Origin of the sequence: Streptomyces sioyaensis (genome assembly GCF_004122735.1) — a bacterium.
GTDB classification, from domain to species: domain Bacteria; phylum Actinomycetota; class Actinomycetes; order Streptomycetales; family Streptomycetaceae; genus Streptomyces; species Streptomyces sioyaensis.
Genome location: NZ_SDIF01000013.1, coordinates 57,672 through 111,273, shown reverse-complemented (window position 1 = coordinate 111,273; position 53,602 = coordinate 57,672). Strand labels below are relative to the sequence as shown.

General features: G+C 71.2%; 39 protein-coding genes (1 of these 39 running past the window's edge). 19 read left to right on the top strand and 20 right to left on the bottom strand.

Annotation, left to right across the window (positions count from 1 at the left end):
• Positions 1-301: 301 nt before the first annotated feature.
• Positions 302-835, top strand: coding sequence for a hypothetical protein (locus EST54_RS07405; protein WP_129246271.1), 534 nt, complete (start codon positions 302-304; stop codon positions 833-835).
• 151 nt (positions 836-986) lie between these two features.
• Here the strand turns inward: EST54_RS07405 and ggt are convergent, their stop codons facing one another.
• A complete protein-coding gene (ggt, locus tag EST54_RS07400) occupies positions 987-2,831 on the bottom strand; it encodes a gamma-glutamyltransferase (RefSeq protein WP_129246269.1) in 1,845 nt (614 codons plus the stop codon).
• A 466-nt stretch (positions 2,832-3,297) separates the two neighbouring features.
• Between ggt and EST54_RS07395 the strand changes: the two genes are divergently transcribed.
• From EST54_RS07395 to EST54_RS07375, 5 genes are all read left to right on the top strand, one after another.
• Positions 3,298-5,265: an APC family permease gene (locus tag EST54_RS07395; protein WP_129246267.1), complete on the top strand. Its 1,968-nt coding sequence runs from the start codon at positions 3,298-3,300 to the stop codon at positions 5,263-5,265.
• Positions 5,266-5,480: 215 nt separating this feature from the next.
• Positions 5,481-5,897, top strand: a complete 417-nt coding sequence (locus EST54_RS07390) for an STAS domain-containing protein (protein ID WP_129246265.1) — start codon at positions 5,481-5,483, stop codon at positions 5,895-5,897.
• A 151-nt stretch (positions 5,898-6,048) separates the two neighbouring features.
• Positions 6,049-6,906 carry an RNA polymerase sigma factor SigF gene (locus tag EST54_RS07385; RefSeq protein ID WP_129246263.1) on the top strand — a complete coding sequence of 286 codons (858 nt, stop codon included), beginning with the start codon at positions 6,049-6,051 and terminating at the stop codon, positions 6,904-6,906.
• A 271-nt stretch (positions 6,907-7,177) separates the two neighbouring features.
• Complete coding sequence (locus EST54_RS07380; RefSeq protein ID WP_161989257.1) at positions 7,178-7,879, top strand: class I SAM-dependent DNA methyltransferase; 702 nt, start codon at positions 7,178-7,180, stop codon at positions 7,877-7,879.
• Positions 7,880-7,939: 60 nt separating this feature from the next.
• The gene (locus EST54_RS07375; protein ID WP_129246261.1) at positions 7,940-9,733 is read left to right on the top strand and encodes an ATP-binding SpoIIE family protein phosphatase; all 1,794 of its coding nucleotides are present in this window, start codon (positions 7,940-7,942) and stop codon (positions 9,731-9,733) included.
• 30 nt (positions 9,734-9,763) lie between these two features.
• Here the strand turns inward: EST54_RS07375 and EST54_RS07370 are convergent, their stop codons facing one another.
• The 6 genes from EST54_RS07370 to EST54_RS07345 all read right to left on the bottom strand — a co-directional run bounded on the left by EST54_RS07370 (position 9,764) and on the right by EST54_RS07345 (position 18,579).
• Positions 9,764-10,432, bottom strand: a complete 669-nt coding sequence (locus EST54_RS07370) for a DUF5825 family protein (protein ID WP_129246260.1) — start codon at positions 10,430-10,432, stop codon at positions 9,764-9,766.
• Positions 10,433-10,454: 22 nt separating this feature from the next.
• A complete protein-coding gene (locus tag EST54_RS07365) occupies positions 10,455-12,386 on the bottom strand; it encodes a RiPP maturation radical SAM C-methyltransferase (protein WP_129246257.1) in 1,932 nt (643 codons plus the stop codon).
• Between the two features lie 247 nt (positions 12,387-12,633).
• Complete coding sequence (locus EST54_RS07360) at positions 12,634-14,499, bottom strand: S9 family peptidase (protein ID WP_129246255.1); 1,866 nt, start codon at positions 14,497-14,499, stop codon at positions 12,634-12,636.
• Positions 14,496-15,719: an MFS transporter gene (locus EST54_RS07355; RefSeq protein WP_244942461.1), complete on the bottom strand. Its 1,224-nt coding sequence runs from the start codon at positions 15,717-15,719 to the stop codon at positions 14,496-14,498. The genes EST54_RS07360 and EST54_RS07355 overlap by 4 nt, the downstream gene beginning before the upstream one ends.
• Before the next feature lie 444 nt (positions 15,720-16,163).
• Positions 16,164-16,370, bottom strand: coding sequence for a hypothetical protein (locus EST54_RS07350; RefSeq protein WP_129246251.1), 207 nt, complete (start codon positions 16,368-16,370; stop codon positions 16,164-16,166).
• A 142-nt stretch (positions 16,371-16,512) separates the two neighbouring features.
• The gene (locus EST54_RS07345) at positions 16,513-18,579 is read right to left on the bottom strand and encodes a SpoIIE family protein phosphatase (RefSeq protein WP_244942460.1); all 2,067 of its coding nucleotides are present in this window, start codon (positions 18,577-18,579) and stop codon (positions 16,513-16,515) included.
• Between the two features lie 284 nt (positions 18,580-18,863).
• Here EST54_RS07345 and EST54_RS07340 point away from each other — a divergent pair, with 284 nt between their 5' ends.
• The gene (locus EST54_RS07340; RefSeq protein WP_129246247.1) at positions 18,864-20,381 is read left to right on the top strand and encodes a glutamate synthase subunit beta; all 1,518 of its coding nucleotides are present in this window, start codon (positions 18,864-18,866) and stop codon (positions 20,379-20,381) included.
• Here the strand turns inward: EST54_RS07340 and EST54_RS07335 are convergent.
• From EST54_RS07335 to EST54_RS07325, 3 genes are all read right to left on the bottom strand, one after another.
• Complete coding sequence (locus tag EST54_RS07335; protein ID WP_129246245.1) at positions 20,369-20,614, bottom strand: hypothetical protein; 246 nt, start codon at positions 20,612-20,614, stop codon at positions 20,369-20,371. The genes EST54_RS07340 and EST54_RS07335 overlap by 13 nt on opposite strands.
• A gap of 73 nt (positions 20,615-20,687) precedes the next feature.
• Positions 20,688-21,857, bottom strand: coding sequence for an inorganic phosphate transporter (locus tag EST54_RS07330; RefSeq protein WP_239012566.1), 1,170 nt, complete (start codon positions 21,855-21,857; stop codon positions 20,688-20,690).
• Positions 21,858-22,048: 191 nt separating this feature from the next.
• The gene (locus EST54_RS07325) at positions 22,049-23,686 is read right to left on the bottom strand and encodes an APC family permease (RefSeq protein ID WP_167511501.1); all 1,638 of its coding nucleotides are present in this window, start codon (positions 23,684-23,686) and stop codon (positions 22,049-22,051) included.
• 1,108 nt (positions 23,687-24,794) lie between these two features.
• On the opposite strand from EST54_RS07325, the gene EST54_RS07320 reads away from it, so the two are divergent.
• Entirely contained in the window at positions 24,795-27,554 is a 2,760-nt protein-coding gene (locus tag EST54_RS07320; RefSeq protein WP_392567418.1) for a SpoIIE family protein phosphatase, read from the top strand.
• A gap of 133 nt (positions 27,555-27,687) precedes the next feature.
• Here EST54_RS07320 and EST54_RS07315 read toward each other — a convergent pair whose 3' ends face one another.
• From EST54_RS07315 to EST54_RS07305, 3 genes are all read right to left on the bottom strand, one after another.
• Positions 27,688-29,103 carry an LCP family protein gene (locus EST54_RS07315; protein WP_129246244.1) on the bottom strand — a complete coding sequence of 472 codons (1,416 nt, stop codon included), beginning with the start codon at positions 29,101-29,103 and terminating at the stop codon, positions 27,688-27,690.
• A 17-nt stretch (positions 29,104-29,120) separates the two neighbouring features.
• Positions 29,121-31,220 (bottom strand): bifunctional polysaccharide deacetylase/glycosyltransferase family 2 protein, encoded by a 2,100-nt coding sequence (locus tag EST54_RS07310; protein WP_129246242.1) that lies wholly within the window; start codon positions 31,218-31,220, stop codon positions 29,121-29,123.
• A gap of 1,979 nt (positions 31,221-33,199) precedes the next feature.
• Positions 33,200-33,739, bottom strand: a complete 540-nt coding sequence (locus tag EST54_RS07305) for a hypothetical protein (RefSeq protein ID WP_129246240.1) — start codon at positions 33,737-33,739, stop codon at positions 33,200-33,202.
• A gap of 1,027 nt (positions 33,740-34,766) precedes the next feature.
• Between EST54_RS07305 and EST54_RS07300 the strand changes: the two genes are divergently transcribed.
• The 7 genes from EST54_RS07300 (at position 34,767) to EST54_RS07270 (ending at position 42,204) form a co-directional block, all read left to right on the top strand.
• Complete coding sequence (locus EST54_RS07300; protein ID WP_161989256.1) at positions 34,767-35,324, top strand: helix-turn-helix transcriptional regulator; 558 nt, start codon at positions 34,767-34,769, stop codon at positions 35,322-35,324.
• Positions 35,325-35,514: 190 nt separating this feature from the next.
• Positions 35,515-36,594, top strand: a complete 1,080-nt coding sequence (gene hppD, locus EST54_RS07295) for a 4-hydroxyphenylpyruvate dioxygenase (RefSeq protein ID WP_129246236.1) — start codon at positions 35,515-35,517, stop codon at positions 36,592-36,594.
• On the top strand, positions 36,591-37,733 hold the full coding sequence (locus EST54_RS07290; RefSeq protein ID WP_129246234.1) for an alpha-hydroxy acid oxidase: 1,143 nt from the start codon (positions 36,591-36,593) through the stop codon (positions 37,731-37,733). The genes hppD and EST54_RS07290 overlap by 4 nt, the downstream gene beginning before the upstream one ends.
• Before the next feature lie 3 nt (positions 37,734-37,736).
• Positions 37,737-38,648 carry a phytanoyl-CoA dioxygenase family protein gene (locus tag EST54_RS07285; protein ID WP_129246232.1) on the top strand — a complete coding sequence of 304 codons (912 nt, stop codon included), beginning with the start codon at positions 37,737-37,739 and terminating at the stop codon, positions 38,646-38,648.
• Complete coding sequence (locus EST54_RS07280; protein ID WP_129246230.1) at positions 38,648-39,961, top strand: aminotransferase-like domain-containing protein; 1,314 nt, start codon at positions 38,648-38,650, stop codon at positions 39,959-39,961. Before EST54_RS07285 ends, EST54_RS07280 begins: the two co-directional genes overlap by 1 nt.
• An 18-nt stretch (positions 39,962-39,979) precedes the next feature.
• Positions 39,980-41,068, top strand: a complete 1,089-nt coding sequence (locus EST54_RS07275; RefSeq protein WP_161989259.1) for a prephenate dehydrogenase — start codon at positions 39,980-39,982, stop codon at positions 41,066-41,068.
• Between the two features lie 104 nt (positions 41,069-41,172).
• On the top strand, positions 41,173-42,204 hold the full coding sequence (locus EST54_RS07270; protein WP_161989255.1) for a zinc-binding dehydrogenase: 1,032 nt from the start codon (positions 41,173-41,175) through the stop codon (positions 42,202-42,204).
• Positions 42,205-42,325: 121 nt separating this feature from the next.
• On the opposite strand, the gene EST54_RS07265 is transcribed toward EST54_RS07270, so the two are convergent.
• A complete protein-coding gene (locus EST54_RS07265) occupies positions 42,326-43,120 on the bottom strand; it encodes a PhzF family phenazine biosynthesis protein (RefSeq protein WP_129246226.1) in 795 nt (264 codons plus the stop codon).
• Between the two features lie 228 nt (positions 43,121-43,348).
• Here EST54_RS07265 and EST54_RS07260 point away from each other — a divergent pair, with 228 nt between their 5' ends.
• The 3 genes from EST54_RS07260 to EST54_RS07250 all read left to right on the top strand — a co-directional run bounded on the left by EST54_RS07260 (position 43,349) and on the right by EST54_RS07250 (position 46,649).
• Complete coding sequence (locus tag EST54_RS07260; protein WP_129246224.1) at positions 43,349-44,608, top strand: multidrug effflux MFS transporter; 1,260 nt, start codon at positions 43,349-43,351, stop codon at positions 44,606-44,608.
• Positions 44,609-44,620: 12 nt separating this feature from the next.
• Positions 44,621-45,091 (top strand): RidA family protein, encoded by a 471-nt coding sequence (locus tag EST54_RS07255; RefSeq protein WP_129246222.1) that lies wholly within the window; start codon positions 44,621-44,623, stop codon positions 45,089-45,091.
• Between the two features lie 298 nt (positions 45,092-45,389).
• Entirely contained in the window at positions 45,390-46,649 is a 1,260-nt protein-coding gene (locus EST54_RS07250; protein WP_129246220.1) for a PP2C family protein-serine/threonine phosphatase, read from the top strand.
• A 96-nt stretch (positions 46,650-46,745) separates the two neighbouring features.
• On the opposite strand, the gene EST54_RS07245 is transcribed toward EST54_RS07250, so the two are convergent.
• The 4 genes from EST54_RS07245 to EST54_RS07230 all read right to left on the bottom strand — a co-directional run bounded on the left by EST54_RS07245 (position 46,746) and on the right by EST54_RS07230 (position 49,533).
• Positions 46,746-47,177, bottom strand: a complete 432-nt coding sequence (locus EST54_RS07245) for an SRPBCC family protein (RefSeq protein WP_129246218.1) — start codon at positions 47,175-47,177, stop codon at positions 46,746-46,748.
• Positions 47,178-47,255: 78 nt separating this feature from the next.
• Positions 47,256-47,879 (bottom strand): CBS domain-containing protein, encoded by a 624-nt coding sequence (locus EST54_RS07240; protein ID WP_129246216.1) that lies wholly within the window; start codon positions 47,877-47,879, stop codon positions 47,256-47,258.
• 326 nt (positions 47,880-48,205) lie between these two features.
• Positions 48,206-49,102, bottom strand: a complete 897-nt coding sequence (locus tag EST54_RS07235; protein ID WP_129246214.1) for a universal stress protein — start codon at positions 49,100-49,102, stop codon at positions 48,206-48,208.
• Between the two features lie 185 nt (positions 49,103-49,287).
• The gene (locus EST54_RS07230) at positions 49,288-49,533 is read right to left on the bottom strand and encodes a hypothetical protein (protein WP_129246212.1); all 246 of its coding nucleotides are present in this window, start codon (positions 49,531-49,533) and stop codon (positions 49,288-49,290) included.
• 271 nt (positions 49,534-49,804) lie between these two features.
• Here EST54_RS07230 and EST54_RS07225 point away from each other — a divergent pair, with 271 nt between their 5' ends.
• Positions 49,805-50,209 (top strand): VOC family protein, encoded by a 405-nt coding sequence (locus tag EST54_RS07225; protein ID WP_093481722.1) that lies wholly within the window; start codon positions 49,805-49,807, stop codon positions 50,207-50,209.
• Positions 50,210-50,382: 173 nt separating this feature from the next.
• Here the strand turns inward: EST54_RS07225 and EST54_RS07220 are convergent, their stop codons facing one another.
• Both EST54_RS07220 and efeB read right to left on the bottom strand, forming a co-directional pair.
• Complete coding sequence (locus EST54_RS07220) at positions 50,383-52,224, bottom strand: phospholipase C (protein WP_129246210.1); 1,842 nt, start codon at positions 52,222-52,224, stop codon at positions 50,383-50,385.
• 170 nt (positions 52,225-52,394) lie between these two features.
• On the bottom strand, positions 52,395-53,602 hold the 3' portion of the coding sequence (gene efeB, locus EST54_RS07215) for an iron uptake transporter deferrochelatase/peroxidase subunit (RefSeq protein ID WP_129246208.1). The gene runs 43 nt beyond the window's last position; the window shows 1,208 of its 1,251 coding nt (coding positions 44-1,251); the start codon falls outside the window, past its right edge; the stop codon is at positions 52,395-52,397.

Here is a 53,602-nt window from a genome sequence, read left to right as displayed (position 1 = left end):
CCGCCGACGTGACGCCGTCCGCCGAGGCGACGGACATGGGGCTCGCGGGCTGAACCGCCCCCACCCCCACGGCGGGGGGCCGCGGCGGGGGTCCCGCCCCGGCCCCCTTCCTTTTTCCGTCCTTTTTCGGGTCCGGCCCGGGCCGGGCCGCCCCGCGTCCCCCCCGCGCGCCGGCCCCCGCCCCCGGCCGCCGTCCGGCCCGCGCATCCGTGATCCCGCGCCCGCGACGCCATGCGCATGCGCGCACAATGGGCTCTTCGCACTGCCGGCCTGGCGCGGTGCCACAACGGGGAGTTGACGCATGCAGAGCACGAACGGCGGGGCCACGCTCGTCATAGCGGCGGTGGTCGTCGGTCTGGTGATACGGCGGCAGTTACGCACCCGCCCGGTACGCCGTAAGGGCTCGCTGGTCGGGCCGGCCGTCCTCGGTGTGCTGGGTGCCGTGGGGATCGCCTTCGGGATCGCCTCGGTTCTCAAGGACCACCCGCTGAGCGCCCTGGCCGTCGTCCTCCTGGTGGCGAGCCTGGCCGTCGCGGCGGGTTTTGGGGCGGCCAGGGCACGGACCGTACGGGTGTGGCACGGCACCCCGGACGGCCCCCGGGACGAGGTGTTGCGCAAGGGGACGGCGGCCACCACCGGGCTCTGGCTGGTGGCGGTGGTCGCGCACGTCGCGCTGGGCCGGTGGATCGACCATGCGGCCGGAACCGGGGTGCTGGGCGCCGCGTCGCTGTATGCGTACCTGGCGATCGGCCTGGGGACGCAGAACATCCTGGTGCGCCGGCGCGCCGCCCGGCTGGCCCCGAGGGTCGCGCCCGGGCAGCCGGCCGGCGTCTGAAGACCGACGTCTGACAGTCGATGTCTGACGGCCGATGTCTGACGGCCGGTGACTGAAGGCCGCGCGGGCTGGTCGGGCTTCTGGCTGGTCGGACTGCTCGGAACGCGGCGCCGTCCCCCTCCGCGTCACGGCGCAGGGGGACGACCGGGCGTCAGCGGGACTCGTGCAGCACCATGGCCGAGCCGCCGCCACGGCGCTTGGGTTCGGCCACCGCCGTGATCTTGCCGCGGGGCAGGAACTCCAGCGCGGCCACCGCCCCGATCTCCGGTGAGGGGGTGAAGGCCTTCGGGGCCAGGACGAACCGGTGCCCCATCGCCTCCAGCTTCTTGCGCTCGGGAGAGTCGAGGAAGGCCGGTTCGGCTTCCGTCTGCGCCGCGTTCCGCTGCGAGATACGCGGTGCGGCGACCGCCTCCGGCAGCGACATGCCGAGGTCCAGACGGTTGACCAGGGTCTGCAGCACGGTGGTGATGATCGTGGCGCCGCCCGGCGAACCGACGGCCATCATCGGCTTGCCGTCCCGCAGGACGATCGTCGGCGACATGCTGCTGCGCGGACGCTTGCCCGGGCCCGGCAGGTTCGGGTCCGGCGTCCCCTTGGTGAGGGGCGCGAAGTCGAAGTCGGTCAGCTCGTTGTTGAGCAGGAATCCGCGGCCGGGCACGGTGATGGCCGAGCCACCGGTCTGCTCGATCGTCAGGGTGTAGGAGACGACGTTGCCCCAACGGTCCGCGGTGACCAGATGCGTGGTCGAGGGCCCCTCGTGCGGTTGCTTGTTCCCGGTCTTCCCCTGGCAGCCCGAGTCCGGGTGGCGGGGGTCCGCCGGGGCCAGCGGGCTGGTCAGTGCCTTGTCGGAACGGATCAGGCAGGCCCGGCTCTTGGCGAACTCCTTGGCGAGCAGGGGCTTGGTGGGCACGTCCGAGAACGCCGGGTCGCCCACCCAGCGGTTACGGTCCGCGAAGGAGATCCGGCTGGCCTCCAGGTAGTGGTGCAGGGCCTGCGTCCTGTCGGCCTTCGAGAGGTGGAAGTTGTCCAGGATGTTCAGCGCCTCGCCGACCGTGGTGCCGCCCGCCGAGGACGGCGCCATGGAGTAGACGTCCAGCCCGTGGTACGTGATCCGGGTCGGGTCCCGGCGTTCGGTCGTGTAGCGGGCGAGGTCGTCCGGCTTCATCAGGCCGGGCCGGGCCTGGTGGTGGGCGCCGGATGCCACCGGCGGCTTCTGGACGGTCCGCACCACGTCGCGGCCTATGCTGCCGCGGTAGAGCGCGTCCACGCCGTCACCGGCGAGCTGCCGGTAGGTCCGGGCGAGGTCGGGGTTGCGGAAGCGCGAGCCGACCACGGGGAGCTTGCCCTTGGGCAGGAACAGGTCCGTGGTGGACTTGATGTCGCGGAAGCGCTTCTCGTTCATGGCCGTCTGGGCCCGGAACTCCTTGTTGACCACGAAGCCGTCGTCGGCGATCCGGGTGGCCGGGCGCAGGGCGTTCGCCAAGGAGACCGTGCCCCAGCTCTTGAGCGCCTTGTCCCAGGTGGCCGGTGTGCCCGGGACGCCGACCGACAGCCCCGAGTTGATCGCGTCCTCGGTGGGCAGCGGCTTACCGGTCTTGGGGTCGAGGAACGAGTCGGCGCGCATGGTGGCCGGCGCGGTCTCCCGGCCGTCGATGGTGCGCACCTTCTTGGTCTTGGCGTCGTAGTAGACCATGTAGCCGCCGCCCCCCACTCCCGCGGAGTAGGGCTCGACCACGCCGAGGGCGGCAGCGGTTGCCACCGCCGCGTCCACGGCGTTGCCTCCCTTGCGCAGCACCTCCAGCCCCGCGCGGGAGGCATACGGGTTGACGCTGGACACCGCGCCGCCGCTGCCGGTGGCAACCGCCTTCTTCGCGGGCGCCGGCGGTGTGGCGTCGGCCGCGGACGCGGTCCCACCGGCACTGCAGGACGTGGCCAGCAGGGAAAGACTGAGCGCTGCCGCGGACGCGGCAGCGACAGCGGCACGACGGACAGCCATACGGCCTCCAGGATTTCGCTGTGGTGTGCAGGGAATTCCCGAAACCCTGGCACCGTTCGAGTGGCGGATCAACGCTGAGCTGCAAGGTTTGCGTGAGATCTGAGGTTTCCCCTCGGTAACCTCCGAGAGGTTGGGGGACGCGGCGGTCCGCTTCGGAGCCGTGGGCGGACATCGGCACCGGCGGCCAACTACGCCTCTCCCCCGGCCTGTTGACGACTTTGCAGGTGAGTCGGCAACCGGACGGCCAGGGGGACGCGCGCCCGAGCGCGGGAAGCATCCCCGCCTCGCCGCGCCCGGCTCCCCTCCGGCGTCCGCGCCCGGCGGCTCCCCGGCGTCCGTGCCACCACTCCGGTGGACACGCGGCCGCCACGTCGGTGAACACCTGGTGGGCAGGCTGTCAATGCGTACCCTGACGTGGCCGTCTCGTAGATGGCTTGATCCTTTCGCGGTACGACAGGAGCACACGATGGCCGCCTCCGCCCCTGCCGGTTCGTCCGGGACCGCAGTGCGGCATCGCTTCCGGGCGTGGATGCTGGAGGGGCTGGCCGACATGGCCAAGCACCACCCCGGCCCGCATGCCACCCCGCAGGGGGTCGTACGGGGGCAGCGGTGGTGGCGGGTGATGTGCCTGACCGGTGTGGACTACTTCTCCACCCTCGGCTATCAGCCGGGCATCGCCGCTCTGGCTGCGGGACTGCTGTCGCCGGTGGCCACCGTCGTGCTGGTCGTGGTGACGCTCGCCGGGGCGCTGCCGGTCTACCGGCGGGTGGCCGAGGAGAGTCCGCACGGCCAGGGGTCGATCGCGATGCTGGAGCGGCTGCTGACCTTCTGGAAGGGCAAGCTGTTCGTCCTGACCCTGCTGGGTTTCGCCGCCACCGACTTCCTCATCACCATCACCCTGTCGGCGGCCGACGCCGCCACCCACCTGGTGGAGAACCCGCACGTCAGCACCGTCCTTCAGCACCGGCAATTGGTCATCACACTGGTCCTGATCGCGCTGCTCGGTGCGGTGTTCCTCAAGGGCTTCCTGGAGGCGATCGGGGTGGCGGTCGTCCTCGTGGCCCTCTATCTGGGGCTCAACGCGGTCGTGGTCGTCGTCGGACTGTGGCATGTGATCACCGCCGCGCAGGTCATCCCCGACTGGTCCCAGGCGCTGACCGCCGAGCACGGCAACGTCCTGGCGATGATCGGCGTGGCGCTGCTGGTCTTCCCGAAGCTGGCGCTGGGCCTGTCCGGCTTCGAGACCGGCGTGGCGGTCATGCCCCATATCGAGGGCGACCCGTCCGACACCGAGGAACGGCCGGTCGGGCGGATCCGCGGGGCGAAGAAGCTGCTCACCACCGCTGCCGTCATCATGAGCGTCTTCCTCATCATCACCAGCTTCGTGACGACCCTGCTCATCCCCAAGGAAGCGTTCCAGCCCGGTGGTTCGGCCAACGGGCGTGCCCTGGCCTATCTGGCCCATGAGTATCTGGGCTCCGCGTTCGGCACAGTCTACGACGTGTCCACCATCGCCATCCTGTGGTTCGCCGGCGCCTCGGCCATGGCCGGCCTGCTCAACCTGATGCCGCAGTATCTGCCGCGCTACGGCATGGCGCCCCACTGGGCCCGGGCGGTCCGTCCGATGGTGCTGGTCTTCACCCTGATCGCGTTCCTCGTGACCTGGCTCTTCGACGCCAACGTGGACGCCCAGGGCGGCGCCTACGCCACCGGCGTCCTGGTCCTGATCAGCTCCGCCGCGATCGCGGTGACCATCGCCGCCCGGCGCGCCCGCGAGCACGGCTGGTGGCTCGGCTTCGCCTTGATCGCCCTGGTGTTCGTCTACACCACGATCGCGAACATCATCGAGCGCCCCGACGGCGTCAAGATCGGCGCCTGCTTCATCACCGGCATCATTCTGCTGTCGTTCCTCTCCCGCCTCGCCCGCTCCTTCGAACTGCGGGTGACCAGCGTGGTGCTCGACGACATCGCACAGCGGTTCATCCGCGATATCGCCCAGCGCAAGATCCGCTTCATCGCGAACGAGCCCGACCAGCGTGACATCGCCGAGTACCGCGACAAGCTCCAGCAGATCCGCACGGACAACGACATCCCGACGTCCGAGGACTTCATCTTCGTCGAGGTCACCGTCGGCGACCCGTCCGAGTTCGAGAGCGAACTGCAGGTACGCGGCGAGGTGCTGCACAACCGCTACCGCGTGCTCTGCCTGGAGAGCCCCGCCGTCTCCAACGCCCTGGCCGCTCTGCTGCTGCACGTACGCGATGCCACCGGACATCGGCCGCACATCTACTTCGAGTGGACCGAAGGCAACCCCTTCGCCCAGTTCCTGCGCTTCTTCCTGTTCGGCCAGGGCGAGGTCGCCCCCGTCACCCGCGAGGTCCTCCGCGAGGCCGAACCCGACCGGGCCCGCCGCCCCCACGTCCACGTGGGCTGAACGACGGCGCGCACCGCCCCCGCCCCACTCCCCCGCCGTCGCCGGAGCGCCATGCTAGTCAACTTCCGCTCTATACAAGGGAGTTGACGGCCGGTGGGCAATATGACGGCCGCCGTATCTGCCGCTCCCCGCCCCGCCTCGTGCCGCTCCGACTGAAGAGAAGAGGAGTGGGTACACGAGGGCCACCGTTGATCAATGGACAAGGGGAGGGGCGCGTGGTGAAGACCGATGAGTTGAGCGTCGAGGTGTCCGTCATCGATCCGCAGGTGGCGGTCGTGGCCGTCCAAGGGGAGCTGGACACGGAGACCGGCACCGTGCTTCATCATCAGCTCGCCAACCAGCTCGTGCACGGCCGGCAGCACCTCGTGGTCGACCTGCGGGCCGTCCCGTTCATGGATTCCTCCGGCCTGAGCGTCCTGATTCGGGCGGGCAACGACGCCAAGCGGGTCGAGGGAAGTCTGCGGCTGGCCGCGGTGTCCCCCGAAGTCCTGCGTCTGCTCGACCTCACCGGGATCAGTGTGACCATGCCCGTGCACGCCAGCCCCGAGGAGGCGCTCTTCGCGCTCGCGGCGGCCGCGCTGCCGGATGCGGCGGCGTCCGGGCCGGAGGCCGGCGACACCCCCGGCGAGTGAACGGGGTCGTGCGCCTCGTGGCGCGGCGGGCTCGGCACCTGTACGAACGCCGAGACCGGGCGCTGAACTGGCAAGTCATCCGCATGAGAGTGTTCTTGCTGGGTAGGCGGCCGCTGTGCGTTCGCGTGTGCCGGATGCGCAGGGAGGCATGATGACCACCGTCGTGAACGACACCACAACCGAGCAGCACTCCGACCTGGCCACAGAACTGCCGGAGGTGGAGTGCCCCAGCACGGTGGCCCCGAGGGACGCGAGGGAGCTGTCGAAGCAGTTCTTCGACCGGCTGCGGTTCCTCGACGAGGGCACGCACGAGTACCAGTACGCACGGAACACGCTCATCGAGATGAACATGTCGATGGTGCGCTACGTCGCGCGTCGCTACCGCAATCGTGGCGACGACATGGAAGACATCATCCAGGTCGGCACGATCGGACTGATCAAGGCCATCGACCGCTTCGACCTCTCCCGTGAGGTCGAGTTCTCCACCTTCGCCGTGCCCTACATCCTCGGCGAGATCAAGCGCTTCTTCCGCGACACCGGCTGGGCGGTGCACGTCCCGCGCCGGCTGCAGGAGCTGCGCAGCGATCTGGCGAAGGCCAAGGAAGAGCTGCACGTCCAGCTCGACCGCGACCCCACGGTCCAGGAACTCGCCGCCCATCTGGACCTGTCGGAGGACGAGGTGATCGAGGGGATCGTCGCGGCCAACGGCTACTCGGCCGGCTCGCTGGACACCCCCACCGATCCCGACCCCTCCCACCAGCGTCGTGCCCTCGCCGACGTCCTGGGCGAGGAGGATCCGGCCATGGGGACCGTCGAGGACCTGCATGCCCTCGCGCCGCTGTTGCAGGAGCTCGACGCGCGGGAGCGCCAGCTGATCGAGCTGCGCTTCGGGCAGGAGATGACCCAGTCCCAGATCGGCGCCGAGCTCGGCGTCTCCCAGATGCACGTCTCCCGCCTGCTCACCCGCACCCTGACCAAGCTGCGCGCCGGCATGCTCAGCGACCGCTGACCGGGACCGTTCCCGTCGGGCGGGCTCCGGCCGTAGAGGCCGGGTGCCCGCCCGCGGTCGTCGGGGCGGCGGCGCGACGCGTTCGTCCGGCGTCCCCCGTCGTGCGCCACCGGGCCATGCCCCGTCGTCGCCACCGGGGCATGGCGAGGGAGCACGCACCGCGCCGGCGGTATGCGGGCCGTGGTGTCGTACGCGGTCCCTACGAGCCCGCGGCCGGGGTGGGGTGCATGATGGAAGTAATCGAATAGACGCACGTGAAGAGGCGTAATTCGTGAGCGACGGATTCCTGGAGACCGGCTACGGGAGCGACGAGACCGGTGGCGAGGACGTACGGCCCGACCGCGAGGGGCAGGCCGAGGCGTTCGATGCGATCGGTGACCGCTATGACGAGGCGTTCCCGTTCAAGGAGGGACAGCTCGCGGCCGGCGAGTGGCTGATCCGGTCGCTGCCCGGCGGCTCCCGCGTCCTCGACCTCGGCTGTGGAACCGGCCTTCCGACCGCCCGGCAGCTGGTGGACGCGGGGTGCGAGGTGGTCGGCGTCGATCTGTCCCGTGGGATGGTCGCGCTCGCCCGGAAATATGTGCCCGATGCAACGTTCCACCGGCTGGACATCGCCGATCTGGAGCCCGGCGGCCCCCACGACCTGGGCCGCTTCGACGCGGTCGCGGCGTTCTTCTCCCTGCTGATGCTGCCGCGTGCCGAGATCCCCCTCGCGCTGCACACGATCCACGACCTGCTGGTCCCCGGTGGCCTGTTCGCGCTCGCGATGGTGGAGGCCGACGTCGACTACTTCACGATGCCGTTCCTCGGCAACACCATCCGGGTGTCCGGCTATCTGCGGGAGGACCTGCGCACGGTCATCGAGGCGGCGGACTTCGGGGTCGTCGAGGAGACCTCGTACACCTACGCCCCGTCGATCTCGGACGTACCGCCCGAGGAGCAGCTCTTTCTGCGCTGCCGGCGGCGCGACTGAGGCCGGCATGTCCTGGCACCCACAGGACGGACATCCACGAGTGACGGACACCCACGAGTGATGGAGCCCCGCACCCCCCACCACGGACCCGGCAGGCTCCCCGCCGGATCCGGGGGGCGCCCTGCGGAGGGTGCCCGCGGGGAAGCGGAGCGTGGCCCCGAGGCGCAGACGGACCGTCTGCGCTACCTCGAATCCGCGACGCGCCGGATCGCGTGGGGCAGCGACCGGGACGAAACGCTGGGGGAACTGTGCCGGGCGGCGATCCCCGCGTTCGCCGACGCGGTCCTCGTCCACCTGCGGGATCCGCTGCCGAGCGGGGAAGCGGAGCCGGCCGGGCCGATCGTCCTGCGGCTGGACAGCATGGCCCAGGGGCCGGAGGTTTCGGTGACCGAGGCGCCTGCGGGGACCGCCGAGTTCGTGCCGCTGACGGTGCGCGGACGGTTCGTCGGGATCCTGCTGGCGGGGCGGCCCGTGTTCGGCGACGCCCCCGGGCTCGTGCCCACGGTGACCGCCCTGCTGGAGCCGGTGGCGAGCCTGCCGGCGACCACGCCACCGGGCCGGCGGCTGATCGTCGCCCCGCTGTACGGCCGCCGGCACGTCCTGGGCACCGTCGCCCTGCTGCGCGGGACCGGCCGGCCCGCCTTCGCGGAGGACGATCTGCTCGTCGCCTCCCAACTGGCCACCCATGCCGCGCTGGGCATCGACAAGGCCCGGGAGTCCGGCCAAGAGGCCTCCATGGCGGACGCGCTCCAGCTCACGATGCTGCCCTCGTCGCTGCCCCGGACCACGGGCGTCCGACTGGCGAGCCGGTATCTGCCGGCTTCCGACACCGCTCAGGTGGGCGGCGACTGGTACGACGCGATTCCGCTGCCCGGCAACCGCGTCGCGCTGGTCGTCGGCGACGTCATGGGGCACTCCATGACCTCCGCCGCGATCATGGGCCAGCTACGGACCACCGTGCAGACCCTCGCCGGGCTCGACCTGCCGCCCGAGGAGGTACTGCACCACCTCGACGAGCAGGCCCAGCGCCTGGGCAGCGAGCACATGGCCACCTGCCTCTACGCCGTCTACGACCCGATAGCGCAGCGGCTGCTGATCGCCGACGCGGGCCATCCGCCCCCGGTGCTGCTGCACCCGGACGGCTACGGAGAGGTGCTGCAGATCCCGCCCGGCGCACCGATCGGGGTGGGCGGCGTGCCCTTCGAATCGGTGGAGATGCCCGCGCCCACCGGAGCGACCCTGCTGCTGTACACCGACGGCCTTGTCGAGTCCCGGGAACGGGATGTCTGGGCAGGGGTGGAGCTGCTGCGCGCCCGTCTGCAAGCCGCCGCCGAGGCGCTCGGTTCCCCGCCGCTGGACATGCTCTGCGACGCGGTGCTGAACATCCTGGAGCCGGAGACCCTGGACGACGATGTCGCGCTGCTCGCCGCCCGGTTCGACGGATTCCCGCCGCTCAATGTCGCGTACTGGTTCCTCAGCCCGCAGCCCGAAACGGCGGGCCGGGCCCGGCAGTTGACCCGCCGGGCACTGCACCGCTGGGGGCTGGACTCGATGCTGGACGCGACCGAGCTCATGGTCAGCGAGGTGGTGACGAACGCGGTGCGCTACGCCTCCCGGCCGATCGCCCTGCGGCTGCTGCGCACCGATGTGCTGCGGTGCGAGGTGGGCGACGATTCCCCGCAGGTGCCCCGGATGCGGCGCGCGCAGGCAGGTGACGAGGGCGGGCGCGGCCTGTTCCTGGTCGACCAGTTGGCGCAGCGCTGGGGAGCGACGCGGTTGAGCACGGGCAAGGTCGTCTGGTTCGAGCAGCGGATGCCCGAGGGGCGCCGCCCGAGGACGCCCAGCGCGCCCTGACTCCGGTCCGCGGTGGCTGCCGGCCCGGGTTCAAATGGCCATCGCCTCCTGGAGCCACCGGTTCACGCGGTACGGCAGCCACCACAGCAGCGGTCCGGTGCGGGCGATCAGCCGTTCCGCCAGGAAGTCGGCGGTGATGGCGTCGGGCACGGCCGACTGCAGGGCGCCGTAGGCCAGCGTGTCGATCGCCTCCCGGTACGCGGGCTCGTCCGCGGTGAAGCGGCGCAGGTCGCCCCACCGGCGGTCGCGGATCTGGACGAAACCCGGGCCCTGGCGCCACAGGCATTTGCAGAGATAGTGCTCCCTGCGCCACTGGGTGAGCGCGGCCGCCGGGTCGGCGGGGCCGGTGAGGGTCCCGGGCGGCTGGAGGTGGCTGAGGTCGCGCCAGCCGTCGTCGGGCTCCGCGGGCAGGCGCAGCCGCCACTGCACCAGGACCGCGCGGGCCGTCAGGTCGCGGATCAGGCACAGCCGTTGGACGGCGTGCGCGGCGGCGTCGGGCTCGTCGACCGCGGTCAGGTCGATGTCCTCGGCGAACCGCACACGGCGGACGCCGAGTTCCCACAGCCGGTCGGCCTGCTCCGTCGGCGGGCCGGCCGGAACGAGGGCGCCCAGGCTCATGCCCGGCAGTGCGCAGGCGGCTTCGTCGTAGTCCCGCCAGGCGCTGAGCGTCGGCCCGGTGGGGGTGGCGGTGCGGTGCATCGTGTCTCCTTGTGGACCGGCGTCAGACGTGGGCGACGGCGCGGGCGGCGTCGTCCGGCTGTTGCTGCGGGGCGGGGGCGGCATGGGTGTGGCGCATGTAGTCGAGCCGCAGCAGGTCCTCGTTGACGGCCGCCGGTGCCAGATGGACGTACTGGCCGCCGTCGGTGAAGACCAGCCCGAGCGTCACCCAGCGCTGGAGGAGGGCGTGGACGGCGGCCTCGTCGACGGTGTGTGCCGGCAGCCGCGCGGCGAGCTTGCGGGTGAGGGCGGCGGGGGCGTGCGGCTGGTCGAGGAGCCGGAAGGCCGCGGTCTCCAGCGGCTCGGTGAGTTCCATGGCGCCCCAGTCGAAGGCGCGGCGGCGGCTGACCAGCACGATGCGGTCGCCGAGGTCGGCGTGGGTGAGCCGGGCGTCCGCGTGGTACTTCTTCCAGGCGCCGAGGGCCTCGTTGAGCGCGGTGACGGTGGGCTCGGTGATGCCGCGTTCGGGTGCCTCGAAGACATAGGCCAGATCGAGCAGTTCGGACTCGGGCAGGTCGTAGGTGAAGCGGTAGTGCACCTCGGGGCGCAGGCCGGTGAAGCCGAGTTCGGGCCGGTTGAAGTACGGGCTGAAGCGTTCGATCGCGATGCGCGCGGACCGGTCGACCGGCGGGTTGAGGTGTTCCAGTGCCGGTATCTGGGCGATCACGGGCTCGTAGTCGGCGGCGGTCTCGCCGGGGAAGCCGTGGAGGTAGTTCCAGCAGACGGAGAGTCCGGTCTCGGCTCCGTCGCGGAGCATCCGGACGTTCTGACAGCCGCTCACGCCCTTGTCCATCAGGTCGAGCACCCGGCTGTTCAGGCTCTCGATGCCCGGCTGGACGTAGATCATTCCGGCCTCGGCGAGGGTGCGCAGCTGGGGGCGGCGCATGTTCGCCTTGATCTCGATGTGCATCCGCAGGTCGTAGCCGCTGTCGATGATGCGGGGCAGGACGGTGGTGAGGTAGCCCATGTCGAGGATGTTGTCGACGAGGTACATGTCCAGCACCCGGTGGCGGCGGGCCATGTCCATGATCTCGTCGAGGAAGGTCTCGGGGCTCTTGCTGCGGAACTGCATGAACGAGCCGTTGAGGCCGCAGAAGGTGCAGTGGTGCTTCTCGCCCCACCAGCAGCCGCGGGCCCCCTCGACGACGAGCTTGGGCTCCACCCAGTTGCTCGCCACGGAGGCCGCCAGCCGCTCGAAGTAGCCGTTGTAGTCGGGCGGGAGGATGGTGGCGGGCGGCAGCGGGCTGGTGCTCATCGGGTTGGCGGTGCTGGTGCCGTCGGCCTGCCGGTGGCACAGCCCGGGGACGGCGGACAGCTCGGTGCCCTCGTCGAGGGCGGTGAGAAGCTGCGGGAAGGCCGCTTCACCCTCGCCGCGGACCACGAAGTCCAGGAAGTCGAAGTTGCGGTGGGCGGCGGCGCCCTGCTCGGCGTCGCAGTTGGCGCCGCCCATGACGGTCTTGATGTGCGGGGCGAGGCGCTTGACGTATTTGGCGGCGGCCAGCGCCGCGGTGTTCTGCTGGAAGGTGGAGGTGAAGCCGACGACGTCGGGACCGGCCGCGACGATCCGCCCGGCGATCTCCTGGACGAACTCCGGTACCACGCGGTGCAGTTCGTGCGACATCTGCAACCGTTCCGCGCCCAGTTTGCCGCGCATCGCCGTGCTGAACTCCTTGGCGCGCCACTGGGGATCGTCGTAGAGCGCGGAGGAGAACACCCAGTCGCCGCATCCCATGAAGTACGAGGAGAGCGCATAGAACTGGTAGTCCTCCCCGGTGAATGCGGTACGCCGGGTGATCCAGTCGGTGAACTCCAGGTTGGCGTGCAGGACCTCGGCGTGTCCGGAGGTGCGCTCGTCGACGCTTCGTCTGAGGATTCCGAGTGCGAGCGAGGGCAGATCGATCGGGGACCAGGGCATATTGACCAGCAGGACACGCATATCGGCTCCACGTACGGCGGCGAATGGGGTGGCGGGCGGCCGGCGGCCGGCCGGTGCGGTGCACGGTCCGGCCGGCCCGGTGGCGCCGGGCCGGCCGGGGAGGATCAGTCCTCCTCGGTGTCCTCAGCGGCGCGGAACGGGACGGTCACCGTGATGCCGATGCTCGGCCGGCGGTTCTCCTCGTCGCCTTCGAGCGGGTCGTTGTGGATGATGTCCTTCTGCATGACTGTTCTCCTGTTCTGGCGAATTACGGAACGTGCGTCGTGCACTCGGGGGCACCGGATGGGCCGGTGCCCCCGAGAACCCCGTCCGCTGCGGAACGGGGAGTTCGACGGGCCGCGGGAGCACGGCGCAGGTGCTGGTCCAGGAAGCCCATGGCGCGCCGCAGTACGGCGACGTGGTGTGCGCCGGTGTATCCGTCGTGGCCGGTCTCCAGCCACAGGGACTCGTGCGGCACACCGGCCTCCCGCAGGGCGGTGAGGTAGCCGCGCACCTGGCCGGGCGGGCATTTGGCGTCGAGGGTGGCGGCGATCACCAGCAGCGGGGCGCGGACCTCGGCGGCGTAGGTGAGGGGTGAGCTGCGCGCGTAGCGTTCGGGCACGTCGTCGGGCGTGCCGCCGAACAGCCGCTCGTCCAGGGCCCGCAGCGCGGGGGTGCCGGTACGGTGGGCCGCCACGCAGTCGGCGACCGGTTTGACGGCGACCCCCGCCTGCCACAGGTCCGGGTGGGTGCCGAGCGCCAGCAGCGCCAGGTAGCCGCCCCAGGATGTGCCCCACAGACCGAGCGCGTCCTCGCGGGCCAGGCCGCGGCGCAGCAGATCGGTACGGACCGCGACGAGGTCGGCGACCTGGGTGAGCCCGACGCCCGCACCGAACGCGGTGCGCCAGCGGGGCCCGTATCCGGTGGAGCCGCGGTAGTTGACCCGGGCGACCGCGAACCCGGAGGCGACCAGGGAGTGCACCTCCTGGTCGTAGGCGTCGCGGTCGTGGTCGGCGGGGCCGCCGTGCACCAGGAACACCAGCGGGGGCCGCCGGCCGGGGGCCGGGTCCGGTTCGCTGAACAGGGTGTGGACGGGCCCGTCCGGGCCGGGGGTCCACAGCTCGCGGTGCCGGCCGGGTGCCCGGGCGGGCAGGGTGGTGAGCGCCGGGAGGCGGGTGCCCGCGGTGGAGCACATCCGCGGCGGGGTGGCCGTGTCGGTCCAGAGGTAGTGCACGTCGTCGCCCGGGTGCGGGGCGGCATCGAGCAGGGTGCCGGGCGGGGACGGCACCGGGGTCAGGGTGCGCCGGTCGAGGTCGGCGGCCGCGAGGGTGGAGCGGCCGTGGCGGTCCTGGCGGACGAGGACCCGGCGCCCTTCGGGGTACCAGCGCGCGGTGATCTCGGTGTCGAACCGGCACCAGTCCTGTACTCGCAGCCCCGCGCCGGGCCGCCACGTGGCCAGCCGGTAGTGGTCGTCGGCCTCCTGGACCAGCAGCAGTTCGGTGCCTGCCGGGGACGGTGCGAAGCCCAGCGCCCACAGTCGGCCGGTGCGGCCGGAGAACTGGTCGAGCAGGGCCCCGGAGCAGGTGAGGAGGGTGACCGCCCGGTCGGAGCCGGCCGCGCCCGACAGGACCAGCAGCCCGCCGGACGGCGAGATGCCCGCCAGCAGCGCATGGCCGTCGACGGTGTGCACCGCCCGGGCCGGACCGCCCGGAAGGCCGAGGTGCACGGTCATGGCGTGGCCGTCGCCGAGGCCGATGGCCACCGTCCCGGCGTGACTGACGGCGAGTCCGTGCGGCAGGCCCGGGGGCAGACCGGTCAGGCCGGGCAGCCGCGGCCCGCCCTCGAACTCCTGGAAGTACCAGCGCCCGGCGCCGCGCCGGTTCTCGGCGAACCACCACACCCGGGCGTCGGCGTCGAGGGCGCAGTGCAGGGTGCCGTCCGGGGTGTCGGTGACCTGGCGTGCGGTGCCGGTGGCGGCGTCCCAGGTGAAGATCTCGCAGCGGCCGCCGGCGTCCGCGGCCAGAGCCATGCGTGCCGGGTCGCGCGGGCAGACCTCGGGGAGCGCCGGCCGGTAGACCCGGAAGCCGGTGCCGGCGGACGGGGCCGCGGCGGGGCGTGCCGCGTTCGGGCTCATACGGGCTCCTCCCCCGTGCCGCGGGTGAGGGCCGGTGCCGCCCAGGTCGCATGGAGCGCGACCGCGGCCAGCAGGACGGCGCAGCCCACGAGGGTGGCCGCGGGCCCGATCCGGTCGGCGGACAGCCCGGCGAGCGCCGGTGCCAGGGCCGCGGCCGCGCCGGACGCGGTGGCCAGCACGGTGCCGGTGCGGGCCTGGAGTCCGGGAGGGGTGACCTGGATGATGCGGGCCTGCAACACCACGGTGGCCAGCGGCGTGAGCAGACACAACAGGCCGAAGAGCAGGCCGAATTGCCAGGCCTCACGGGCCGCCGCCAGGGCCGCGGCGGGCGGCACCATCAGCCAGGACACCGCCACCAGCACCCGCGTGGGCGAGCGCCGGCCGGCCAGCCGTGGCGCGAGCAGCGCACCGGCCAGGCCGGCCGCCCCGGCGAGCGCGAGGACGAGACCCGGCCCGGCAGCGCCGCGCCCCTGGCCCTGCAGGGCGAAGACCGTCGTGTAATACAGCGCGACGAGCAGCGCGTTGACGGCCGAGAGCCACCCGAGCGCCAGCCGCAGGAGGGGCTCGCGCCGGATCAGCGCCACCCCGGCCCCGGCTTCCGCGGCCGCCGCACGCCAGGTCCGGCGCGGGCTGCCGGCCGGCGGCCGCTGTTCTCGGGGCGGGGACAACTCGGTACGCAGGGCCCGAATACAGCCGGCCGCGACGGCGTACGAGAGGGCGTCGGCGAGGAACGGCAGCCAGCGCCCGGCCTGGAAGAGCACCCCGCCCAGGGCGGGCCCGAGGATCAGCGCGCCCCGCTCCCCCGCCTGTAATCGGGACAGCACCCGCTGGTGTTCCGCCGGCGGACACACCAGGGCGACGGTGCCCAGCGACGCCGCCTCGTAGCAGGAGGTCGCGGAGCGCTCGACGAGTACGGCGCCGATGAGCACGACCATCGGAACCGCGCCGGACCGGACGGCCAGCGCGACGCCGGTCATCGCGGCGGCGGACACCAGCGCGGCGCCCACCATCACCTGCTTTCGGGCCCCGCGGTCGGCGGGTATCGCGGCGAACGGGCCGAGCAGCAGCGTGGCGACCGCGCACAGCCCGGCCACGGCCCCGACCTCGGCCGGGGTCCGGCCCAGGCTCAGCAGCAACAGCGGCAGGACGAGCCCGGACATCTGGCTGCCCAGCGCGTCACAGGTGCCCGCGGACCAGAACAGCCGCATGTCGCGGCGCACTTGGGCCGGCGGAACGGCGGACACCGCCGCCGAGACGGAACCGGTCACCGGGCACGGCCCGGGGCCGGTCTCGCCACGCCGGAGCCGGCACCGACGCGCCCCGTCCCTGCCAGGTCGTACGCGGGGCGGTCCACCGGGACGTCAGGGCCGTCCGACGGGACGTCAGGACCATCCACCGCGCCGTCCGGAACGTCCGGCGGAGCGGTCCGGGGTGAGGCCGGGCGTAAGCCGTGCGGTGAGTCGTCCGCCGGGGGTGCCGATGTGCGCCGTTCCATGCGAAGCCACCTCGTATCCGTGGGTCGACCATGAAGATCGACTCACCAAAAGGTCAACTTACGGAGGAAATGTGTCCGAAGTGTGCCGGAGCTTAACCAGGCGGTGACGTGGGCCACAAGGTGTTGGTCCATGAACCTTCGGACGGCTTGCCACCAGCCCCCGGGGCGGTCAGCGGGCACTGGCCGCGGCGGCCGGCCGGTACCCCAGGACCGGGTCGCGTTCGACCGCACCGCTGGACGGCAGCAACGCCACGGCCAGCACGACCAACGGCAGCAGGGCGGCGGTGAGTTGGAGGGGAAGACTCCGGGACGGGGAGAGCCCACCGGGCGGGGCGGGTCCACCGGGCGGGGCGGGCACCACGGACGCGGGGAGCACCGCGCCGCTACGTCCCAGACCGGTCGGAGCGCCACATCGGACGTACTTTCCGGACATGCCCTCCCAGGTCCCCAGGGGCCCTGGGTACCCGGGGCCCTGGGGCACCGTCGCGCATCCCGCCCCGCGCTGACGCAGGCGCCCTCTACTGCCGCCGGTGTACCCGGGCGAGTAGCAGGACGGTGTCATCGGCCGGGGAACTCGCGACGAGATGGGAGAGGATGCGGTCGGCCGCGACCTCCAACGAGCCGGGCATCCGGCCCAGTTCCTCCTGGAGCCGGTGCAGACCCTCGTCGATATCGCGGCCCCGCGCCTCGATGAGGCCGTCGGTGTACAGCGCGAGAACGGCATCGTCGGGCAGGCCGAAATCCGCCGTGCGGAAGGTACTGCCGCCGATCCCGAGAGGGACTCCCAGCACCTCGTCGATGACCTCGATCCGGCCGCCGGGGTGCCGGACGAGGGGCGGCGGATGGCCGGCGCTGGCGAGCCGGGTGTGGCCGGTGCGGGGGTCGTAGCGGATGTAGAGGCAGGTCGCGAGCTCGATGCCGGCCTCCTGGGCGCACTGGTCGAGTTCAGCGAGCAGCTCGGCCGGTTCCTGGTCGTGCCGGGCCAGCGCCTTGGCCGTGATCCGCAGCCGGCCCATCGACGCGGCGGCCGAGACCCCGTGTCCCATGACGTCACCGACGACCAGGGCGACCCGGTGGTCGGGGAGCGCGATCACGTCGTACCAGTCGCCGCCGACCTCGGTGACGCGGCTGCCGGGCAGATAGCGGTGCGCGAGGTGCAGATACGGGCTGGGCGCCAGGAAGCTGGGCAGCAGGGCCCGTTGGAGGGTGAGCGCGATGTTTCTCTCCCGGCTGTACAGCCGCGCGTTGTCCAGGCACAGCGCGGACCGCGAGGCGAGCTCTCCGGCCAGGCTGAGGTCCTGCTCGGTGAAGTCCGCCCGGTGGACGGACCGGCCGAAGATGGCGAGTCCCTGGACCGTTCCCCGGGCGACGAGCGGGGCGAGGAGGAGAACGGCCAGCCCGCTGTCGGCCATCAGCCGGGCCCGCGAGGCGTCGAGCACCGTCCGCGCCAGGAAGTCGTCGTTCACCGGCACACAGAGCGGACGGCCGGACCGCAGCATCTGGTGGATGGCCGAGCCCGGCGGGTAGTGCACCTCTTTCAGCCCGCTGACCAGCTCCGTCGCGGGAGCGGGCAGCACGGTGCCGGAGGCGATCCGCCGGGTGTCCACGGGCAGCGCCGGGTCGAACGCCTCGCTCTCGTTCGTCCAGTCGACGAGCTCCACGACGGCTCCGTCGCAGAAGTCCGGCACCGCGGCGTCGACCAGCTCCTGGGCCGTGACCTCCACGTCCAGGGTCGTGCCGATACGGGCCGAGGCCCGGTCCAGCAGCGCCAGCCGCTGACGGCTGGCGGTGGCCTCCACAACGGCCTGCTCCTGGTCGGTCACGTCCACCAGCAGCCCGCCGACGCCGGGCCGGCTGCCGACGGCCCGGGTGAGCGGGAAGAAGCTCACCGACAGCACCGTGTCCCGGTCCGGGTGGCCGCGGGTACGCATCCCCACCCGCACCCCCGTGACGGTCCTGCCCTCCGTGGCGACGGAGCGCAGCATGCGCTCGTACTCGCCGTCGTCCGAGGTGATCATGATGTCGGTGAGGTGGCGCCCGAGGTGTTCCTCGATGGGCAGCCCGTTCATGTCGGCGAGTGCCTGGTTGAGGTGGCGGTAGCGCAGTTCCTCGTCGAGCATGACCAGGCCGATGGGGCAGGTCGCGAAGAGGGCGTCGAGGAAGGCGAGGTTGGTCTTGACCCGGTCCAGCTCGTCGCTGCGGCTCGACAGGGCCATCACGACCGTGCGCCCCGCCTCGCCGGTCACCGCGAAGACCCGGAATCCGCAGTCGAAGTCCGTGCCGTCCCGGTGTCTGACGCGCTGGCGGCCGCGCCAGTAGCCCTCGGTGCGGCCGCGGTCGGCCATGCGGGCGCATACGTCGTCGGCGCCGCCGGCGGCGGACCCGCGGAACAGGAGCCCGCCGGGCCGCGACAGCGCCTCGGCGGCGCGGTAGCCGAAGAGGTCCTGCGCGCCCGGGCCCCAGTAGCAGATCCGGTTGTCGTCATCGAGGCCGCACACGGCCACCGCCACGTGCTCCAGCAGCGACCCGGGCTCGGACCAGAGCGGCCCCCGGGCCTTCGCGTCGCTCGGCCGATCTGATGACACCGGCATTCCCTTCCGGCCGCCGCGCAGGCCGGCTGCCCCGCCCTGCGCGGCGGAGCGGCTCTCTCAATTCTGCGCTCGTCGCGCCCGTACGGACACTTCGGACCGCCGCGGGGGCCGCCGGGACCACCCGTGGGGGCCGGGACCACCCGTGGGGTGGTGCCCGCCGCTCACCGTCGAGGGCCACCGACGACAAAGTCGCCCCAAGCCCCTATAAAGCCGCACAAAGCGGGCGTAGGCTGACCAGGACGCCGTATTGCACCGCGAGCGAGCGATGGAGGCGTCGTATGACCGACCCTTACGGCTTCCTCAAGACCCCTCGCCGGCCCGTTGCGGCGCGCCCCGTCGAGGAGCGGCTGCACGACTGGCACGAGGTCTACGCGGGGCAGGCGCTGCTCCCGCTGATCTCGGAGCAGGCGGGGCGCTGCATGGACTGCGGCATACCGTTCTGCCACAACGGCTGCCCGCTGGGAAACCTCATCCCCGAGTGGAACGCGTACGCACGGCGGGGCGACTGGCGGGCCGCGGCCGAGCGGCTGCACGCGACGAACAACTTCCCCGAGTTCACCGGGCGGCTGTGCCCGGCGCCCTGCGAGGACGCCTGCGTACTGGCCCTCAACGCCGATCCGGTGACGATCAAGAACGTCGAGCAGGCCATCGCCGACCAGAGCTGGGAGCGCGGGTACACCGCGCCGCATCCACCGCAGCGGCTCAGCGGAAAGAGCGTGGCCGTCATCGGCTCGGGACCCGCGGGGCTGGCGGCGGCACAGCAGCTGACCCGTATCGGGCACACCGTCGCGGTCTACGAGCGCGCCGACCGCATCGGCGGGCTGCTGCGCTACGGCATCCCCGAGTTCAAGCTGGAGAAGTGGCACCTGGAGCGCCGCATCGCGCAGATGGAGGCGGAGGGGACCAAGTTCCGCACGGGGGTGGACATCGGCCGCGATCTCGACGCCACCGAGCTCACCCGGCGGCACGATGCGGTGGTCGTCGCCGTCGGCGCCATGGAGCGGCGCGAGCTCGCCGTCCCGGGCCGCGAGCTGGCCGGCATCCATCAGGCCATGGACTATCTGACGCTCGCCAACCGCGTCACGGAGGGCGACTACGCCTCGCCGCCGCTCACCGCCGAGGGCAGGCATGTGGTGATCGTCGGTGGCGGGGACACCGGCTCGGACTGCCTGGGCACCGCCCTGCGGCAGGGCGCGGCCTCCGTGGTGCAGCTCGACATCAACCCGGAGCCGGGCGACACCCGGCCACCGGCCCAGCCCTGGCCCGTCTATCCCAAGGTGTTCCGGATCTCCCACGCGCACGAAGAGGCCCGGGGCCGGGAGGGCTCGGACCCCCGGCTCTTCTCCTCCGCCACGCTCCGCTTCGACGGGGACACGTCCGGCCGGGTGCGCGCACTGCACCTGACGGAGGTGGAGCCCACGGCCAGGAAGCCGCGGCCGGACACCGAGCGCGAGATCCCGGCGGAGCTGGTGCTGCTCGCCCTCGGCTTCTCCGGTCCGGAGCGCGGTGGCGGACTCATGGAGCAGCTCGGGCTCACGCTGGACGACCGGGGGAATTTCGCCCGGGACACCGGCTTCGCGGCCGAGGTGGCGCGGCGGGACGCGTGGCCGGCCCGCCGCGGGGCGGATGGGGTGTTCGTCGCGGGCGACGCGGGACGCGGCCAGTCGCTGGTGGTGTGGGCCATCGCCGAAGGACGGTCCGCCGCCGCGGCCACCGACCGCTATCTCACCGGCTCCACCGAACTCCCGTCCCCCGTCTCCGCCATGGACCGGCCGCTGGTCGCCTACGGGGAGTGAGACACGATCAGATGGATCCCGTAGCCACCGAGGGCGGCGCAGAGCGCGAAGCAGAGAAACGCGGTGGCCCGTGCCAGCGGCTGCACCGCACTGCTGCGCCCCGTCCCGTTCATCCGCGGACCCTGGGAACGGGCCAGCGCGACGATCCCGAGCGAGAAGACCACCACGAGCAGGGTGACCAGGGCCAGGCTGACGACGCAGACCACGACGAGGCCGTGCCAGTCGATGTGCATGTCTTCACGCCTCTTTCTGTGACGCCCCGGCGGGGCCGTACTCGAAGGGGCCGGCCGGCCGCCGGCGCCACGGTCACGCCATGAGGTCGTCGGTTTGGTCCTGCTGCGCCTCGCCGGGGACTTCATTGACGTTCTTGGCGTCCACGGGGTGGCGCCGGGACAGCGCGTACATCCCGCCGACCGCGGCCAGGGCGCCGCCCGCCGCCAGCACGAGACCGGCGGTGCCGTGCCCCGCCAGCCAGGCCGAGGTGCCACCGACCGCGGCGGCGGCCGGAAGCGTGAGCACCCAGGACACCGCGATCCGGCCGGCGATCCCCCACCGGATCTCGGCCAGCTTGCGGCCGAGGCCGGCGCCGAGGATCCCGCCCGCGCAGACCTGCGTCGTCGACAGCGGGAATCCCATGTGCGAGGACGTCAGGATGACGGTGGTGGCCGTGGTCTCCGCGGTGAACCCCTGGGGCGACTCGATATCGGTGAGCCCCTTGCCCATGGTCCTGATGATCCGCCATCCGCCCGCATACGTGCCCAGCGAGATCGCCAGCCCCGCGCTGAGGATCACCCACCACGGCGGGTCCGCGCCCTGGCCCAGCACACCGGCGGAGATCAGGGCCAGGGTGATCACGCCCATGGTCTTCTGGGCGTCGTTCGTCCCGTGGGCCAGTGCGACCAGGGAGGCGGAACCGATCTGCCCGGTCCGGTACGCACGGTTGACGGAACCGCGCGGCGCACGACGGGTGATCACATACGCGAGGTACGTCGCCAGCAGGGCCGCCACACACGCCACGGCCGGAGAGATCACGGCGGGGAGCACGATCTTCTCCACCACCTGCCCGAACCGGACCGCGCTGGTGCCCGCACCCACCCAGACGGCCCCGATCAGCCCGCCGAACAGGGCATGCGACGAACTCGACGGCAGGCCCGCGAGCCAGGTGAGCATGTTCCACAGGATCGCCCCGAGCAACCCGGCGAAGATCATCGTGAGGCTGACCTTGGTGTCGTTCACGATCCCGCCGGAGATCGTCTTGGCGACCGTCGTGGACAGAAACGCGCCCGCCAGATTGAGGACCCCCGCGATCACCACGGCGACCCGTGGAGCCAGTGCCCCGGTGGCGATGGAGGTGGCCATCGAGTTGGCCGTGTCGTGGAACCCGTTGGTGAAGTCGAAGGCGAGCGCCGTGACGATCACCGCGACGAGCAGGAGCGAGACGCCGTCCACCGAGACCTCCAGTCCAGAAACGCACATTCCGGACGCGTGACGTTACAGTAAGTAACGACCCCGGCTTGCCGAGCCTCGCCGTGCGGCGGCGGCCGACCACTGCACCAGCCGCCATGCCCGCTGCCCACAGGCGGGCGCGCACAAGCCGATGGGTCCGGCCGGTTGCCCGGCCGAACCCATCGGCTTGTGTGCGCGTCAGTTCAGATCACGCAGCGGGATCAGTGACCGCCCTCGTCGACGACGGCGACCTCCTCGATGTTCTGCTCGATCGTCTCACCCGACACCGCGGTGCTCCGGGCCCAGAAGTAGATCCCCACGGCGAACGCCGTGACGAGCACCATGTCCCACCACATCGGGAGGTGGCTCTGGCCACCGAAGCCACCCTGCCAGGAGATCAGGCCCATGCCGATCAGGTACACCGGAAGCCACTGCGCGGCCTTCCAGTCCAGGCGCGGGGCGTTCGGCAGCTGCTTCTTCGTCGCGTACCAGGCGTAGCTGCCGAGCAGCACATACCCGATGATGATCGCCCAGCCGAGCCGCTGGAGGGTGTCCCAGCCGGCCCAGTAGATGATCAGGCTCGCGACGACGAAGGCCAGCGGCGAGATCACATTGCCGCCGGGCAGCCGGTACGGACGCTCGTGGTTCGGCAGCCGGTCACGGAACACCCCGAAGGCCAGCGGGGCACCGGCGTACATCAGCACGCTCGCCGAGGTGATGAAGGAGACCAGCTCCTGCCAGCTGGGGAAGGGCAGGAAGCAGATCACGCCGGTCACGAACGAGATGATCAGGCCGAACCACGGCACGCCGCGGCCGTCGGTCTTCTCGAAGAGCCTGGGCGCATAGCCGTTCTTGCTCAGGCCGTAGGAGATGCGCGAGGTCGAGGTGGCGTAGATCAGGCCGGTGCCACCGGGGGAGATGATCGCGTCCGCGTACAGGACCCAACCCAGCCAGCCCAGACCGATGACGGTGGCCAGACCGGCCCACGGGCCGCTGATGCCGGCGTAGTCGAGCTTGGCCCAGCCGTGCACGAAGGAGGCCACCGGCAGTGCACCGATGTAGACCACCTGGAGCGCGACGTAGATGACCGCGCCGATCAGGACCGACCCGATCGTGGCGCGCGGCAGGTCACGCTTGGGGTTGCGGCTCTCGCCCGCGAGCTGGATGGCCTGCTCGAAGCCGAGCAGCGCGAAGATGATGCCGCTGGTGCTGATGGCGCTGAGCACGCCCTTGGCGCCGAACGGCGCGAAGCCGTGCGACGTGAAGTTGTGCGGGTGGAAGTTGGTGGCCGCGATCACGAAGATCGCCCCGAGGGGAACGGCGATCTTCCACCACGTGGCCGCACTGTTGGTGTGCGCCAGCACCTTCACACCGAGGAAGTTCACCGCGACGAAGACCGCCATCAGGAAGACGGCGACGATGAAGCCGCTCGTGGTGAGAGTCCCGTTCGAGTGCAGGAAGCCCTGGGCCCAGGACCAGTGACCGGCGTAACCGATCATGGCCTCGACCTCGATCGGAGCCACCGTCGCCGCCTGGAGCCAGGAGAACCAGCCGAACGACATTCCGGCCAGACCGCCGAAGGCGTAGTGCGGGTAGCGCGCCGTGCCGCCGGCCACCGGGAAGAGGCCGCCGAGCTCGGCGTGCACCAGTGCCAGCAGGACGATCGCGACCGCGCCGATACACCAGGAGATCAGCGCCGCCGGACCCGCCACCACTACGGCCTTTTGCGCTCCGTACAGCCAACCGGATCCGATGATGGATCCGACGGAGGCCCACATCAGACCGATGAGTCCCACATCCCTGCGGAGGGTGCCGGACTCACGTGGCCTGACCGGAGCGATCTCGTCAACGCTTGCCATAAGAGGCCTTTCAAGACAGGACTGGCTCAAAATTTGCCTCAGATTAGGGAGCATTCAGAGCCCTGCAAAGAGCCATTGGCTGAATAGTTATATTCCATGACCTTCCTTTAGGAAGTCATTACCTAACCCTCGACTCGACACTGTGGACATTCGACGGAAGATAGGCAGGGAAGGGTTCTACGGGCGGCCGGCGTAGCACTCAGCAACAATCCGGTCACCCATCCGACTGTCGGCGCCGAGTCCATTTGAGGAACTCTTGAGGTTTCTCGGCGCGGCATTGCCGTGACCGGAGAAAGCCCAGCTCGCGCGGCCGGAAATTCCCCAGGGGATCTTCGCCGCACCCCGCCCCTCACCCGGCGTCAGCGCGTGGACCGGACGATCAAGGGCGCTCCCCACCCCGGCATACCAGGTGGTCAGGCAAGTGGTCGGCCCGCCCGGGCACCGGGCTCCCACCCTCCGGGTCACCACTCCCCCATGGCCGCCGCGTCCCCCCTCCAGGCAAATAGGTGGATGAGGAATGCAATAGGGGAAGGGCACCGAAGACGCGGCGACTTCGACCGGACAACGCCCGCGGCGACCACCCCCGACCGGATCTGGAATTTTCTGCACGCGTCGGCTCCCTGGATCCCAAAGAAGCTTTCGGAGTTCCGGTCGAAGAAGTCGACATGCCCTTCCCGTGCGGGCAGATAAACGTTGTAGAGACCATCAAGACGTACCTCAAACCTTCCTCAAGTCGCTCCTCGCACAAACGACTCGCCCTCAACATCCGCCGGAGAGTTAGGGAGTTCCGCGCCGCCGGCGACACCCGCCCGGCGCACTGCCGAGCGACCAGGCGCCCATGAATACTGCAAGGGGCACAACTGGCCGACTGCGTACGTCACTTGGCGGACGTATGCACCACGGGCCGCAGGGGCGGATCAACTCGGCCGGGCCCCGGCCTCGTTACGCATTGCGTGGACTGCTGTTCGATATCCGGGCACGGGGCGCCGCGGCACCGTCCTCGCGGCCGGCAGAGGGAGCCATGGCGACGGAAATGGGCGTCGCACAGCCATGCGATATCCCGGCGTGGTGTTGTCAGGTGCAGGAGTACGCAAGGTACATATGAAGCATGGCCCGAATCTCCGGCCGCTTCCCGTGGCTCACCTCGGAGCGCAGGTTCACCGGTCGGCACCCGGACGACGAGGGCCGGCGTGAGCGGCGTGACGGCTCGCCGACGGCACCGGGGGGACGCCTGCGCGCGCTGGCGAGTACCCGCAGCGTCGCCGGTCAGATGTTCCTCCTCCAGGTCCTCATCGTGCTGCTGCTCATCGTGGCGTCGGTGACCGCGTTGCTGCTCCAGTCCCGCAGCGACAGGTTCCAGGGGGCACGGGACCGTTCGGTCGCCGCGGCGGAGGCCTTCGCCCACAGCCCGGGACTGGTGGCCGCGCTGCGCAGCCCCGACCCGTCCGCGGTGCTCCAGCCGCTGACCGAGGCGGCCCGCAAGCGGGCCGGCGTCGACTTCATCGTCGTCATGAACCGCGCCGGGATCCGCTATACGCATCCCAGGCCGGAGCAGATCGGCAAGCACTTCGTCGGCACCATCGGACCTTCGCTCGCCGGCCACGTCACCATCGAGAGCGTCGTCGGCCCGCTCGGCCACGAAGTGCAGGCGGTCGTCCCCGTGCAGGACGCCCGGGGCACGGTGGTGGGCCTGGTGTCGGCCGGGATGCGGGTCAGCCGGGTGAGCAGCGCGGTGGACCATCAACTGCCGGTCGTACTCGGCGCCGGAGCCGCCGCCCTCGCGCTGACCACGGCCGGCACGGCGCTGGTGACCCGCCGCCTGCGGCGCCAGACCCACGGGCTCGGCCCCGTGGAGATGACCCGGATGTACGAGCACCACGACGCGGTGTTGCACGCGGTGCGCGAGGGCGTGCTCATCGTCGACGCGGACGGGCGCGTGCTGCTGGCGAACGACGAGGCGCGCCGGCTGCTCGGCCTGCCCTCCGACGTGGAAGGGCACCGCGTCAGCAACCTCGGGCTCGACCCCCGCACGGCCGAACTTCTGGTCTCCGGGCGCGTGGTCACCGACGAGGTGCTCCAGGTCGGAGACCTCCTGCTGGCGGTGAACATCCGGCTCACGGATCCCCGCGGGGGACCGTCCGGCACGGTGGCCACCCTGCGGGACTCCACCGAGCTGCTCGCCCTCGCGGGAAAGGCGGAGGCCGCCCAGGGCCGGCTGCGGCTGCTGTACGAGGCGACCGTCGCCATCGGCACCACGCTCGATGTGCGGCAGACCGCCGGGGAACTGGCCCAGGTCGCGGTCGACCGGTTCGCCGACTACGCCACGGTCGACCTCGCCGAGCCCGTCCTGGCCGGTGAGGAGCCGCCGGCGGGCGCGTACAGCGAGGCCCCGGAGCTGCGCAGGGTGGCGCTGTCCGGTCTCCCTGAGGACCATCCCCTCTACCGGGTGAACGAGCTCCACCGGTACACCGTGCCCAATCCGATGGCCACCGGGTTCATCACCGGACGGTCCGTGCTCGTCCCCGATCTGCGGGACGCCGAGGAGTGGCGCGCCCAGGAACCGGAGCGCTTCCGGCTGGCTCTGGAGCACGGGATCCGGTCCCTCATCACGGTTCCGCTGCGGGCCCGCGGTGTGCTCATGGGGGTCGCCAACTTCTGGCGTTCCCGCGACAACACCCCCTTCGAGGAGGGTGACCTGACCCTGGCCGACGAGATGGCGGCCCGGGCCGCCGTGTCCATCGACAACGCGCGCCGATTCACCCGCGAGCACGCCATGGCCGTCACCCTGCAGGAGAGCCTGCTCCCCCGCGGCCTGCCCGAGCAGGACGCCCTCGACCTCGCCCACCGCTATCTGCCCGCGCAGACCGGGGTGGGCGGCGACTGGTTCGATGTCATCCCGCTGCCGGGCGCCCGGGTCGCCCTGGTCGTCGGCGATGTGGTCGGTCACGGCCTCCATGCCGCCGCCACCATGGGCCGGCTGCGGACCGCCGTGCAGAATTTCTCCAGCCTCGACCTGCCGCCCGACGAGCTGCTCAGCCACCTGGACGAGTTGGTCCACCGCATCGACCACGAGGTGACCGCGGCGGACGACGAGGCCACGGTCGCGGGCGCCACCTGTCTGTACGCGATCTACGACCCGTCCTCCGGGCGCTGCACGATGGCCCGGGCCGGCCACCTCCCGCCGGCGCTCGTCCACCCCGACGGCACCGTGGAGTACCCGGATCTCCCCGCGGGGCCGCCGCTCGGCGTCGGCAGCCTCCCCTTCGAGGCCCTGGATCTGCATCTGCCCGAGGGCAGCAGCCTCGTCCTCTACACCGACGGCCTGGTCGAGGGCCGCAACCACGACATCGACACCGGCATGCAGAACCTCGCCACGACGCTGGCGCAGCCCGGCCGGAGCCCGGACGAGATCTGCGAAACCGTCCTGAGCGCGCTCCCCCCGGCCCGGCAGCGCGATGACATCGCGCTGCTCGCGGCGCGCACCCATCTGCTGGACCCCGAGCGCATCGCGGAGTGGGAGGTGCCGTCCGACCCCGCGGCGGTGGCCGAGGCACGCGCGAACGTCACCCGACAGCTGGCGCGGTGGGACCTGGACGAGATGGCGTTCGCCACCGAGCTCATTCTCAGCGAGCTCATCACCAATGCCATCCTCTACGCCACCGGTCCGCTCCATGTGCGACTGCTCCACGACCGCACCCTGATCTGCGAGGTCTCCGACACCAGCAGCACCTCCCCGCATCTGCGCTATGCGGCCGAGGAGGACGAGGGCGGCCGCGGGCTCTTCCTCGTCGCCCAGATGGCTCAGCGATGGGGCACCCGGTACACGCCCGAAGGCAAGATCATCTGGGCCGAACAGACCTTGCACTGAGCGGTCGCGGGCGGCCGCGCCGAGCGGTGGCGGACGGCCGTCCCCAGCGGTGACAAGCAGCCGCGCCGAGCGGTGGCGGACGGCCGCGCGTCGTCCGGGGACGTACGCGAGGCCGCCCGGCCCGCTCCTCCTCTCACCGCGTCTTGCCGCCCTTGACGTCGACCGGCCGGTCGTCGTTCAGCTCGCTGAAGAGCTTGTGCGCCTGTGCCCGGTCCCAGAGCACGGCGCTGCCCTTGCGGGTGCGGAAGCCCAGGCTGGACACCGGAACCTCGATCTGCTTGCCGTGCCCGCCCGTGACGCCCTGGACCGCCCGGAACATCTTCGCGAGGTCCAGCAGGCCGGTGTCCCGGTCGACGATGAGCGTGTCCAGCCCGGCGTTCAGCGCGCCGTAGAGCGAGAACGGGTTGAGCACGGTGCCCGGCTTCCCCGCCCGGTGGGCGAGCGCGGACAGGAACTTCCGCTGGTTCTGGCTGCGTCCCAGGTCGCCCTGGGCCTCCTGGTGGCGCTGGCGGACGAAGGCCAGCGCCGCCTTGCCGTCGAGGGTGTGACAGCCCTTGGTGAAGTTGGCCCCGGACTTCTTGTCCTTCAAGTCCCGGTCCAGGCACATCGGGACGCCGCCGACCGCGTTGACGAGGTTCACGAAGCCCGCGAAGCCGACTTCCACGTAGTGGTGGACCGTCACGCCGGTGTTGCGCTCGATGGTGCGGACGAGCATCTTCGGACCCCCGACGGCGAACGCCGCGTTCAGCTTGTTCTTGACCGGGCCGTAGTGCTTGCCGGTCATGGGGCTGGTGTGGCCCGGCACGGTCAGCCAGGAGTCACGTGGCAGGCTCACCATGGTGGTGCCGCCCGCGCCGGTGTGCAGCAGAATCATCGAGTCGGTGCGCCGGCCGCCGGCCGATCCGGTGTGCAGATCCCGCTTCTCCTCGTCGGAGAGGCCCTCGCGGCTGTCGGAGCCCACGATGAGGTAGTTGGTGCCCTTGCCGGCCCGCGGCCCCTGGCCGGGTGTACCGAGGTCGACCTCGGTGTTGAGCTTGGTGTCGGCCCAGGCGAGGGTGCCGGCCGGGACGCCCAGCAGCACCACGAGCACACCGATGACGAGCCGCCGCACCGGCCTCCTGCGCCGGGAACGATGCGACCGCGGCCCGGCACCGGCCCTCTCCTGATCCGTACGGCCGTCTCCTCCTCGGTCCGGAGGGCCGTCCGCTCGCTCCGTACGGCCGTCTCCGCCGTCCGCGCGGCCGTCGTCCTGCCACGACGAGGGCGGGCCCGGCGGGGCGGCGTACCCGTCCGCAAAGGGCTCAGCCGGGTGCGGGTGCGGGGGCGGGGGCGGGTCCTCGTGCCACAGGGGTTCGGCCGCGTCCACCACCTCCCCCGCCACGATGCGCCGGCCGCGCCAGGATCCGCCCGCTTCCCACACGTCGTCCAGTTCTGCGTCCCGCGTCACGTACGGACGGGCGCCCGCACCGTGCGACGGGTGTCCGTCCGGAGCGTACGGGCCCGCTCCGAACACATCGCTGTCGGCCCAAGGGCCCCGCGAGTTGCTCATGTGTGCACTCTCCTCGGTCACTTCGACGACAGACTGCTCGGCTGTGGGACGGGCTCCTTGAGCAAGTGCTGGTTGGCGGTGCCGGAGCGCTGCATGCGGTGCCACTTCAGCCGGGTGCCGAGCAGGGCGGTGACCACGGACTGGATGACGACGAGATACAGCAACTGCCGGTAGAAGAACAGCTGGAGCGGCAGGGCCCACAGCGACCGGAGCGGTTCGTGGTCCAGCCGCAGTGCGTAGGCGGCGGTGATCAGCTGGATGACGAGGAAGCCGAGCCAGACCCCGACCGCCTGCCCGGTGTCGCCGAAGCACAGGCCGTACAGGGCGAAGACATCGACGACCGGCGCGAAGAGCGGTAACACGATCTGGAACAGGGCGAGATAGGCGAGCCCTCGGCGGCCGAAGCGTCCGGCCGGGCCGACCTCCACCACGGCGTGGCGGTGCTTCCACATGGATTGCAGGGTGCCGTAGCACCAGCGATAGCGCTGCCGCCACAACTGGTCCAGGCTGCTGGGCACTTCGGTCCAGGCGATGGCCGTCTCCTCGTAGACCACCCGTCGGCCCATCCGCCACAGCGCCATCGTGAGGTCGGTGTCCTCGGCGAGGGTGTCGTCACTGATACCGCCGATGGCCAGCAACGCGTCCCGGCGGAAGGCACCGATCGCGCCGGGAACCGTGGGCATGCACTCCAGCACCTCGAACATGCGCCGGTCCAGGTTGAACCCGAGGACGTACTCCAGATGCTGCCATCTGCCCAGCAGCCGCCGCCTGTTGCCCACCTTGGTGTTTCCGCTGACCGCGCCGATCGTCGGGTCGGCGAGCGGCTGGATGAGGCGGTGCAGGGCCTCCGGCTCGAAGACCGTGTCCGCGTCGATCATCACGATGATCTCGCAACGCGCGTAGCGCAGGCCCGTGCTGAGCGCCCCGGGCTTACCGGAGTTGGGCTGTTCCACCACGCTCACCCGCGGATCGGTGATGCCGCGGGCGATCTCCACGGTCCGGTCCGTCGACCCGTCGTCGATGACGATGATCTGCAGGTCGCGGTGGGTGGAGGCGAGCAGGGAACGCACCGTGGCCTCGATGCCCGCCTCTTCGTTGAAGGCGGGCACCAGGACCGTCACCGGGTCGTTCACCTCGCGCAGCCAGGGCGCGCCGGAGCGGTGCCGGCGCCGGCGCCGCACATGCACCCGGGCGAGGAGGGCGAGCAACACCAGCCGGAGCATGCCCAGTCCGCCCGCGATGCCCAGCGCCCAGGTCATGGAGCGGGCGAAGGTGTGCCCGACAGACTGCGTCCACATCAGTGCCTTCCCCTGCGCCCGTTCCGCGAAGGAAGCCGTCGAGGTCAGCGAGGGCCGTCCGAGTCCGCCCGTGACGGTGGTGAACTCTCCCACGTTCGGGTCGGCGAGCAGCTGCTTCGCCTCCTGGTATCCCAGGGCGGTGTGGCTGTACTGGCGTACCACCCCCAGCGGGGGCTTACGCGACCGGGCAGTGGCGGCGACCACGACGTACCCCTGGTCGGTGGCGCGCCGTGCGGCCGGCCATTCGGCGCCGCACAGGGTGTCGGCGGTGGTGGTGTGCGGCAGGCGCAGCAGCCGGGTGTTGACGTCCGCGGCTCCCGCCAGGGCGGTCTGGGTGAGGGCGAGTTCCCAGTGCGCGCGCAGGTGCGAGGCGCTGCCCAAGTCGCCGCCGGTATAGGTGTACGAGCCGATCTCATGGCCCTCGTCGCGGATCCGTCGCACCAGGTCCGGATGGCGGGCCGCCTGATTGCCGTAGAGGAAGAAGGTCGCCCGTGCGTGCCGTGCCCGCAGCAGGTCGAGCAGGCGCGGTGTCCATACCGGGTCGGGCCCGCCGTCGAAGGTGAGCGCGGCGGTACGGAACGGCATTTGCGCGGTCTCGGCTCCTTTGCCGGTGATCCGCAGCACGGGGTCCCCGTTGTCCGCGGACTTCGGTATGGGGCTGGTGCAGGCTCGTCTGTGCCGGGCTCCGTCGACCTCATGGGTCGTCCAGCCCTCGAACAGCAGCGAAGCGGCGACGATGGGGAGGATCAGCAGCAGCAGTAACCAGTGCCAGCGTGGGGGGCGGCGCAACGCATGCCGCCCCTGCCCTGACAACGCCACAATGGGCCCTTTCTGTCGAGCGGACGTGCCACATGAGAGGCGTGTGCGTCCGCGCAGGCAGCCATGGCGCCTGCGCGGACGCACACGTCCCGGGTCAGTGCCGGGGAGGCTTCACGCCCGGGGGCGGAAGCGCACCGGTCCGGCTGTGGTCACGGGGCAGGAGTGGTGCGGGAAGGGGCCCTGGAGGGGTGGTGACCGATGGGGACAGCCCGTCCGGAGGTGTCGGGAGTCGCCGAGGGACCGGCGCGGCCCGGCGCTCTGGGCGCCGGGCGTGACGTGTGGTCCGGGAGCGGGTCGGCCTTTCCCGGCGCCGGCTTTCCGGCCGGCTGCAGGAGGCCGCCGAACACCACGGCGAGGAGGACGAGATATCCGGTGCACATGCACCCTACGGTCAACGCTGCGTGCCCCAGGAAGCGTCTGCGCCGACCTGAGTTGTCGACAAATACGGGACGATTCCCTTGCTTACCGGGGCGACTGCTGTGGGGGGTAGCGGTTCGCATGGAGCGTGAGTGTAACCAGTTAACCGCGAATGAGAATAGGCAAGGTCAGCCAGCGTCTTCCGCCCTCCGATGACGGTGGCAAAGACCATCGGGCGAGCCGGGACTCCCGCTCCCCCTTATGATCTCACTCGTCAACATACCTATTCACGCGCATCGATGGTTCACAGCGAGCCGGATCGATGCCCCCGTGGAGCCCGGCAACCCCACCCCGGCCCATCCATACTGTGAAGTAACTCACGCCAAGTCGCGATAGTGTCAAGTAATTGAACTGCTTACTGCGCACCATGTTCGTTTTGCTCCCGACTGACCGGTAACGAGCCTCTTGTGCAGGCCGGTGCCGCATCGTCGCGCGGCTTCCTCCACGGCCACCGCACCCCCACAGCCGCCACCGCCCGGGCGCACCGCGCGGCCCCCGGCACACCCTCGCATCAGGCGCTTTGACGTCGCCGCGGGACGCCACCCGGAGCCCACGCCCCGCGGCCGGAGCGGCGCCCAAGTCATGTGATTCCGCGGCATGGTGAGATACCGATGAAATACCTGGAGATATCCCGGCCCGCCACGCTCCCGCACCACCCTGCACTCGCGACCGAAACCAAACGAAGAAAGACACGAGACAGGCCGGCCATATTGCAGGCAATTCTCCGTCCGTTGAAATTGCCATGCCCGTTTACGGTTGAGAACGGTCACGGATGGATACCCGGTATTCATTCCCCGGATGACCGCCACCGATCATGGCCGGAATGCTTGCACCGTCACCTCCTTCACCTTCTCCCGGATACCGCCATATCTGCAGCAGTGATCAGCGGACTTCCTCCCCGCACCTCAACGAACCGGCATTGACGGTCTGTTACGGGAGGATTTCCTGACCATGGCGGCAAAGTCGTCAACCGGACGCTCCCGCACGGCTCCGCACGCTCGGGCGCCGGGGCCGGCCACCCGCCTCACCTGCCCGCACCGGGCAACCGGCGCGCGATCGTGATGCCCTGTCAGGTCCGTGACACCGGGGCACACCAGGCCTCGCGGCGACCCAGCACGGTCAACCCGCCCCGTCGGCAGGCCAGGAGGCGACGGCCTGCACGTACCCGATCCCTGGGCAGCCGTCACGTCGACCCTCGTTTACCTGCCGTATCCCCCATGTTTCGTCCGAGGTCATAGTCTGTTCGGAAGAATGGGCGCCTAAGCGGCCCGGGGTACTGCGCGTGCGCTCGCCTTTCCCGCCTTCCGACAGCCCGGGCAGCCGTCCGCCAGAAGTCGTCGGAAGTCACCGACAGCAGTACGGCGAGGACTTCGAACGGCTCCCCGGCTGCTTCCGCAGAACCAGGACACCCCCGCCATCCGACCCGCCGAAACCCTCAATCCCCGCTTGCCACAATGCCGTTGGCAGGCGAACTGGGAGGGCGAACCGGGACGCAGTTCCGGCGGTGCGGCGCACGACGGCGGTCATCGGAGGATGACTGCGGGAGAACCGCGGATTTCCTGCTATCCCACTCCCGCCGCCGCGTCCCGCTCGGCGTACTTCTTCAGCGTCAGCAGTTGTTTGCGCATCATGACCAAGTCCCCCCAGGCGAGGAGCCTTTGCTGGAGGCGCCGGATCAGCGGGCGTCGCGATGCGCTGTCGACCTTCACCAGGAGCCGGCAGGCGTCGCCGTGCGGAAGGACGACATAACTGACGGCCATCTGCCCATACCTTCGCGCCGGCGCCTCGGGAAGCACCCCGGTGATGTGCTGGTCCGCTGCGAAGTCCACGATGTCGAAGACCAGGAAGCGCTGCCCGACGGCCAAGGGGGCCGGCTCCGGCGTGAGGCGATCGGGGCTCTTCCGGCCGCGGAAGTCGATCCAGTCGTAGCTGTACGGCGCGATCGTCAGCTGGCGGACCCAGCGGAACACCGTGGCGCACGGCGCCGCCACCTCAACGGCCCGGGTCCATCCTTCGTAGGGGACCGTCAGAAGTCCGTCGCACGGATAGTGCGCCTCGCGCTCGGCGGCAGTCGCGCCCCAGACCCTCCCGGTGAAATCCATGTCAGGACAATACGCCATTCGTAGGGAGGAGTCGGCCGGGGTGGCCGCGCCGCGTTCCGGCCGTCAGGTTGACCAAGCGCCGGGCAAAATTTAGGCAAGAGCGTGATAAAGGCTGGGCAAGGACCGACATGACGGATGTTCTGCCGGGGTCCACGCCGTGGAGGTCATGCACTCTGAAGCTATCGGCGGCTGCCGGCAGCTACCGGCGGCAGCGTTGAACGGAAGCGGGGCCCCCTCCTCGCCGGGTCGATGGTGGGGCCGGTACGGGCGGGGCGGCGCTCAACGGGGGTGGTACCACGGCGAGTTCGAAACAGCTTGTTGATCGGCTGGGGCAGTAGGCTGACTGAATCCGTTCGGTCCGTCGATCCGTTCCGGTCATCCCGGGCTCGCGCGCTGACCGGCCTCCGGCCCTGCACGGAAGAAGGTGACGTACATGGACCGCCATAGGTGACGCACATGGACCGCCCTGTGGGCGCCGTTCGTTGCGGAAGAAAGCCGCCGGCCCATGGGTTGAGGTGGAAGGGGACGGCGCGCCGCCAGGAGGAGGAAGGCGGCGGGGGAGGGCGGCGCCGAGACACTGTACGCCGCCGACTCACCCAGGGGAAAGGGGAGTTGAGCGTGGAGCGCCCGGTCCTCGCCGTATCGCGGTGTCGGCGGGTGCGCGCCGGAATCGGGCAGCTGCCGTGCGAGCGCGCCGGCGAGCCCGTCGCTGTGCTCTTGGGTGAGCAGGGAGAGCCGACGTCCCAAGGGGGTCGCAGGCCTGACCGCTCTGCTCGCCGACCAACAACATGTTCTCGGGTCAGAGAAGTTCTCTGGAAGAACGGGGGTTGCGGTGCTGGAGAAAACGCACTTAGAGCAGTGGGGAACCCGGAGGAACGGGAGCGTCGCGGGGTGGGACCGGCAGGCCGGCCGGGGCGCGCCCGGGGAGCCGTCCGCACCCCCCGCGGTACGGGTGATGCTGGTGGCGGAGCAGTCGGTGACCCGCGCCGGGCTTCGTTCCATACTGGCTTCGGCGCCGGAGTTGCGCGTGGTCAGCAGCTTCGGCGATCCGGAGCAGGCCGCGGACGCCTTCCGCGAAGAAGCGCCGGATGTCATCCTCGTCGGCACGCGTGAGGGGCTGGCCTCGGACGCGGCCGCCGCACAGAAGCTGCTGTCGGTGCACGCCGCACCGGGCGCGAAGGCGATTCTGCTGCACCCCGCCGCCACGAGCGTGGAGGTCTCCCAGGTGCTCGCGGGCGGTGTGCACGGCTGTATCGATCCCGCGATGGACGAGGACCAGATCATCCGGGCCGTGACCACGGTCGCGCTCGGCGGCGCGGTGTTCCTGCCGGCGCCCACGGTCCAGCCGGTGGAAGTGACCCTGGCGATCGACGGGCCCTCCCCCACCGAGGCCCGGCTGACCGAGCGCGAACGCGCCGTCCTGGGCAAGCTCGCCCGCGGGCTGAGCAACTCGGAGATCGCCTCCGAACTGTTCCTGGCCGAGGCCACCGTGAAGAAGCATCTGACCCAGGCGATGCGGAAAATTGGCCAGCCCGACCGGCTGCGGGCCGGTCTGTACGCCTACCAACATGGCATCTTCGGATAGTTGAGCGGGGTATCCGACGGGCGACCATTGGAGTATTCCCGGGTGACCAACGACGAAGCGCAAGCCTCCGAAGGTGTGTTCTGCCGGACGCCGGCCAGCAGTTAATTTGGCTGCACTCTTTCGTACGGGCTTGCTCTCCATTACCCGATGGGTGGCGAGCCATGTCTCGCCCTACACAGCGGGGGTTTCGTTGAGTGACTTAAGCGTCAGCCATGTCGAATTCTTTGTCGGGGACGCCCGGCAAGCCGCCTTTTACTACCGCACTGCCTTCGGATTCGAGGCGATCGCCGAGGGCGGTCCGGAAACCGGTCTCACGGACCGCAGATCGATTCTGCTCGCCCAGGGGGACATCCGTCTCCTCATGACCTCCGACCTGACCTCAGACGGGACGGTCGCGCGGTACGTGGCCCGCCACGGGGACGGGGTGGCGAACATCGCGCTGCGGACCGGGGACGCCGAGGGCGCGTTCCGGCAGGCGGTCGGGCACGGTGCCGAGCCGGTGGCCGCGCCGTCCGTCGTCGAGCAGCCGGACGGCGCGGTCACCACGGCCGCCGTCAAGGCGTTCGGCGACGTCGTGCATTCCTTTGTGCAGTACGCACACGAGGGGCAGCTGCCCGGCCCCCATCTGCGTGCCCTGGAGACTTCCGGGAAGGTGGCGGGCGGCGAACAGCTGCATGCTCTCGACCATTTCGCCGTCTGCCTTCCGGCCGGTGAACTCGCCCGCACCATTTCCTTCTACCAGCACGGACTGGGATTCAGCGAGGCATTCGAGGAGTTCATCGAGGTCGGCGACCAGGCAATGGAATCCAAGGTGGTGCGCAGCGCGTCCGGCGCGATCACCTTCACCTTTCTCGAACCCGATGTGCGGCGTAAGCCCGGCCAGATCGACGCATTCCTCGATGCCCACGGCGGAGCCGGCGTCCAGCATCTGGCTTTCGGCACCTCGGACATTGCCACCGCGGTGAAGAAACTCTCGTCCTACGGCGTCGAGTTCCTGCACACCCCTGCCACGTATTACGACGCGGTGGAGGGCCGGGTGGGTTCCCTCGGTGGCGATCTGGACGTCCTGAAGGAGCTGTCCGTGCTCGCCGACCGGGACGACTGGGGACTGCTGTACCAGATCTTCACCCGCTCCCCGCACGCCCGGGGGACGTTCTTCCTCGAACTCATCGAGCGGCGCGGGGCGCAGACCTTCGGCAGCGGCAACATCAAGGGCCTGTACGAGGCGGTCGAGCGGGCGCAGGCCGGTGCCGGCGCCGGTGCCCGGTGACCGGCGGCACGATGGACCGGCCGCTGACGGTCGACGAGTACGCCCCGCTCGCTCAGGCGCAATTACCCGCGGCGACCTGGCACTACGTCGAAGGCGGCGCCGGCACGGAGAGCACCGTGGCGGCCAACCGCGCCGCGTTCGACCGGGTCCGGATCCGGCCCCGGGTGCTGGTCGATGTCGCCCGGTGCGAGCTGTCGACCACGGTCCTGGGCGACCCGGTCGGGGTACCGCTCGGCGTGGCCCCCATGGCGTATCACGAACTCGCCTGTGACGAGGGTGAGTTGGCGACAGTGCGGGCCGCCGGGAGCCTGGCGGCGCCCACCGTGGTCAGCATCTTCGCCAGCCGGACCTTCGAGGACATCGCCGCGGCGGCCGCCGGCCCGCTGTGGCTGCAGCTCTACTGGCTGCACCGGCGCGATGTCCTGCAGAAGGTGGTACGACGTGCGGAGGCCGCCGGGTTCCGCGCCCTGGTGCTCACCGTGGACACCCCCCGGCTCGGCCGGCGGCTGCGCGAGGCGCGGCACGGCTTCCACCTGCCCCCGCACATCGCGGCACGCAATCTGGACGGTGCGGTCACCGGATTCCTGCACGACCGGCACGACGGCAGCTCGGCCCTGTCCCGGCATGCCGACGCCTTCATCGACCCGTCGCTGAACTGGTCGGACCTCGACTGGCTGCGGTCGCAGACCCGGCTGCCGCTGGTCCTCAAGGGCGTGCTCACCGCCGAGGACGCGGCGCACGCCGCCGAACTCGGGGTCGACGGGCTGGTGGTGTCCAACCACGGCGGGCGCCAACTCGACGGCGCCACGGCCACCTTGGACGCGCTGCCGGAGGTGGTGCGGGCGGTCGCCGGCCGCTGTCCGGTGTTCCTCGACGGCGGTGTCCGGCACGGGACCGACCTACTCAAGGCGCTGGCCCTGGGCGCCCAGGCGGTCTTCGTCGGCCGTCCGGTGCTGTGGGGCCTGGCCGCCGACGGAGAGGCGGGTGCCCGCCAGGTGCTCAGCACGCTGCGGGACGAACTGGAGGACGCCATGGCGCTGTCCGGCTGTCCGTCCCCCAAGGACCTCGACCCGACGCTGCTGGCCCGCGGGCCGGCCACGGCAGCGCAGCACGGATTCCACGGCCCCGCGGAAGGATGAACGATGACCACTGACGCATTCCGGCTCAGCCCCGACGACCGCAAGCTGCTGCCCTCCGACGAGGAGGTGGCCTTCTACCAGGAGCACGGCTGGTATCTGTCGCGCAAGCTGCTCACCGACGACGAGGTCGACACCCTGGTGGAGGCGAGCGAGCGGTTCTACGGCGGTCACCGCGACCGGACCCTTCCGGTCCGCCCGCCGCGCCTGGCGTACTGGGAACCGTCCCGGGGTGATGTGCACCGGCACAACGACTACATCTTCTACGAGGACGACACCGTCCGCCGCATCCTGTCCAAGCCGGTCATTGCCGCGGTCGCCGCGCGGATCGCCCGGACCAGCCAGATACGGCTGTGGAACAGCACCCTCATCTACAAGCCCCCGCGCCCCGAGGACGAGGGCACCATCGTGCCCTGGCACTTCGACCGGCACTACTGGCAGACCTGCACCTCCGACGAGATGCTGACCGCGTTCATCCCCTTCCACGACTGTGACGAGGAGATGGGCACCATCACGATGGTCGACGGCAGCCACCGCTGGAAGGAGGTCGGCGGGAACGACGCGACCACGCGGCACTTCGCCGAGCGGGACCGGTCGGAGCTGGACGAGATGCTGGAGGAGAACGCCGACTTCAACAACGAGACGGTCCGCAAGATCCCCGTCGTCATTCCGAAGGGGCACATCAGCTTCCACCACTGCCGTACGTACCACGGCAGCGGGGTCAACCGCAGCGACCGTCCCCGGCGGGCGATCTCCTTCCACCTGCAGGACCGGACGAACCAGTACCGGCCGTTCGAGATCTCCACGGGCGAGCGGGTCGTCTACAACAACGACGTCCTGGTCCGGCAGACGCCCGACGGCCACCCCGACTACACGGACCCGGAGTTCTGCCCGGTGCTCTGGCAGGAGCAGGCGTAATGCGGGGGCCCGGACCGGACACCGGGCTGCGGGCGGCCGATCTCCACTCGTCGCTCTCGGACCCGCTGCTCGACGTGATGAACTTCCTCAACGAGGTGACGCTGCGGTACCCCGACGCGGTCTCGTTCGGTCCGGGCCGTCCCTATGACGGGTTCTTCGAGGTGGACCGGATCAGCACCTACCTCGACACCTATACGCGGTACCTGGAACAGGACCTCGGGCGCACTCCCGAGGAGGTCCGCACCGCGCTCTTCCAGTACGGACGGACCAACGGCCAGATCCACGAGCTGGTCGCCCGGACGATCGCCCAGGACGAGGACATCCACACCGATCCGTCGGGCATCGTGATCACCGTGGGCTGCCAGGAGGCGATGGTCCTGGTGCTCAGGGCGCTCCTCGCCGACCCGGACGACGTGCTGCTGGTCACCGACCCCGGATATGTGGGGATCACCGGCGCGGCGCGGCTGCTGGGGGCCGAGACGGTGCCCGTGCCCGAGGACGGGGCCGGGCTGGACCTCGACGCGCTGCGGAGCACGCTCGCCGCGGTGCGCGCCAGGGGGAAGCGGCCGCGCGCCCTCTATGTGATCCCGGACTTCTCGAACCCGTCCGGGACGTCGATGCCCACCCCCAAGCGACACGAGCTGCTCGACCTCGCCGCCGAAGAGGATCTGCTGCTGCTGGAGGACAACCCCTACGGGTTCTTCAGCCGCACCGGGGAGCGCCGGCCCACCCTGAAATCGCTCGACTCCCGGCACCGGGTGATCTACTTCGGTTCCTTCGCCAAGACGTGCTTCCCGGGTGCGCGGGTCGGCTATGTCCTCGCCGACCAGCCGGTCACCGGTGACGACGGGCGGCGCACCCTCCTCGCGGACGAGCTGTCGAAAATCAAGAGCATGGTCACGGTCAACACCCCGGCGCTCGCCCAGGCCGTCATCGGCGGCATGCTCGTCGCCCATGACTGCCGGCTGCGGGACGCCAACAAGGACCTCATTGACTTCTACCGCGGGAACATGGAGGCGCTGCTGGGCGCGCTCGCACGGCATCTGCCCCAGGACCGGTGGCAGGTGCGCTGGAACGTGCCGGACGGCGGGTTCTTCCTCGTACTGACCCTTCCCTTCGCCGCCGACAACGCGCTCCTGGAGGAGTCGGCGCGCGACTACGGGGTGATCTGGACCCCTATGAGCTCCTTCTATCTGGGTGCCGGGGGCGAGCATCAGATCCGGCTGTCGGCCAGCTATTTGACGCCAGATCAGATCGAGGAAGGGGTGCGCCGGCTCGCCTCGCACCTCACCCGCCGGATGGGCCAGGGGTAGCCCGTGGCACTGCCAGAGCTGCGCACCGCCGCGGTCGTCGGCACCGGCCTCATCGGCACCTCCGTCGCCCTCGCCCTCACCGCGCGGGGCGTGACCACCTACCTCATCGACCGGGACGGCGCCGCGGCCCGCACCGCCGCCGCACTGGGGGCCGGTACGGCCGGCGCTCCCCCGGCGCCGGTGGACCTCGCGGTGCTCGCGGTGCCGCCGGGGAAGGTGGCGGAGGTGCTGGAGGAGCACCAGAAGGACGGTCTGGCGCGTGCGTACACCGATGTGGCCAGTGTGAAGGGCCGTCCCCAGGCCGAGTTGGCGGCCCGCGGGTGCGATCTGACCTCCTTCGTCGGCGGCCATCCCATGGCGGGACGGGAGCGCTCGGGTCCGCGGGCGGGCCGGGCGGACCTCTTCGACGGGCGGCCCTGGGTGCTCACGCCGCACCCGGCGACCCGGTCCGCGGTGCTGCGCCGTGGACTGGAGCTGGTCAGGCTGTGCGGCGCGGTGCCCGTCGTGCTGGCCCCGGACGCACATGACCGCGCCGTCGCGTTGGTCTCCCATGTGCCGCATCTCCTCGCCACGCTGATGGCGGCCCGGCTGTGCGACGGCGAGGACTTCGCGGTACGGCTCGCCGGCCAGGGGCTGCGCGATGTCACCCGGATCGCCGCGGGCGACGCCGGTCTGTGGACGGACATCCTCGTGACCAATGCGGAGGCCGTGGCGGAGGTCCTGGGCGAGCTCGCCGAGGACCTCGATGCGGTGCTGCGGGCGCTGCGGACGCTGGCCGCGACTCCCGCAGGTCCGGCGCGGTCCGGCCCGGCGGCGGAACTGACCGGTCTGCTCCGCCGCGGCAACACGGGCCATGCCAGGATCCCCGGTAAACACGGCGGAACTGCCCTACCATACTCATCAGTTCGGGTCGTCCTGCGGGACCGGGCGAATGAGCTGGCCCGGCTGCTGGCCGACGCTTCGCTGACGGGGGCGAACATCGAGGACATCCGCCTGGAGCACGCGACCAACAAGGACGCGGGCCTGGCGGAGCTCCTCGTGGCAGGCGAGTCGGCCGGCCGGCTCGCGGCCGATCTCACGCGCCGCGAGTGGACCGTCCACGTCTAGTGGCCGTGGCCGGTGAGTGGCCGTGGCCGGTGAGTGGCCGGTGCGCGGCATCCGAACGACAGCGGGCCGAAAGGGCCTTGGCGAGCGAATCCAGGAGTGCGACTGTGCGGGCAGCGGTGATGTTCGGGGCAGGGGACGTCCAGGTGAGGGAGGTGCCCGACGCCCGGCTCGACCGGCCGACCGACGCGTTGTTGCGGGTCACCCATGCCGCGATCTGCGGAAGCGACCTCTGGCGCTACCAGAAGCTCGCGCCGACGCCGGACGGCATCAGGCTCGGGCACGAATTCCTCGGAGTGGTCGAGGAGACCGGCGCGGAGGTCACCTCCGTACGCCCCGGCGACCTGGTGCTCGCCCCCTTCAAGTGGTCCGACGGCAGCTGCGAGTTCTGCCGTGCCGGGCTGCACAGCTCGTGTCTGCACGGCGGGTTCTGGGGCGGGGCACTGGACGGCGGTCAGGGCGAGCGGGTGCGGGTGCCGCAGGCGGACGGCACGCTCGTCCCGCTGCCGATGGAGCCGGACGACCCGCGGGTACCGGCGGTCCTGGCGCTGGCCGATGTGCTGTGCACGGGGCATCACGCCGCTCTCTCCGCGCGGGTGGGTCCGGACAGCACCGTCGCCGTGATCGGTGACGGCGCGGTCGGGCTGTGTGCGGTCCTGGCCGCCGCCCGGCTGGGCGCGTCGCGCATCGTCGTGCTGGGGCGGCACCCCCGGCGTACCGACCTGGCCCGCCGGTTCGGGGCCGTCGAGGTGGTGCCGGAGCGCGGCCCGGCGGCCGTCGAGCGGGTCAAGGAGCTCACCGGCGGCCATGGCGCGGACGCGGTGCTGGAGTGCGTCGGAACGGGCGCGGCGCTGCGGGACGCCCTCGACATGACGCGTCCCGGTGGTGCCGTCGGCTATGTGGGCGTGCCGCAGGACGGCGAGGGCGTCGACGTACGGCGGTTCTACCGCCGCAACATCACCCTCTCCGGCGGGGTCACCCCGGCCCGGGCCTATATCCCCGAGCTGTTGCCCGATGTGCTGTCCGGGCGGCTCGATGCCGCCGCGATCTTCGACCGCACCGTCGGGCTGGACGGTGTTCCGGACGGCTACAAGGCCATGGCCGCACGCGAGGCCCTGAAGGTGCTCATCCGTCCCTGAGTGCCCATCCGCTCGTGAGCCCCGCTTCCCGGTACGGCCGCCGGGAAGCGGGGCTCACGAACGTGTGGGCCGCGTACGCCTCAGGTGACGCGGCGTACGATCGGCCATCGCCGCGTACGCCTCACGACGCGAGCTCTCCCTCGAACACGGTCACCGCCCGGCCCAGCAGCGTGACCCGGTCGTCGCCCAGCTCGACGCCCACCCGCCCGCCGCGCGCGGACAGTTGCACACCGGTCAGCGCGGTACGCCCCAGCCGTCCGGACCAGTGCGGTGCGAGGACGCAGTGGGCGGCGCCGGTGACCGGGTCCTCGGGGATGCCGGCGGCGGGGGCGAAGACCCGGGAGACGAAGTCGTGGTCGTCGCCGTCCGGGGCACCGGCGGTCACGATCACCGCTCGGCCGCTGAACCCGGCCAGCGCGGCGATGTCCGGGGCCAGTTCCCGCACCGCGTCCGCCGTCGGCAGCTCCACGAGCAGATCGTGCCGGGCCCGGCCCGTCCACACCGGCCCGGCCCCGAGGGCCTCGGCGAGCCGGGACGGCACGGCGACGGCGGTCGGCGGATCCGCGGGGAAGTCCAGGGTGAGGGCGCCCTGGTGGTGCCGGCGGGCGGTCAGCACTCCGCTCAGGGTCTCGAAGTGCAGATCCTTGTCAGGGGCAGTGGGCCGGGTCCCGTAGAGGATGTGGGCGGTGGCCAGCGTGGCGTGGCCGCACAGGTCGACCTCCACGGTCGGGGTGAACCACCGCAGTCCGTAGGTGTTTTCCCCTGCGGGGTGGACAAAGGCCGTCTCCGAGAGGTTGAGTTCGGCGGCGACCCGTTGCATCCAGGCGGCGTCGGCCGGCTCGTCCAGCAGACAGACGCCGGCGGGATTCCCGGCGAACGGCCGGTCGGTGAAGGCATCGACGATGAAGGCACGCATACCTCCGACGCTACTGTCGGCGGGCCGCCTTGAGGGAAACGGGTACCGGATGGCGCTCTTCGGACCACATCCCGGAGCCCAACGGGGCAGGGGCAACGGTCCGAGAGGAGGGTGTCCGCCGCCCTCGCGATCATTAGGATTCATCACCGATCGTTGTACGGGACAGCAACCGGCCCCGCCTCGTCCAGGCGGTGGGCCCAGGACGCACCGGCGTCCGGAAGGGCAGGCATGGACAGCACTGAGGCCAAGGTCCCGCCATTGCTCCTCGCGGTGCTCATCTCGCTGAGTGTGGGCGGCCTGATGTCCTCGGACATCAACCTTCCGGGGCTGGCGCAGACCGCCCACGCCCTGGGCACGTCCGTCTCGGCGGTGCAGGCGACGTTCAGCCCCTACCTCGTGGGACTGCTCGTGGCCCAACTGCTGTACGGGCCCTGGTCCGACGCGCTCGGCCGGCGGCGCCTGGTCATCGGCGGCTTCTCCCTCTATGCGGTGGCCTCGCTGGCCTGCGCGCTGTCGCCGAACATCGCCGTCTTCGCCGCGGCGCGGCTGCTCCAGGCGCTCGGCGCGGGCGCGGGACTCGTCCTGGCCCGTGCCATCGTCGGCGATCTGTACGGCCAGCAGACCGCGGCCCGCGTCTTCACCACGATCATGCCGGTGGTCGGCGCCTCACCGGCCATTTCCCCGCTGATGGGTGGCTATCTGACCACCCTTCTGTCGTGGCGCTCCCCCTTCTTCCTGACGGCGCTGATCGCGCTGGCCACCGTGGTCGCCGTCGTCCTCAGGGTGCCGGAGTCGCTGCCGCCGGAGCGCCGGGCGCGGCGGCTGCGGACGACGGTGGGGAACTACCGGCATCTGCTGGCGAGCGCCAAGTTCTGGGGCTTCGGCCTGAACCTGGGCATGGGGTACGCGGTCTACACCGGCTACCTCGTCGCCTCCCCGGTGATCTTCCAACGCCTGGGCATGAGTACCGAGATCAACGGCTACTGCTACATCAGCATCGCCGCCGCCTACATCGCGGGCAATCTGCTGTCACGTCGGCTGGTCGCGCGGCACTCGATCGAGCGGCTGCTCGTCCGGGGCCATGTGATCTTCTCGGGCGGTGCGTTGGTGCTGCTGGCGCTGGGGCTGACCGATCCGCAGACGCCGTGGCCGCTGCTGGTCCTGATGACGGCGGTGACCATCGGCAACGGCTTCCTGTTCCCGATGTCCGTGGCGGGCGGGGTGACCTCGTTCACCACCATGGCGGGCGCGGCCTCCGGTCTGCTGGGGGCGGTGCAGATGGCCGGCGGAAGCTTCTCGTCACTCGTCGTGAGCCGGATTCCGCCGGATGTCCGGTCCTTCTCGATTCTGGTGGCGGTCTTCGCCTTCACGGGCCTGATCGCCTTCCACTCCCTGCGGGCCTTCGCCGCCCGCCCCACCACCGGGTCCGGCGCGGTCCAGGAGGCACCTGCCGCGCCCGTGACCTCCACAATCCCGAACGAAGACTGAGGAGAAACACCGATGGGTCAGGTCTCTCGCCGGCTGGAAGAACTCGGGCTGACGTTGCCTCCGCTGCTGCCGAAGCTGGCGAATTACGTGCCGGCGAAGACGGTCGGCGAGCTGGTCTTCGTCTCCGGCCACGGTCCGCTCAACCCCGACGGATCGGTGAAGTACCGGGGCCGGCTGGGCGCGGACTTCACGGTGGACGACGGCAAGGAAGCCGCCCGTCTCGTCACGATGAACATCCTCTCCGCCCTCCAGGCCGAGCTCGGTGACCTCGACCGCATCCAGGAGTTCGTCAAGCTTCTGGTCATGGTGCAGTCGGCGCCCGATTTCCAGGAGCAGCATGTGGTCGCGGAAGGCGCCTCGGATCTGCTCACCGAGGTCTTCGGGCCCGAGTGCGGCTCTCATGCCCGTTCGGCCGTCGGCATGATGAGCCTGCCGTTCGGCATCGCGGTCGAGATCGAGGCCGTGGTACGCATCGCCCCCTGACCGGCCCTGCGACGCCCCGGCCGGGTTCGTGGTCCGATACGGGCCGCACGACCCGCCGGGACGCGCCGGCACCTGAGCCGCCCGGCCGGGCCTGCCCGCCGTTCGGGTGAGCGGTGCGGGCGGAGCGGTCGGAGCCGGTCGTTGCGGATCCCCGACCGCTGCCCTGCCGTGGCCCGCCCCGGGAGCGGCGAAGCGGCACGGCGGCGCTCCGGGCCTGCGGTGGAGCGGCGATGTCCTGGCGGGCGCAGACGCCGAGCCTCTCCTAGATTGGACGGGTGGGGGCCGTGAGCGGGCGGAGATGGGGCAGGAGCGCGTGCGGAGACCGGAGCTCGACCATGCGGCGCTGTTCGCCGCGACCCCCAGCGCGTGCCTGGTCCTCGATCCGGATCTGGTGATCGTGGACGTCAATGCGGCGTACCTCCAGGCGACGAACCGGACCCGGGACGATCTGGTGGGGCAGTTCGTCTTCGACGCCTTTCCGGACAACCCCGCGGACCCCGATGCCGAGGGGGTGCAGAACCTGTATCCCTCGCTGCGCCGCGTACTGGCCACCGGGGAGCAGGACACGATGGCGGTCCAGCGGTACGACATCCCCCTTGCCGACCGGCCCGGGGACTTCGAGGAGCGCTGGTGGTCCACGATCAACACCCCGGTCCCCGGACCGGACGGCAGGGTGGCGTGGATCATCCACCGCGTGGAAGACGTGACCGCGTTCGTCCTCTCCCGCCGTTCGCGCCGGCTGCCCGGCGGGCGGCTGAGCGAGCGCGAGGAGGCGATGGAGGCCGAGCTGTACGTCCGGGCACGGGCGCTGCAACACCTCAACGAGGAGCTGCGACGGGCCCACGCCCGCGAACGCCAGGTGGCGCTCACCCTCCAGGAGGCGATGCTCCACTCCCCGGACCTCGCCCGGCACCACGATGTCGCCGTGCGCTACCTCCCCGCCATCGGGTCCCTGAACATCTGCGGTGACTGGTACGACATCGTCGACCTCCCCGGCGACGGATTCGCCGTCGCGGTCGGCGATGTCGTCGGTCACGGGCTGGAGGCCGCCGCCGTCATGGGCATGCTCCGCAGCGCCCTCAGCGCCGCCGCCCGGTCGGTCAACGGCCCCGCCCAGGCCCTGAAAGTGCTGGGGCTGTACGCCCGGTCCGTCGAGAAGGCCCTGGCCACCACCGTCGTCCAGGCGCTGATCGACATCGCCGGCCACCATCTCACCTACAGCAGCGCCGGTCACCCCCCGCCCGTCCTGCTGCACCCCGACGGCAGCCACGAACTCCTGGACCAGGCCACCGACCCGCCGCTGGGCGCCCACCGCGAACAGGTGCCCCGCCTCCAGGCCCATGTGCCGTACGCACCCGGGGACACCCTCGTCCTCTACACCGACGGGCTGATCGAACGCCGCGACGAGGACATCGACGTCAGCCTGGCCCGCCTGACCGACGCCCTCGCCCCGGTCAGCAGGTTCAGCCCGGAACGCCTCGCCGACGCGCTGCTGGCCCGCCTCGGCGTCAGCGCGGGCGCCCCCGACGACATCGCTCTGGTCATCGTCCGGCTGTAGTTCCGCTCTCCGGCGAACGCCGGGTGCTGGTGAACTACACGTATATTCACGGCAGTTGACGCCACGCCAGGTGACCACCGCCTGAGGCGCCGGAAGTTATCGCCCCTGTTCCACCAGCTGCTTCAGCTGCTGGAGGTCGGTCCGCAGGCCCCGTTCGATCGCGGCCGCCTGGGCGAACCCCTGTGGTCCGCCGAACGCCTCCTTGACCGTGCCCGGGTCGTACTCGAACCGGGCCTGGAGCCGCGTGTGCTCCTGGTCGATGGGCAGCAGCGAGAAGGTGCCCGCCAGATCGGGTCCGCTGGTGGTGTGCCACATCATGACCTTTTCCGTGCGGTGGTCGGTGATCTGGACATCGCACTCCGTCGCCCGGCCCCCCGCGTCGAGGTCCAGATGCGTCCGGTCCGTCCCCTGCGACCGGGCTTCGCGCACACCGTCGACGCACTGCGGATAGGTCTCCGCGCGGTGGAGGCAGTCCCAGGCCGTTTCGAGGGGAACGCTGATGTCGATGTGTTCTTCGAGAGTGCTCATCGCGCACCTCTCAGCTCGGTTCACGGCTACCACTCCAGGGTGCTCCGGGCGGGAGCCGGAAGCGACCCGGCGCAGGCCCTACTCCGACGTCTTCTGCCGCGACAGCGGGATGTCGTCCCGTTCGGCGGTGAGCCGGTCGATCACCTCGACCACCCCGTCCACGCTTTCGCACATCCGCACGGCGATGGGGACCAGGCTGGTGCGCTCCAGGGTGCCGGTGAGGGTCACCGTGCCGTTGGCGACATCGACCGTGACCGTGGACGGCGGCACACCGAGCGTGCGCGTGAGCACCTCCTCCAGCACCTCCTCCTGGATGGCGCGGTCGCGGCGCAGGAACAGCCGCACGAGGTCGCTGCGGCTGATCACGCCGATCAGCCGGCCGGCGTCATCGATCACGGGCAGCCGCTTGACCTTCTTCTGCTCCATCAGCTTGGCCGCCTCCACGACGCTCCAGCCGGGCCGTGCCACCACGGCGGGGCTCGTCATGATCGCTTCGGCGGTGGTCGACCCGAGCTTCGCGATCTGCCGGCGCAGCAGATCGGCTTCGGATACCACCCCCACCACCTGCTCGTCCTCGTCGAGGACGGGGACAGCGGTGATCTCGTACTCGTCGAGCAGACGGGCGATCTCCTTGAAGGTCGTGCCCCGTTGGACGACGACGGCATGGGGAGTCATCAGGTCTGCCACACAGCGGTGCCTCATCTTCGGCCAGTCCCTCCGGGTCTGCCCGGGCCGCCTCCGGTGGCGCCACGAGCGGGTCATCCGGTACTGACAAGCCTGCCTCGCGAGGGGCGGGCCTGCCGTGCACCGGTGCAACATGAATGGGTGATCAGGGGCCGGGGAGGGGGAACCGTCCCGGGCCCGGGGTGATCGCGGGGCCGTTGTCAGCCGACCCCGGCGGCCGGGCAACGGCACTGTGTGCAGCGCGCGAGGCACGGACCGTGAGGGCGGAACCCCGTTCCGTCCCGCGTGCGGCCCTCCGGTGTCGGGAGCCGGGGGCCGGCGGTCCGGTGCCGTGCTCGCCGCGCTCAGTCATGGGGGACCACGGCGACCGGGCAGGCCACGTGGTGGATGGCGGCGTGCGCCACCGGTCCGACGCGGGGTGCGAGGAGCGGGCGGTGCAGCCGGCGGCCGACGGCCAGGAGTGCGGCCCCGAAGACCGTTTGGACCAGGGCCCGGGTCGGGCTCTCCGGGAGGACGGTCTGCTGGACCAGCACCTCGGGAAACCGCTCACACCACGGGCGGATGGCGTCCCGCAGCTCGATGTCCGCCTCTTTGGTGAGTTCCTTCTCGGCGTCGGGGTCGATGCCCCAGGGGGTGTAGGCATGCACGGGCAGCGGGCGCCCGTGTACGGCCTGCAGCGGAAGGCCACGGCTCGCCGCGGCGTCGAAGGCGAAGGCGAGCAGCCGCTCGCAGGGCCCGCGGAGGCCGAGGCCGACGACCACCCGTGCGTCGGGAGCCGGCGTGGTGCCGTCCGCGCGTGCATGACCTGGCGGTTTCGCCCGGTCACCGGCCCGGACGAGGATGACCGGCCCCTTCGCCCGGCCCACCACGTCCAGACTGACGTCCCCGAGCACATAGCTCTCCCAGACCCCGAGGGCCCGCGAACCGAGCACGAGCATCTGCGACTCGGCGGCCGCCTGCAGCAGCGCCGCCTCGGCCTCGGACCCCACCAGATCCTCGATGATCTGCAGCCCCGGGTGGCGGGCACGTACCTCGTCCCGGGCCCGGCGCACGATCTGCCGGGCGCCGGCGTTCTGGTCGCGGTCCGCGGGGGTGTCCGGCGCCTCGGCGGCCAGCAGTATCCAGGCATGGAGCAGCCGCAGGACCGACTGCCGCCGGTCCGCCTCGTCAGCCGCCCAGTGCGCCGCCGCCAGGCTCTCCGGCGAGCCGTCGAGCCCGACGGTGATGATTTCCGGCTCCATGGCTGTCCTTCTTTCGCGCTCCGAGGTCCGACCGCACCGGCCCGTCCGGGCGCCCTCGGCGGTCCCGTGGGAGGTGGCTGCACGTCCCACGGAAAGGCGGCGTACGGGTCCGTCGGGGCAGTGGGTTGCCCATCGGTGCTCCTCCTCGGCGTGTGCCCGCGGGCCGGGCGATGTGCCCACCCCACCTACCGAGCCTGCTGGATGCCCCGGTCCGGCACCAAGGAGTCGATGGGCGCTGCAAGGAGACCGAACGGCCCGCCGACGGGCTGCCATATGGCCCTTGACCTGGCGGGCCGCATCCGTTCCGCCACACCGCGCCGGGCGACCTCATGGCCGTCGGACCGGACGAGCTCGTGGCCGTCGGACCGGACGACCTCATGGCCGTCGGGCCGTACCGACCGCGGTGCGCACCCCTCCGCCTCCTCGCTCATGGCGCCTCCAGAGGTACGACGTCCGGCCCCTGTCCCCATCGTGGCCCCTCGTGCAGGGGCGTGCCAGGCCACACGGTCGCGGGCCGGCTCCGTCGGCCACACCGGAGTGGCCCCGGGCGGTGCCGCGTCCGGTACGCGCACGACGGAGGGGCGGGCGCCTTCCCGGTGTGCGGAGGGGCGGGCGCCTTCGCCGTACGCGGACTGCCGGCGCCGCCACGGGGTACCCGGTCCGGAGAGGCGGGCGGGGGCCCGTCGGCAGGAGGGGAACCGCATGGCCATCGCCAAGACCGGCATCCTGGTACTGGACTGCACGGAGCCCGCGCCACTGGCGGACTTCTATGCACAATTCCTCGGCGGAGAAGCGCGGATCGGGAGCAGCCCGGACTACATCGAAGTCGTGGAGGGCGGCAGGATCCACCTCGCGATTCGGCGGGACCCGGGCGCGGCGCCGGCCAGTTGGCCCCGCCCCGACGACTCACAACAGGCTCATCTGCACTTCCTCGTCCCTGAGGACAACATGGACGAGGCCGAGCGCGAAGCCGTCGCGCTCGGCGCGCGGCCACTGGAGACGCGCGAGAACCACGGGCCCTACGACGCCCGCCGCTATGCGGATCCCGCCGGCCACCCCTTCGTCCTCGCCGCGAGCGAGGGGCACGCGCTGGGGCAGGCGAACTGAACGAGCGACGGCCGGCGACGGACCGGTAACGGCCGGGGGTGGCGGGAGGAACACGTCCCCGCACCGGCAACGGCAACGGCGACGGCCCGGCGGATCACCGTTTCGGATGATCCGCCGGGCCGTGTGTCGCTCTCCGGGCCGTCCGGTCAGACGACCCAGACGACTCAGACGACTCAGACGGCGCCGTGCTCCTTGCGGCGGCGCAGCAGCAGGAGCGTGCCGGTGACGCCACCCGCCACCACCGCCGCGCCGATGGCGACCGGGAGGACGGCGGAGCCGGCGGAGTCACCGGACGCGGCGGTGTTCTGCATCGAGGGGCCCGGGTCGATGGTCGTGGCGACCGGTGCGACGTGCCGCAGCGGGCCGACCGATTGGACCGAGCCGTCGGCGTTGAGGAGCACCTGCTTGTTGTTGGGGTGCCGGAAGTCGAACATCCCGTTCAGCGAGCCCGCCCGGGCGTCGAAGGACGCATCGCCGATCTGCCCGGTGTGCCAGTTGTGCTCGATGAACTTGATGATCGAGGTCTGCTCGGTCCGGGTGTGGTCGATCTTGTTGACCTTGCTGTACGGCGAGATCACCAGCAGCGGCTGCCGGGTGCCGGGACCGCAGCGGTCCTGGTAGCCGCCGGCGGCCGCGGGGCCCGCCTGGCAGGCCGGGCTGTCGGTGGCCTTGCCGTTGGAGCCGGTGCTGGTGTCCTTGGAGCCGTTGCGCGGCTTGACGAAGGCGTGGTCGTACCAGCCGTCGGAGTCGTCATAGGCGATGACGACGGCGGTGTCCTTCCACTGCGGCGACTGCTGGATGCGGTTGATCTGCTGGACCAGGAAGTGCTGTTCGTCGATCGGGTCGGAGTAGGCGGCGTGCGCGTCCTGGTACGCGGGGGCCTTGAGGAAGCTGACGGCCGGCAGCTTGCCCGCCTTGAGCACGGCGTCGAAGTCGCTCAGGTCGTAGTTGTGGTTGGCCGGTCCGTCGTGGCCGACCTCGTTGACGCTCTTCGGCGGCAGGTGGTGCGGGTTGGACGTCGACTTGTAGTACTCGAACGGCGAGTGGTGCGGGCTGTAGTCGACGGCCGCCGCTCCCCCGACGTTGGCGTGGGTGGTCCCGCCGCACTTGGCGAAGTGCCCCGCCTGGCCGTCCCACGCGGTGCTGGGCCGGAAGCCGCCCTGGAACCATCCCCAGCTGACATGACGGGAGTTGAGCACGTCACCGATGTTGCGCCCCTGCATCGCGGCGAGCGCGTTCTTGCCGGTGTGGTCCTTGTTGGAGCAGTCGTCGTAGGCCGGATCCGGGTCGTTGATCATGGTGCCGACGCCCTTGGCGTCCGGCGACTGCACGGTGTGCGGATCCGGCGTGTCGGTCTGCTTGGGGTCCTCCGTGCCGGAGGCCGGGTCCATGGAGACGACGCCGTGCGTCTGCCCGGAGATCAGGTTGATCGCGCCCGGTGAGGAGGGGCCGTAGACCGAGCTGAAGGAGCGGTCGTTGAGGGAGTAGTGCTGGGCGTAGTTCCACAGCCCGGTGACGGTGTTGCCGTCGTAGTAGTCCATCACCAGTCCGGGCTCGCCGTAGAGCCCGCCGGAGCACTTGCCGGAGTCGGTGTTCTCGACGAACTTGTCGGCCTTGCCGCCGTTGTACGCGTACTGCTCGGGCCCGTAGTCGTGGGTCTGGTCGCAGGTCACGGCCTGCGCGGGGGTGAGCCGCTTGGGCGCGTACTGGTTGGGGTTGTGCTTGAGCAGCCCGGCCGTGCGCAGGTTGTCGATGTCCCGGGGAGTGCGCGGCGAGGCGGTGAACTTGGTGCCGTCGGTGTTGGCGGCCTTCGGGTACGTCGCGAAGTAGTGGTCGAACGAGATGTTCTCGTCGAAGAGCACGACCACGTGCTTGATGGGCGTGGCCGTACGCGAGGAGTCGGGCGCTCCGGCCGCCGCCCATGCGGGCCCGCCGGCACCCAGGGCCGCGAGGGCCGCGGCACCCGTGAGGGCCCCCAGACTCCGTATCGTTGCTCGTCTTCCCCTACTGGCCATGCTGGTTCACCCTCCGGGCAGGGACGTATCGGTGCCGTACGGCCGGATGGTGTGCCGGTCCGGCGGCGGTGCGGCAGAGCCATGATGGCCTGAGAGTGAACACTGGGTCAGGTATCCCAGGCCAAACCTTGACCGCGTGTTGACCCTTCGGTTTCCGGAGCGGCCGCCGGTCATGCCAGCAAGGCCCGGCCGTACCAGTCCGCTTCGTCGCGGACGCCGGGCAGCGCGAAGAAGTATCCGCCGCCGAAGGGCTTGATGTAGTCCGTCAGCGGCTCGCCGGCGAGCCTGCGTTGCACGGTCTCGAACTGGCGGGCAAGGTCTTGCTGGTAGCAGCAGAACAGCAGGCCCATGTCCAGATTGCCGTTGCGGTCCGTCCCGTTGTCGTAGTTGTAGGCACGGCGCAGGAGGCGCTGGTCGTCGGTGGCCGCGGTCCGTGGATTGGCCAGCCGGATATGGCTGTCCAGGGGGATCACATCGCCCTTGGGGTCGCCGGGATAGTGCGGCGTGTCGTGTTCGGCGTCGCCGTCCAGGGGTGCCCCGGTCTCCCGGGCTCGGCCGAACATCCGCTCCTGCTCGGTCAGCGACACCCGGTCCCAGAACTCCACCAGCATGCGGATCAGACGCACCACTTGGTAGCTGCCGCCGACCGCCCAGTCCGGCTCGCCCGCTCCCCGCCGCACCCACACCAGACGGTCCGTCTCGCGGGCGGAGCGGGCGTCCGGGTTGGCCGTACCGTCCTTGAACCCGAAGAGGTTGCGGGGCGTCCCGGACGGCCGGGGCGGGCTGGTGAAGCCGTCCAGCCGCCAGCGCACCTGCATCCCACCGCGGGTGTGCCGGGCGAGGTCGCGCAGGGCGTGCAGGACGGTGTCCGTATCGTCCGCGCACAGCTGGATGCTCAGGTCACCGTGGCACCACTCGGCCCGGAGGTCGTCGTCGGGGAAGGTGGGCATGGTGGTCAGGCGGCGCGGCGCGCGGCCGGGCAGCCCGAACCGTTCGTCGAAGAGGGCCGCGCCCACGCCGACCGTCACCGACAGCGCGCCGGCGGGGACCTCGGGCCCCAGGAGGCCCGAGTCGGCGGGCGGGCCGGTGATGCCGACCGGTGCCGGCAGTCCGCCGCCGGTCAGGAAGCGGGCCCGGGCCGTGACGGTGCGCAGCAGATCGGCCAGTTCGCGGCGGTCCCCGGCGGTCACGTCGAACGCGGTGAACGCGGTGACCCGGCGGGGCGGCGCGAGCACCGAGGCCTGACGGGTGCCGTGGAACGGAACCGGGAGCGCGGCTTCCGCCAGCAGCCCCGGGCCCGGCACCGGCACCGTCGCGCCGGCCGCCGGCAGGCCGTCGCCGGGCGCGGCACCGCCGGTCGCGAGACCGGCCCCGGCCA

What these genes read in the sequence shown, in the direction of transcription:
- EST54_RS07405 (WP_129246271.1), top strand. Translation starts at nt 302, where the DNA reads ATGCAGAGCACGAACGGCGGGGCCACGCTCGTCATAGCGGCGGTGGTC.
- ggt (WP_129246269.1), bottom strand. Translation starts at nt 2,831, where the DNA reads ATGGCTGTCCGTCGTGCCGCTGTCGCTGCCGCGTCCGCGGCAGCGCTC.
- EST54_RS07395 (WP_129246267.1), top strand. Translation starts at nt 3,298, where the DNA reads ATGGCCGCCTCCGCCCCTGCCGGTTCGTCCGGGACCGCAGTGCGGCAT.
- EST54_RS07385 (WP_129246263.1), top strand. Translation starts at nt 6,049, where the DNA reads ATGACCACCGTCGTGAACGACACCACAACCGAGCAGCACTCCGACCTG.
- EST54_RS07375 (WP_129246261.1), top strand. Translation starts at nt 7,940, where the DNA reads ATGGAGCCCCGCACCCCCCACCACGGACCCGGCAGGCTCCCCGCCGGA.
- EST54_RS07370 (WP_129246260.1), bottom strand. Translation starts at nt 10,432, where the DNA reads ATGCACCGCACCGCCACCCCCACCGGGCCGACGCTCAGCGCCTGGCGG.
- EST54_RS07365 (WP_129246257.1), bottom strand. Translation starts at nt 12,386, where the DNA reads ATGCGTGTCCTGCTGGTCAATATGCCCTGGTCCCCGATCGATCTGCCC.
- EST54_RS07360 (WP_129246255.1), bottom strand. Translation starts at nt 14,499, where the DNA reads ATGAGCCCGAACGCGGCACGCCCCGCCGCGGCCCCGTCCGCCGGCACC.
- EST54_RS07340 (WP_129246247.1), top strand. Translation starts at nt 18,864, where the DNA reads ATGACCGACCCTTACGGCTTCCTCAAGACCCCTCGCCGGCCCGTTGCG.
- EST54_RS07335 (WP_129246245.1), bottom strand. Translation starts at nt 20,614, where the DNA reads ATGCACATCGACTGGCACGGCCTCGTCGTGGTCTGCGTCGTCAGCCTG.
- EST54_RS07330 (WP_239012566.1), bottom strand. Translation starts at nt 21,857, where the DNA reads ATGTGCGTTTCTGGACTGGAGGTCTCGGTGGACGGCGTCTCGCTCCTG.
- EST54_RS07325 (WP_167511501.1), bottom strand. Translation starts at nt 23,686, where the DNA reads ATGGCAAGCGTTGACGAGATCGCTCCGGTCAGGCCACGTGAGTCCGGC.
- EST54_RS07320 (WP_392567418.1), top strand. Translation starts at nt 24,795, where the DNA reads ATGGCCCGAATCTCCGGCCGCTTCCCGTGGCTCACCTCGGAGCGCAGG.
- EST54_RS07315 (WP_129246244.1), bottom strand. Translation starts at nt 29,103, where the DNA reads ATGAGCAACTCGCGGGGCCCTTGGGCCGACAGCGATGTGTTCGGAGCG.
- EST54_RS07305 (WP_129246240.1), bottom strand. Translation starts at nt 33,739, where the DNA reads ATGGATTTCACCGGGAGGGTCTGGGGCGCGACTGCCGCCGAGCGCGAG.
- EST54_RS07285 (WP_129246232.1), top strand. Translation starts at nt 37,737, where the DNA reads ATGACCACTGACGCATTCCGGCTCAGCCCCGACGACCGCAAGCTGCTG.
- EST54_RS07280 (WP_129246230.1), top strand. Translation starts at nt 38,648, where the DNA reads ATGCGGGGGCCCGGACCGGACACCGGGCTGCGGGCGGCCGATCTCCAC.
- EST54_RS07265 (WP_129246226.1), bottom strand. Translation starts at nt 43,120, where the DNA reads ATGCGTGCCTTCATCGTCGATGCCTTCACCGACCGGCCGTTCGCCGGG.
- EST54_RS07260 (WP_129246224.1), top strand. Translation starts at nt 43,349, where the DNA reads ATGGACAGCACTGAGGCCAAGGTCCCGCCATTGCTCCTCGCGGTGCTC.
- EST54_RS07255 (WP_129246222.1), top strand. Translation starts at nt 44,621, where the DNA reads ATGGGTCAGGTCTCTCGCCGGCTGGAAGAACTCGGGCTGACGTTGCCT.
- EST54_RS07250 (WP_129246220.1), top strand. Translation starts at nt 45,390, where the DNA reads ATGGGGCAGGAGCGCGTGCGGAGACCGGAGCTCGACCATGCGGCGCTG.
- EST54_RS07245 (WP_129246218.1), bottom strand. Translation starts at nt 47,177, where the DNA reads ATGAGCACTCTCGAAGAACACATCGACATCAGCGTTCCCCTCGAAACG.
- EST54_RS07240 (WP_129246216.1), bottom strand. Translation starts at nt 47,879, where the DNA reads ATGAGGCACCGCTGTGTGGCAGACCTGATGACTCCCCATGCCGTCGTC.
- EST54_RS07235 (WP_129246214.1), bottom strand. Translation starts at nt 49,102, where the DNA reads ATGGAGCCGGAAATCATCACCGTCGGGCTCGACGGCTCGCCGGAGAGC.
- EST54_RS07230 (WP_129246212.1), bottom strand. Translation starts at nt 49,533, where the DNA reads ATGAGCGAGGAGGCGGAGGGGTGCGCACCGCGGTCGGTACGGCCCGAC.
- EST54_RS07225 (WP_093481722.1), top strand. Translation starts at nt 49,805, where the DNA reads ATGGCCATCGCCAAGACCGGCATCCTGGTACTGGACTGCACGGAGCCC.
- EST54_RS07220 (WP_129246210.1), bottom strand. Translation starts at nt 52,224, where the DNA reads ATGGCCAGTAGGGGAAGACGAGCAACGATACGGAGTCTGGGGGCCCTC.